Consider the following 57,671-nt stretch of genomic DNA (forward strand, 5'->3'; position numbering starts at 1 on the left):
AGACCCCTTGAAGACCACGAGGTAGATAGGTTGGAGGTGGAAGTGCAGCAATGCATGGAGCTGACCAATACTAATCGGTCGAGGGCTTATCCAAATAACACCCCAAAAAGTGAAGCGAAGCTTTGAAGCAACGCCGAATACTTTCCGGGGACCCCGATATTGCATGGGGGAAATGCTACGGATTCTAAAACACGCAAATTCGTTTCGTATCTAGTTTTCAGGTGATCAAAACTGAATTGTAAGTGTACAAGTTATACTTGCAAGGAAGATGATCACGGCATTTGGCGATGCCGGATCCTGAATATACGTTTGGTGGCGATAGCGGAAGGGTTCCACGCGTACCCATACCGAACACGACCGTTAAGCCTTCCAGCGCCGATGGTACTTGGACCGAAGGGTCCCGGGAGAGTAGGACGTCGCCAAGCGGATACATATTCCCTGATAGCTCAGTTGGTAGAGCACTCGACTGTTAATCGAGTTGTCACAGGTTCGAGTCCTGTTCGGGGAGCCACTTATGGAGAGGTGTCCGAGTTGGTCGAAGGAGCACGATTGGAAATCGTGTAGGCGCCAAAAGCGTCTCGAGGGTTCGAATCCCTCTCTCTCCGCCAGCAAGGACTGCATATATGGCCCGTTGGTCAAGGGGTTAAGACACCTCCCTTTCACGGAGGGAACAGGGGTTCGAATCCCCTACGGGTCACCACTTTCTTTAATGCATCAGGGGATGAGAATCCCGTCGGTTCGTCGGAGGGTAACTTCGTAAGCATAGACTTCGCAGTCTCGAACGAAGTGAGAGTATCCCCTACGGGTCACCATTATCTTTAACAACATTCCAGACGGAGGCTTAGCTCAGCTGGGAGAGCATCTGCCTTACAAGCAGAGGGTCGGGGGTTCGATCCCCTCAGCCTCCACCATGATTTATCCCCAAAAAGTGAAGCTCATGCTTCGCAAGTAATTCCGATTACTTTTCGGGGGTCCCATACAAGCAACCCTTTTAATGACGCGGGGTGGAGCAGTTCGGTAGCTCGTCGGGCTCATAACCCGAAGGTCGTAGGTTCAAATCCTGCCCCCGCAACCAATTTATATCGCGATAGCGATAATGCCTCATGGAACTGTGGTGTAGAGGCCTAACATGCCTGCCTGTCACGCAGGAGATCGCGGGTTCGAATCCCGTCAGTTCCGCCATTCTTTACTCTTAGTAATAAGAGCCATTAGCTCAGTTGGTAGAGCACCTGACTTTTAATCAGGGTGTCGAAGGTTCGAGTCCTTCATGGCTCACCATCTTTACCAAGAGAGCTTGAGACGGAATACATATTTACATTGCGGACGTGGCTCAGCGGTAGAGCATCGCCTTGCCAAGGCGAGGGTCGCGGGTTCGATTCCCGTCGTCCGCTCCATTTTGCGCCCTTAGCTCAGCTGGATAGAGCGTTTGACTACGAATCAAAAGGCCGGGAGTTCGAATCTCTCAGGGCGTGCCATTTTTTAAACTAAATTGCTTACTCTATATGAAATTTCATTGTGCCGGTGTGGCGGAATTGGCAGACGCGCGCGACTCAAAATCGTGAGGGAAACCGTGGGGGTTCGAGTCCCTTCACCGGCATTAATTAACGGGATGTAGCTCAGCTTGGTAGAGCACCTGGTTTGGGACCAGGGGGTCGCATGTTCAAATCGTGTCATCCCGATTCGAATCGAAAGACTGCTTTCAGTTACACTGAAAGCAGTCTTTCTTTGTTATGGAATGAAAATGATGTTAATGGCAAAAGCGGAACTGAATAATTTGGCAGCTTCCCGGTCACAATATGAAAAACATTGAATAGAAGGGGATAACCTTGAGTGTTTTTCATTTCTTTAAGAAGCTGTTCAGAAAACGGTGGAGACGCTGGAGACGCGCGATTTGGCCCTGTGCAATCCTATTGATCGCAGGTATCATGATATGGACCGGCCAGAATATAAAGGATCAGATGCATAAGCTGCTCACTGCTGCATCCGACGAAACGCCACTGGCCGTAGAAACGATGCATTACTTGCAGATCGCGGATGATAAGTTGGAAGAACGCCGGCAGGATCAGAGGGAATTTATGCAGAAGCTGAATACCTCGAAGGGAAAGAAGCATGTTCATGTTCGCATCACTTATGTATGTGGCATCGAAGAGCAGGATTTGGGTAAGCTTACGGCGGACGGTATTTATGAACTGATGAATAAAAATCCTTTATGGCAGGGACGCTTGGATAACAAAGGAGTAGTTTGGCTGGAGCACACCGTATCCGACCTCTCCCCCACCTGTAAGAGGCAAGCTTATATGAGTATCGACTCCCAAGGAAACTTAACGTTGTTTGATGGCCCACCGGAAGATGAGAAAGTGATGCGGACCTTCTTTCAGCTGGATGTCGGTTCGATGGAGTCTTCTTTGCCCAAAGATGTGATCAAGCAGCTTGAAGAAGGTATTCGAATCCAAGATATGGAAGAGTATAACAGTGTTCTGTCAACCTTTAGCGATTATGCACGGGATATGGCTGAGAATGTCATGAACCCGACCCCTTAAAATTGTCCCTGCTTTGTCGCTTGGTGACTGAAAATGCTGCTGCCCGGAATTTTTCCGGGCAGTTTTTTGCGTTGGAGGGGGATGTCAGCGGTCTCAATATAGTGGATACGTAACGGTTGCTTAAAGGATCAAAGTTTTTCCTCAACAGAGGTCGATCTTTTGTTATAATGAGAGAACGATACATATGTTCGCTTCATCAGAGGAGAGATTGGTTTGCGCATTTTAGGGATCGACCCCGGGATTGCGATTGTAGGTTTCGGGTTTGTAGATAAGGTTGGAAGTAAAGTTACACCGGTACAGTATGGCTGTATCCAGACGGAAGCCCATACACCGGATGAAGAGAGGCTGCAACACGTGTACGAAGGCATGCAGCAGCTTATTGATAAATATGAGCCTGAGGCCGTTGCTTTCGAGAAATTGTTTTTTAACCGCAACGTAACCACGGCGATGTCCGTATCCCAGGCCAGAGGAGTTCTTATCCTGGCTGCGGTCCAGCGCGGGCTCCCGATTGCAGAATATACGCCGATGCAGGTGAAGCAGGCGATTGTCGGCTATGGCAAGGCCGAGAAGAAACAGGTACAGGAGATGATCAGGATGTTCCTAAAGTTGCAGAGCATTCCCAAACCTGACGATGTGGCGGATGCATTGGCAGTAGCGATCTGTCACGCGCATTCCTATACACTGAATTCCAAGTTAAATGAGGTATTGCGAAAATGATCGATTTTTTACGGGGACAGGTAGTCCACTTAGAGAGTGAATATATTGTACTGGATGTTCATGGGGTAGGATACCGGGTGTTCTGTCCGAATCCGTATGCCTTTGCCAAAACCGAAGGAACCATCACGGTGTTTACACATCATCATGTCCGTGAAGATGCCATCCTGCTGTTTGGCTTTCCGACACGGGAGGAACAGAAGCTGTTCCGTAAACTGATCGAAGTCTCGGGTATCGGTCCGCGTGTGGCGCTCGGCATATTGGGTGGGGGATCACCGGATCATGTGGTTTCCGCCATCTACCAGGAGAATGTATCCTTCTTAATCAAGCTTCCGGGAATCGGTAAGAAAACAGCGCAGCGCATGATTCTGGACCTGAAGGACAAGCTTGAGGGTTTCGGAAATGCGAGCATGATGACCGGTCTTTTTGCCATCCAGGAGCCTGAATCGGATGATAGCGGCTCGGCGTGGTCCGAGGCTCGCGAGGGGCTGAAGGCGCTTGGTTATACGGATAGCGAGCTGGATAAAGTCTGGCTGAAGATCAAGGATTCCGGCGCAAGCGGCGAATCCGTCGATGTGCTCATGAAGCGGGCACTGCAGCAGCTATTCGCTGGTTAGATAGAGAATCGCTGCAGGAGAGGAGTTTAATATAGATGGACGATCGAATTATTTCCGCCAATCTAATGATGGACGAACAGGCTGTCGAGCTTAGTCTACGTCCACGCTATTTGGCTGAATATATAGGACAGAATCAAGTTAAGGAAAATCTCAAGGTATATATCGAAGCGGCAAAAATGCGTAACGAAGCGCTTGACCACGTGTTGTTGTACGGTCCTCCGGGACTCGGCAAAACGACACTGGCGAATATTATCGCCAATGAGCTTGGCGTTAATCTCCGTACGACCTCCGGTCCGGCAATCGAGCGACCGGGGGATCTGGCTGCACTTCTCACTAATCTGCAGGAAGGAGATGTCCTGTTTATTGATGAGATCCATCGGCTGCACCGGACGGTAGAGGAAGTGATGTATCCGGCGATGGAGGATTTTGCGCTGGATATTATGATCGGGAAAGGGCCAAGCGCACGCTCGGTACGTCTGGACCTGCCGCCGTTTACCTTAATTGGCGCCACTACCCGGGCTGGATTGCTCTCTGCGCCGCTTAGGGACCGTTTTGGCGTGGTAAGCCGTTTGGAATTCTATACGGTGGACGAGCTGAGTTATATTGTGTCACGCAATGCGGATCTTTTGGAGATCGAGATATTAGGAGAGGCAGCAGAAGAGATTGCCCTGAGGTCGCGCGGGACGCCCCGCATTGCCAACCGTCTCTTGAAACGGGTCCGTGATTATGCCCAGGTTCGAGGAGATGGCATGATAACGCCAAGCATCGCTCAGGAAGCGCTGAAAATGTTGCAGATCGATCCGATGGGACTGGACTTTATTGATCATAAAATGATGAACGCCATGATCAAAAGCTTCCGCGGGGGACCTGTAGGTCTGGATACCATCGCGGCAACCATTGGAGAAGAAAGCCAAACCATTGAAGATGTTTATGAACCGTATCTCCTGCAGATCGGTTTCTTGCAGCGTACACCCCGGGGACGGGTTGTAACGCCCACAGCTTATCAACATTTAGGTATTCCCTTCCCTGAAGATCGTCGTTAGATTATAGAATCATTACACTCATACCAAATCCTAATAGCTACAGGAGGAAAGACTTAAATGGATAGGAACTGGACGAAATCATTATTCGGTTGGACCACCAAGGGACTCTTGTCACTGGCTGTTGCCGGAACCTTATGGAGCGCGCCTGCAGTACATGCGGCCGCTCCTTCAATAGATACGATTCGAGTTGCGATGTTTTTGGATCTGGGAAGTCAGTATAAATCAACAACCAATGCCGTTACGCTGAAATCCGCTGAGGCTCTGACGGCATCGCTGCTTGTATCCGGTGCTCAGCAGACTTTGATGAGCATTCCAGCAAACCAGCAGGTCCGAATGAGTGTGGATACATACCGCGTCAAGGTGCTCGAGACCACGGATTGGAAAACGGCTTCGGAAGCGGCGAAAAAACTGGAGGCGACGAATGACAAACCGACGCTGTTTGCAGACGGCAATGTATACAAACTATATGCCGGTATGTATGGGACAGAGAAAGCGGCCGTGGACGCGGCAACGCGAACTGCGAAGACGGTGGCTGCATATCTGAATGGTCAAACGCCTTCTGTTAAAGGCGGACTGCATTTGTCTGCGGGATCGTACGGATCGGAGGCTGAGGCGGAGTCTGTACGTAAGACGTATGCAAATGCCGGCATGGATGCCTTCAATGTTGTGGTACCTAATGGAGGTGCATCTGCTTATGAGGTTTGGGTAGGCGAGGCAGCCAACACAGCCGATCTGGCTGCAGTCAGACAGGAAGCTGCTCCAATATCCGGCGCCCTCGTTGAAATGAATGCCGCAACCACGGGTCTGATGATGAGACGAGATGTAAGCCTGAACCTGGCGACTCCTCAAGAGACACAGCATTATATGTTGTCAGGTGGTCAGTCGGTTCTGCGGGTAGAAGGAAGCTCAGGTGCCGGAACGAATGTGAAGGAGCGATCGGATCGCTCCTATCGAGGCGCTTTGGAGATTGGACAAAAGAACGGTCAATTGTATCTCGTCAATGAACTGCCGTTCCAGCAGTACCTGTATTCCGTCGTTGGAGCCGAGGTGCCATCTACTTGGGGTGTTGAAGCTCTGAAGGCACAGGCTGTAGCGGCACGCAGTTATGCGCTCTTCCAAGGAAATAAGTTCGAAGTAGCCCATGTCGTGGACACAACGCTAAGCCAGGCCTATTATGGGACCGCCTATGAGTATCCAAGCATTATTCAGGCAGTGGATGCAACTGACGGCGAAGTTGTCATGAAAGACGGCAAAATAGTGGAAACCGTGTTCTCCTCCAATAGCGGAGGAATGACGGCGGACTCCACCGAGGTGTGGGGTAACCGTAACGATCTGTTTGCCGCGGTGGAAAGCCCTGGAGATTCCTCATCCCAGGCAGCGCTTAAATCATGGTATCATGTACTTCTTCCGAGTGGCGCTACAGGTTATGTACGTGAGGACAATGTGAAGGAAACCGGCAACAAAACATCGGCAGGGCTCCTCTATATGACCGTTACCGCCAAGGATACGAATGTACGCCCACTGCCATTGATCCAATCGAACGTTGAGCCTGTAGGCAAGATGAATCCAGGAGAAACGGCTGTCGTCCTTGAGAAAGTGGCGGAATCCAACAGCTATGACTGGGTTCGCGGTCCGTATACTTCGGATCAACTACTGTCCTCTCTAAAAGGAAAAACCACTAACAGCCTGCCTGCTTCTATTACTTCGCTGGATGTAACGGAGCGAGGCCCTTCTGGACGTGCCCTTACGGTGAAAGCCAACGGCCAAGTGCTGGACGTAAAATATCCGGATATGTTCCGCTCGGCTTTTAACGGACTGCCAAGCACATTGTTTGATATTGAATCGACCGGAAGTTATACTGTATTGAGCGCGAATGGTGCGGTATCAACGGTTTCAAGCGGCCAAACGATATCCGTTATCTCAGGGAGCGGCAACGGAAATGTCAAAGGTTCCGGTACCGTTGTGATGAATGGAACGGGGAAAGCACGTGTGATTGAAAGCTCTTCCGGCTTTAAATTTACCGGTAAAGGCTTAGGCCACGGACTGGGCATGTCCCAATGGGGTGCCAAAGGAATGGCAGATGAAGGGTATGATTACAAGCAGATACTCCAACACTATTACCGCAACACGACTATTACGAAGGACTGAACGACATGAATGTGGATTTGTATGATTTTGAATTACCCGAACACTTAATTGCGCAGACGCCACTGCTTGATCGAAGCTCTTCCAGGCTTCTCACGCTGGACAAAGAGAACGGACATATAAGCCATCAAACGTTTGCGGACATCATAGACAGCCTGAATCCGGGGGATACACTCGTATTAAACGATACCAAGGTCATACCGGCCCGATTGTTCGGTGCAAAGGAAGACACCGGTGCGAAAGCAGAGGTCCTTCTGCTGAAGAATATGGGGCAAGACCGGTGGGAAGCACTTGTAAAACCCGGCAAGAAGCTGAAAAAAGGGAACGTAATTTCCTTTGGGGACGGTAAATTAAAAGCGATCATTGAGGAAGAAGGCGAGATGGGTGCTCGCATCCTATCCTTTTCGTATAAAGGGATTTTCCAAGAAATCCTGGATGAACTGGGGCAAATGCCGCTTCCGCCATATATTAAGGAGAAGCTGGATGACCGCGATCGGTATCAGACCGTATATGCGAAGCATGAAGGATCTGCAGCCGCTCCCACGGCGGGCCTGCACTTCACGGAAGCTCTCCTGGAACAGATTCAGGCCAAGGGAGTAGACATCGCCTTCATTACCCTGCACGTTGGACTGGGGACATTTCGTCCGATGTCCGTGGAACAGGTTGAGGATCATGTCATGCATGAAGAGTACTATTCCCTTTCCCAGGAAACCGCTGAGCTGCTGAATGAAACGAAGCGGCGCGGCGGCAGGGTTATCGCTGTAGGGACTACCTCTTGCAGAACGCTGGAGACGGTTGGATCAGCGCTGAAAGGCGAGCCGCTGCGTGAGAGCAGCGGCTGGACAAGCATTTTCATATATCCCGGATATGCTTTTACCGTCGTGGACGCGCTGATTACGAATTTCCATCTGCCGAAATCCACGCTGGTGATGCTGGTCAGTGCGCTGGCCGGACGCGAACACATTATGAAGGCGTACAAGGAAGCTGTTGAGAAGGAATATCGATTCTTCAGCTTTGGCGACGCGATGTTTATCTATTAATTCGGAGGTTGGTTAATACAATGGTAGCAGCTGTTACTTATGAACATATTAAAACGTGCAAACAATCGGGCGCGAGGCTCGGCAGAGTGCACACCCCGCACGGCGTGATCGATACGCCGACATTTATGCCTGTGGGAACATTGGCAACGGTAAAAACCATGAGTCCGGAAGAACTAAAAGCTATGGATGCCCACATTATATTGAGCAACACCTATCATCTCTTTTTGCGTCCTGGACACGATATTGTGAAGGGAGCGGGCGGACTGCACAAATTTATGAACTGGGACCGTCCGATCCTGACCGATAGCGGAGGCTTCCAGGTATTCAGCTTAGCAGAAATGAGAAAAATATCGGAAGAAGGCGTACATTTTCGTTCCCACTTGAACGGAGATAAACTGTTTATCTCCCCGGAAGTCGCGATGGAGATTCAGAACGCGCTCGGATCTGATATTATGATGGCTTTTGATGAATGCCCGCCTTATCCTGCGGAGTATGAATACGTTAAACAATCCACCGAGCGGACCTCTCGCTGGGCTGAACGCTGCTTAAAGAGCCATGCCAGACCGGAAGACCAAGCCCTATTCGGCATCGTTCAGGGAGGCATGCATGAGGATCTGCGCCGTCAGAGCGCCCGTGATTTGACTTCCATGGATTTCCCGGGTTATGCTATTGGTGGACTTAGTGTGGGAGAATCGAAGCAGCTTATGTATGAAGTGCTGGATTACACGGTGCCCCTGCTGCCGAACAATAAACCTCGCTATTTGATGGGAGTCGGATCACCCGATGCGTTGATTGAGGGCTCGATTCGTGGTGTGGATATGTTCGATTGCGTGCTTCCGACGCGGATCGCTCGCAACGGGACAACGATGACAAGTCAAGGCCGTCTTGTCGTTCGAAATGCTCAATATGCCAGGGATTACGGACCGCTGGATCCGGAATGTGACTGCTACACTTGCCGTAACTACTCGCGTGCTTATTTGCGTCATCTGATCAAGAGTGATGAAACGTTTGGATTAAGATTGACGACGTATCATAACCTGCATTTCCTGCTCAATTTGATGCGTAACGTGCGTCAGAGTATTATGGAAGACCGTCTGCTTGATTTCCGCGATGAGTTTTTTGATAAGTACGGCCTACATGATAATGAAAAAGGGTTCTAAAGCAAGTTCATGGCCATCATGATAAGTTTGTGAAAGGGGGGAAAGATATGTTTGATTTAGCAGCTGGTACAGGTCAAGGCGGAGGCGGTATTTTAGGGTTGGTTTTGCCTTTCGTTCTGATGTTTGTCATCTTTTATTTTCTGCTTATTCGTCCACAGCAGAAAAAACAGAAGACCAGAAACGCAATGCTTAGCGCCTTGTCAAAGGGCGATAAGGTGGTAACCATTGGAGGCCTTCACGGTACAATTGTGGAGATTACCGACGATATTGTGGTCTTGAAAGTGAACGATGTAACGAAGTTGACGTTCGATCGTAACTCTATCAGCCATAGTGTGAATGCGGATGCATAATTACGTTTCACCTACATATGGAATGTAATCGTTATAACAAAGGCCGATTCCTTTTAGGAGTCGGCCTTTGTTTTTTATTATTTTTGTAGTGAGATGCTCGCCAGGAGCGTTAGAGCGAAACTTTATTTTTTTAAGTTGACCCCGAACATTCCCCCGATGGCGCCGGCGGCAAATACCGTGGCAATCAGCGTCAAATCTCCGAGAGATAAAGAACTATCCAAAGCAAGAAAGCCAATGACGAGCAGCGTAATGCCATATATCAGCCCTGTCAGGCAGCCGTAATACCAACCTTTGTTTCCTGCGCGCTTGCCGCTCACACAACCTCCGATAAAGGCTGCGATGGCATGTACGAGAAACGTGTAGAACGATAAATCATCTTCGGCTAGTCCGCTGCCCCATAGAAGCAGGGATAACGCAAACGCGCCAAGAAACATCCAGAAAAAAGAATACAAAAGTCCTGAAAGAATCGGATTGGAGATCCTGAAAGTGAAAACTCGCCGGATCGGTTCCATGAATCATCCCCCTTAACTAATCTTGATCATTAAATTGTATGGCCAAGCCTGTACATATAGTACAAACTGAGCGTTTTGCATTCGGTTTTGCATGATTTCCATTAATTAATCCGTTGTAATCGAATGGGAAAAGCTATAGCAGGCCAGAATAGCTGTACATGAGAATGTTCGACAAGCTAGGAGGGATTGTTTATGTCTCATATGACTATTCTGATTCTGCGGACCATTCTGATGTATGTGGTCATCTTTGTCACCATGAGAATCATGGGCAAACGGGAAATCGGAAAACTGTCTATCTTCGATTTGGTCATATCTGTTATGATTGCAGAGATTGCCGTTTTTGTTCTGGAAGATGTCCAAAAGCCGATTTGGGAGGGACTTGCTCCTATCGCCGTTTTGGTTGCCATTCAGGTAGGTCTTGCTTACATCGGACTGAAAAATCGAAATATACGGCTGTTTGCTGACGGAAAGCCAAGCGTATTGGTGTCCCGGGGCAGGCTGCACCGTAAGGAGATGGCAAAGCTCCGCTATAATCTGGATGATCTGATGCAGCAGCTAAGGGGCAAAGATATTGACAGTCTGGCGGATGTTGAATTTGCGATACTTGAAACTTCCGGTCAGCTCACCGTGATTCCAAAGGATACGGGGGACAGCTCCAACGGCAGTTTGAATAACTCTTCAAGTTCATCCAACACCTCAGGGGCCACCAATTTTTCATCTACTTCATCCCAATCCGAAAAAGAAAACCCTACTGTCGTAGATATTCCTTACGATAAAATTACGTATGAAGGCCTGCCCATCCCGCTTATATTGGATGGAAAGGTGCAGGACGAGAACCTTGAATTAATCGATAAAACGCGGTTCTGGCTTAAGAACGAGATACAGAATTACGGTGCTAAGGATTTTAAGGATATTTTTCTATGCTCTATTGACCATAAAGGCCGGATTTACATTGACCGTAAAGACAGGATCTAACGACGGCTGAATTTGTTGAACCAGGTGCCGACAACAGGCACACGATCCAAATCTCGCGGTGTTACCAGCTTGGTCATAAAAATCATGATGAAATAGACCAGAATACCAATTGCGATGGAAGCCCAAAATTGCAGCCATGGCGCGGTCGAAAACGGAAGATGTTTGTACCCATAGAGGACACAGGCACCCATAATGATCATAACCGCCCCGATTTTGACATAATCCAGCAGATGGAATCGAAAGCCGATCAGTCTCGATAGGCTGAAACCGTGGAGTAATGTAACTGCAATGCTGTTTACGATAATGGCAATGACGGCCCCTATTATGCCGAAGGCGGGATTGGATGCCAAAAACACGATGAGGCTCATTTTGATGATCGCCCCAAATAACGTGTTGAGTAATGCCCGGCCCGGACGGTCCAGAGCTTGCAAGGCAGCTTGAAGCGGGGACTGCACATACAGGAACAAGGCAAACGGCGCCATGATTTTGAGCATATCGCTAATCTCCGCGTTGTCGTATAGGAGCAGGCATAATGGCTCAGCCAGGACAAACATAATGATGGCAAACGGAGCTCCGGAGACAAGGGCTAGCCGAAGGGATTGGTTCATTCGTTTGTGGATGGTCGCCCGGTCATTGCGGGCGGCTGCTTCCGAGAGTGAAGGCACCAGAGAGATGGCCAGAGATACCGTCAGAGCACCGGGCAATAACAGGAGCGGGATGATCATCCCTTGCAGTGCTCCATACTGAGCGGTTGCTACGGATGTCGCTATACCTGCCATGGCCAGGCTGCGATTGGTCAGGATTGTCTCCAGGAGGTAGGAGAATGAACCTACCATCTTGCCCCCCGTCACAGGCAATGCAATACCTAATAAACGTTTCAGGATACCTTTATTCGATGCAGAGTCTTCTTTTGCAGTTTTTTCGGATATTACTTTTTGCGGCTTAGGTAAAAGTTTATTCCTAGGTCGTCTCTCCCACGGATATTGCAGCAGCAGGGCTATCATGCCAATCAGTTCCCCTACGGCTGTTCCGAGCATGGCACCCGCAGCCCCGTAAGCGATGCCTTTGGGCATCAAGAGATGCGCAAACCAGAGCATGCAAATAATTCGGACAATCGTCTCGATCACGGAGGAACTTGCGGAGGGAATCATGTTCTGTTTGCCCTGGAAATATCCACGGTAGACCGACGAAACGGCAATGATGATCAACATGGGTGTCATGCTGATAAAGGTTTGGTATACACGCTCGTCCGGCAAAAGCACGCCGGTTACCCAAGGGGCAAGGAGCAGACTAAGTCCCGTAAAGAGGGCGCCTGCTGTAAGCGTCAGCATCAGGCTGACATGCAGGATTTGCTTGGAAGCATCACGCTTTCCGGCACCTTCCGCTTCGGCAACCATTTTGGCAATGGCTAGCGGAATTCCACCGGTAATGATCGTCACGAGCACGATAAAGAAGGGATAACCCAGTTGGTAAATTCCGACACCCTCGGGTCCAATGATCCGGGGGAGGGCGATCCGGGGGATAAAACCGAGTAGGCGGTTTAATATGCCGGCTGCAAGTAAAATCAGCGTTCCTTTAATAAATGATTGCTTGTTCACTGTCCATCCCACTCCCTGGTTAAGACTGAATACGGTGACACGACATGGCTATTCTTATGGATATGCCCTACCTGTCCCATCTGATGACTTTACTTTTTTTTCAGGACATGGTAGGAATAGAAGGAAAGCAATGTATCCTGTCGAATGTAACTTAGGGACAACAGGGAGTCAGTGAGGAGGCCATATGCATGGAACTCGAGCAAATGAGCGAGGAAGAATTGATGAGCACCATTGAGATGGTATGCTTGAGCAAGGTTGAGGAAATGCATTTGATTGGGTACGAATATGTGACTAGCGACGATATTTGGAACTGTGTCAGCAGTAAATATGAAAAGGAAGGCATCCCCTCCCTCCACAAACTGGTCAATGACATTCTGTCCTTGAAGGCGACAGCTTTAATGAACTATATGACAATATCAGCATATAAGGGATCTTCTTTCGATTAATCGAAGAGGTCCCTTTTGCCTTGCGGATATAAGGGTTCATTCATAAACCCGACAAATTTTGATAAATTGACTGGGTTTTATGACATCGCTATAATAGGAATATTGAGTAAAAAGGGGGAACAAAGGACGGCATGAAGAGAATAATCAGTTTCGTCGGAACCGTACTCGTGATCACTGTTTTAATGGCCGTTACAACTCCAGGCTTGCTGAAAGACGTCCGTCTAGGTCTGGATCTTAAGGGTGGATTCGAAATCCTTTATGAAGCAGAGCCTTTGATGGAAGGGCAGCAAGTCACAAAAGAAGCACTGCAGGAAACCGCAAAGAGCTTGCAAAAGCGTGCGGATGCAATGGGAACATCTGAGCCTGAGGTTACGCCGGAAGGGGCGAACCGGATTCGCTTGAAGGTGGCAGGCGTAACGGATGAGGCTGAAGTTCGAAAAACGATGAAAGAACCTGCGAACCTCACATTCCGAAGCAATGACGGCTGTAAAGAAGGCGAGGAGTTCTGTAAGATTGAGCTCCGCGGCGACGATTTCGTCGAGAACGGCGCATCGGTTGCCTATGACCAGCTTAATCAGCCTATGATAGATATTAAAGTGAAGGACAAAGGGAAGTTTGCTGAAATTACAGGACGTCTTCTCGGTCAAGAGCTGGCTATCTTCATGGACGATCAATTGCTATCAGCTCCGACGGTACGTGCCGCATTAACGGATGGTACCGCACAAATTACGGGGAGCTATTCGCTGGATGAAGCGAAGCAGATCCGGGATACGATTAATCTCGGCGCCCTGCCGCTGAAGCTGGTTGAGAAGTACTCTCAGAGCGTAGGAGCTACGCTCGGTATGCAATCTCTTACGAAAACGGTGGAAGCAGGTCTCATCGCGTCCGTTGCGATTCTGCTGTTCATGATAATCAGATATCGCGTACCGGGTTTGCTGGCAAGCTTTGCACTTATTTTGCATACATGGCTTCTGATTCTTATTTTTGTATGGGCTGACTTTACGTTGACGCTTCCAGGTATTGCAGCATTTATATTAGGTATAGGTATGGCGGTTGATGCCAATATCATCACCTATGAACGCATTCGGGAAGAGATCAGAACGGGCAAGAGTGTTCCATCAGCTGTTAAAGCAGGCGGCAAGTCATCCCTGCGAGCCATCATGGACTCCAACTTGACGACGATACTCGTTGCCGCTGTCATGTTCGGATTTGGTACCGGCGCGGTTAAAGGTTTTGCGCTTGTATTGATTCTGGAGATTATCTTGAGTATTGCCACGAACGTTTATTTCTCCCGTTTCTTGCTCAATCTACTTGTGAATATTGGTTGGGCCCGCAAACCGAGCCATTATGGCGTAAAGGAGCGTGACATTCGTGAGCTTTAAGAACTTTGATTTCGTAGGCAAAAGCAGATTTTTCTATATTCTATCCATTGCAATTACGATTCTGGGCTTGGTATTTCTCTTGACTCGTGGTCTTAACTATGGAGTTGATTTCCAATCTGGCTCGAACGTAGATATATCTCTCTCCAAGCCGCTGACTACGGAGCAGATTAATACCGTATTAAAAGAGGCTGGCATCGGTGAAGATGCGAGCATTACTCCTGGTAATGACCGCGTGAATATTCGATTCAGCGAGGTGCTGACCGAGGACCAGGATCTGAAGATGCGTTCCGGCATTGAGAAGCTGGATAAAACGGCCACCTTCGAGATCAACACGGTTGACCCAGAGATGGCAAAAGAGCTGGGCCGAAACGCAATTTATGCGGTATTGATTTCCTGTATCGGGATTATCATCTATGTCAGCATCCGTTTTGAATGGCGGTTTGCGATTGCAGCGATTGTAGCGTTACTTCATGATGCATTTGTTGTTATTAGTATTTTCTCCATCCTCGGTCTCGAGGTGGATCTGACATTCATTATTGCCGTTCTGACGATTATCGGTTATTCGATTAACGATACGATCGTCATCTTCGACCGGATCAGGGAGAACCTGAGGTTTGCCAAGATTAAAAGATTCTCGGATCTTAAAGATCTGGTTAACAAAAGTTTGACCCAGACGATCGGACGTTCGATCTATACAGCTTTGTCTGTTTTCATCGCTGCACTCTTCATGCTCCTGCTTGGCGGTGAATCGATTCAGATGTTCTCTCTGGCAATTTGTATCGGTTTGGCATTCGGCGCGTACTCTTCGATCTTTATCGCAAGTCCGTTGTGGCTCGTCCTTAAGGGGCGTAATGTCAGCAATAAACCAAATTCGCCAAAGCCAAGCAAAGATAAGATTGAAATCTAATTCAGCCGCTGTTGGCGTAGCAGTCTAGATAGCAGAGAGTCCTATACAAGTAGAAAGCCGCGTCGCAGGCGACGCGGCTTTCTAAAGTTAACAGCGATAATAAATATAGGATCGATAGTGACATTGAGGGGGGCCTCAAGTGAGCAATGAACGTTTGAATCATACGGAGACTGTCCTTTGGACAGGCATTGTAACGGATTTTGCATTAGCCTTGTGTAAAGGGATCGTCGGATATTTATCCGGCAGTAAGGCTCTAATCGGGGATGCTCTGCATTCTGCGGCAAATGCCGTGACTTTATTGGTGGATCGTTTACCGAGCCTGGGTATATTCGGCAATAAAAGCTCCATTCGGGACAAACGGAAGGTTTCGGACACGACGGAGCCCGTGATTTCGATTCTATTTGCCGTTTTATTGATCATGGGCGGTATTCAAATTGCAGTATCCGCGATTCAAACCATGGCATCAGGCGACCTGGAGCCGCCAACCAAATCGGCACTGCTTGCTGTTTTCATATCACTCGCGGTGAATGAAGCGGTGTTTCAGTACCAATGTCGGCAGATAAAAAGAAACAAGGATCCCCGGTATGAGGTGCTGTCCGCTGATCATCGATTTGCCTTGTACTCTTCGCTAACGGTATTAATCGGCGTGTCACTAGCTATGGGGGGCTCTTATTTTGAATGGACACCCCTGCTCTATATGGATTCAGTTGCGGCTCTGATTGTGGCTTGTCTCGTGATCCGCAAAGGGTATATACTAATCGTTCATTCCGTTTATGGAACGCTCGTGGAAGAGAAGCGGCATGAGCACGAAGCCGATTTCATGGATACGATTCAGCGAGTGCATGGCGTGATCACGATCGAGGAACTGAAGGTTCAGGAATACGGGCAGATCCGTCATGTGAACATTGAAGTGAAAATTACCGTGAATCCGCGGACGTCCGTATTGGAGGCTCAAGAGATTGCCGAGCGAATCCGGAAACTGTTAACCCATCGCTTTATTCAGGTTACGGATGCCAAGGTTCACGTGGTACCCTATGAACCGGGTTATCCATATAAATCGAACTATGACTTAATGGACAACGATATGCCGACACTGCCGCAGTAGCGTCTGGAGCTAACAGTTGTAAGTCAACAGGAAAAAGGCAGGAAAAGGAAGGTGAGTCCCTGTGCTGTATTCCAAATATGAATGGAGAATACGCTCGGCAGAGTCATCGATCACCGATAGGCTGGCCCAGGATTTGTCGCTGCCACCCATGGTGGCTTCACTCATGGCGTCACGGGGGATACAATCAGCCGAGGATGGACGGAGATTTCTATATGGAACGTTTGAGCTAACGCATGACCCTTATCTCATGCAGGGGATGCAAGAGGCTGTCCCGCGTATTCGTAAAGCTTTGGAGGATCGGGAACATATTCTGATCTATGGCGATTATGATGCAGACGGTGTTTCCAGCACGTCATTGATGATTCATCTGATGCGCTACTTGGGTGCATCCTATGATATTTATATACCACACCGATCCAATGAAGGTTATGGTTTACATAATCACGCGCTGGATTGGGCCCATCAGCAAGGGGTCAGTCTAGTCATTACCGTAGATACTGGAATTAGTGCAGTCGAGCAAATTGCATATGCCAATAGCCTTGGCATCGACGTAATTGTCACGGACCATCATGAGCCGCCTGAAGTGCTGCCAGAAGCTTATGCACTGATCAACCCGAAACTCCCTACATGCCCGTATCCCTTTAAGGGGTTGGCAGGCGTAGGCGTAGCTTACAAGCTGGCACAGGCTCTCGTTGGAGAACCACCGGAGGAATGGCTTCAGATTGTTTCCATCGGGACCATTGCGGACTTGATGCCGCTTACGGGGGAGAATCGGGTGCTTGTGAAGCACGGAATCGAATCAATGCGGAATACGAGGTACGAAGGCATTCGATGCTTGCTGGAGGTATCGGGGATCCATGTGGAGCAGGTGACTGCCGTAAATGTGGCATTCTCCATGGCACCACGGATTAACGCCAGTGGCCGTCTGGATCATGCAGGCCGTGCCGTTACGCTTCTTACAACAGAACACCGTGATGAAGCGGAACGGCTTGCCTGGGAACTGGATGGACTGAACAAGGATCGGCAGCAAGTGGTCGAAAACATCGTCCAGGAAGCGCTTAGCATGGTTCAAAACCGCTGGAGAGGACAGGAGGTTCCTCCTGTCATCGTATTGGCGGGTGAAGGCTGGAATGTTGGCGTGGTTGGTATCGTGGCATCCAAAATATTGGAGCGATTCTACAGGCCAGTCGTTATCCTCGGGATTGATCCCGAGACGGGGAACTGTAAAGGCTCCGCCCGCTCAATTCCGGGATTTGATATTTATGCTGCTCTGCACTCCTGCAAGGACGTCATGGACCATTTTGGCGGCCATCCGTCTGCAGCGGGCATGAGCCTCCATCGAGATCGATTGGAGGAATTTGAACAGGGACTACATCGATATGCTGAGGAAGCACTCGAAGAAGAGCATCTGATCGCAATTTGTGAAGCGGACCTGGAGGCCAGCTTGTCGGAGGTATCGGTGCCCGTTATCGAACAGATTGAACAGCTAAGTCCGTTTGGCATGGCGAATGCCGTGCCGAAGATCGTTTTCCGGGATGTTGTCATAAAGGAAGTTCGTAAAATCGGCAAAGAAGGAAAACATCTGAAGCTTCGCTTGCAGCAGAAGCGTGAGGTTATGGATGCGATCTCATTCGGATGGGGGCATCTGGCCGATATATTGCCGGTAGGTACGGCTGTGGATGTGCTTGGTGAGCTTTCCGTGAATGAATGGAACGGGAGTCGTAAAGTACAGCTCATGATTCAGGATATCTGCGCTCCTTATCAACAGGTGTTTGACTACCGCGGGATCAAAGAGCCGTTACAGGAAATTCAGAGGTGGAGAGCGGAACTGGAGCCGCATCTGCGTTGCCCTGCAGTTCGGTCGGCCGTGGTGTACGCAAAAGATTCACATCCGGAAATAAAAAGTCAATTGTATGATATGTGCCTTTGGGTATATGATAGGAATGCTGGCATCATGCCGGATAATGATATTGCTGAAAACAGTCAAGAAGCTATTTCCGTTTTGTTCGTACTGGATGTACCGGAAACGGCTGAACAACTGGATGCATTTATGTCAGCCTTCCATTCCGTTCCCAATATATTCATGCTGCATCCGACCCGGAACCTGCACGAACGTCTGCAAATTCCGGACCGCGAACAGTTTAAAAAGCTGTACGTTTCACTTGCCGGGATGACGCCCTCTTCCATGTCGGAGAATGAGGTTGTAGCACGTCTGCAGAAGCAGACTTCCTTATCTACACGCATGCTGCTCAAAGTACTGGATGTGTTTGAGGAACTGGCGTTCATCCAGCGTGTCCAGGGACAAATTACCTTTATACCGAAGCCGGAGAAAAAACCGCTGGACGCTTCCCGTCACTTCCGTGAGCTAAGCGATTTGGCGGATATGGAGCAGCATTTGCTGCATGCCGGTACCGAACAGTTAACCCAATGGATGATGTCCCGCACAAAAGGCGTATCTTAACCGCAACTATACAGGAGGAGATTATTTTGGATTTTAAAGATTATATTCGTGTCGTTCCCGATTTTCCGCAGGCGGGGATCAGCTTCAAAGATATTACTACACTGCTGAAGAATGGTGAGGTGTATCGCAAAGCCATCGAAGAATTGAAGATCTTGGTATCCGATCTTAAAATTGATGTGATAGCTGGTCCCGAAGCTCGTGGATTTGTCGTGGGTGCTCCGCTGGCTTATGCTCTTGGAGTAGGATTCGCGCCCATTCGCAAAAGCGGAAAGCTTCCCTATGAAACGATTGAAGTGGGATACGACCTCGAATATGGAAAAGATCGCTTGGCGATGCATACCGATGCGATCGAGAAGGGTCAAAATGTATTGATTGCGGATGATCTTCTTGCAACAGGCGGTACGATTGCGACTTCGGTTAACCTCATCCGTCAATTGGGCGGAAACGTCGTTGGAGCTGCATTCATGATCGAGCTGGCGGATCTCAATGGCCGTTCGAAACTGGATGGAATCGAAGTATTTACATTGATGCAATACGAGTAATCGACAACAATCTTCCTGATTTTCCCGGGAAATAATAGACGCCCTGAGCAACCAGCTCAGGGCGTTTTTCGATTGGGGATAGGGGTGTTACTTTCAATCCGGCGTTTTCTCTACGAGCGGCTCATCATTTTTTTCATTGGAGAGGCCGGTAATCTCGAAGACTTTGAAGAGGAGAGCCATGAGGACACCTACAATGGTAGCCAGGGCCATACCCTTCAACTCGACGGTACCAAACTTCAAGGTTACGCCGCTAATCCCTGTTACCAGGACCAACGTAGCCAGGATCATGTTGCTTGCCTTGGAGAAATCGACCTTTTGCTCAACAAAGATCCGAAGTCCGGAAGCTGCGATAACCCCAAACAGCAACAGTGATACGCCGCCCATTACAGGGGTAGGAATGTTGGCTACAACAGCGGAGAACGTGCCGGAGAAGGAAAGCACAATCGCAATAACGGCTGCTCCGGCAATTACGAATATCGAGTATACCTTTGTGAGTGCCATGACACCAATATTTTCACCGTAGGTGGTATTTGGTGTGGAGCCAACAAATCCTGACAGAATGGTGGATATACCGTTAGCCAGAAGAGAGCGATGCAGGCCAGGGTCTTTGGAAAGGTCTCTGCCCACGATATTACTTGTTACGAGCAAATGCCCGATGTGCTCCACGATAACAACGAGGGCAACCGGAATGATGGTCCAGATCGCCCCGTTATCGAATACCGGGGTTGTCAGCTCCGGAGCCGACAGGAACCTCGCGTTCGCGATTTTCTCTGTGTCTACCACGCCTAGAGCGAAGGACAGAGCATAACCGACAACAATCCCGATCAGAATGTGAATGATTTTGGAGAAGCCGCGGAACAGGATGGCCCCGAATACGGTGACACCAAGAGTCACGAGCGAAATCGTAATGATTTTCGGATCAATGGACTGTCCCTCTTCTGGTAAAAAACCAGCCATACCTGCTGCAACCGGTACAAGCTCAAGCCCGATCATTGCAATGATGGCACCCATGACCGCTGGAGGGAATACAAAGTCGATCCATTTGGTACCCGCATATTTAACGATGAGAGCTACCACGCAGAAGATAACTCCTGTAACGATAAAGGCTCCTAAGGCTTTGCCATAGTTGGCATCCGGATCTTTGGCGAGCACGATCAGAACCGGAGAGATAAAGGCAAAGCTTGAGCCGAGGTATGCCGGGATCTTCCCTTTGCATAAAAAAATGTATAGCAGTGTACCAATACCGTTCATCAGCAGGATCATGCCGGGATCCACACCGAATAGGTTCGGTACAAGCACCGTACTTCCGAACATGGCAAACAAATGCTGCAGGCTCAGAAGGAAACCTGGACCAAACGGAAGTTTCTCATCAACTTGAATTTCTCGTTGCAAACCATTTCACTCCTCTTAGGACTTTAAATATAGGACCGTTCGCGTACGATCTTTAATAGATTAAATACAATCGTTCGTTTTTTCAACAATAATTTTTACAGTTCGTCAAAATATCCAATTGGTGTCAAGTTTTGATGTCTCCGAGCCGGAAACGGGCATACTATAAGTGTCTGAACGCTCGACATGTTGACGTATAACGTCACAAGCGTCATAATGATAGGAAAACAATCACGAGGGAACCTGCACGTTTTGACAAGGGCGGGTTCCATTTTATATAGAAAGGGAAGAGAAGGACTCCAAAATGGGCATAGAGCGATTACTCGAAAAGGCCAGCGCCTATATAAAAGAACCCGATCTTCTCCGCATCCAGGAAGCTTATGAATTTGCGGAGCAAGCCCACCACGGACAAGTGCGGAAATCGGGAGAACCTTATATTCTTCATCCGCTTGCGGTTGCAGACATCGTGGTGAATATGCAGATGGACACGTTGTCTATTATTGCTGCGTTGCTTCATGATGTCGTTGAGGATACAACCGTATCGCTCGAGCAGATCCGCGAGCGCTTCGGAGATACCTGCGCACTGCTGGTGGATGGATTAACGAAACTGGAACGTATTCAATTCCGATCCAAAGAAGAACAGCAGAACGAAAATTATCGTAAAATGTTTATCGCGATGGCCCGGGACATCCGGGTGATCGTTATTAAGCTGGCGGACCGGCTTCATAATATGCGCACGCTCAAGTATCAGTCCGAGGAAAGCCAGCGCCGTATTTCCTATGAAACGCTAGAGATCTTTTGCCCGATCGCCCATCGTCTAGGTATTTCCGCGATCAAGTGGGAGATGGAGGATATCGCTCTTCGTTACTTGAACCCGCAGCAGTATTACCGCATTGCGAATTTGATGCACAAGAAGCGTGCTGAACGAGAGCAGTATATCGATAATGTCATAGTCTGTATCCGTGAGAAGCTTGACGAGATGAGTATACAAGCCGACTTATCCGGCAGGCCGAAGCATATCTACAGTGTGTTTAAGAAAATGACGGTGAAGAACAAACAATTCAACGAAATTTATGATCTTCTTGCAATTCGCATTATTGTGGACAATATTAAAGATTGTTATGCTACGCTTGGCATCATCCACACCTTGTGGAAGCCGATGCCTGGCCGTTTTAAAGATTATATCGCCATGCCCAAAACGAACATGTATCAATCCCTTCATACGACGGTGGTCGGACCGAATGGGGAACCGACAGAGGTTCAGATCCGGACCTGGGAGATGCATCGTACGGCGGAGTACGGTATCGCGGCTCACTGGTCCTATAAAGAAGGTTCCGCAGGCAACGGAGGCAGCTTTGATAACAAGATGACGTTCTTCCGTGAAATATTGGAGCTGCAGCATGAGACGAAGGATGCCTCGGAGTTTGTGGAATCTCTGAAGATGGACTTTTTTTCCGATTTGGTATTTGTGTTTACGCCAAAAGGCGAAGTAATCGAACTTCCTTCAGGCTCCGTCCCTCTCGATTTTGCCTACCGAATTCATACGGAAGTAGGAAACCGGACCATTGGTGCCAAGGTCAACGGCAGAATTGTTCCGCTGGATCATCAGCTCAAGACCGGTGATATCGTGGAAATTTTAACATCGAAACATTCGTACGGTCCTAGCCAGGACTGGTTGAAGATTGCCCAATCCTCGCATGCCCGGAGTAAGATCAAGCAGTGGTTCAAGAAAGAGAAACGGGAAGAGAATGTGGAGAAGGGCCGCGATATGCTGGAGCGCGAGATCAAGCGCCTCGGTCTTGAGGTGTCCGAGTGGACGACCGATGATAAATTAATGGAGGCGGCCAAGAAATTCGCCTTTAATGATATCGAGGATATGTTATCCGCGGTTGGCTTTGGCGGGATCACTGCCGCCCAGATCTGTACCAAAGTGACCGAGAAGCTCCGTAAGGAGCAGGAGGAAGCGAATCAGCTTGAATTGACTTCAGAGATGAAGGAAATCAAGCCGGCGGAGAAACGAAGCCGTCCGACGAACGGCGTACGCGTTAAGGGGATCGATAACCTGCTTGTGCGTTTCGCGAGATGCTGCAATCCCGTACCCGGCGACGATATTGTCGGTTACGTTACCCGCGGTCGCGGCGTATCGGTCCACCGTTCGGATTGTGCCAATCTGCCGACCATGGATGAAGGCGAGGAGGCCGCACGCGTAATCGAGGTGGAATGGGAAACGGCCGTTGAGGCCAATTACAGCGTCGATATCGAAGTGACAGGCCATGATCGTAACGGGCTGTTAAACGAAGTTCTTCAGGCGGTATCAGAGAGCAAGACGAATATTTCCGCAGTGACCGGCCGATCTGACAAGAACAAAATGGCGATGATTCACATGACGATTTTGATCCGCAATACGGATCACCTCCATTCCGTTGTGGAACGAATCAAGCGGGTGAAGGATGTATATACCGTTCATCGAATCATGCAGTGATGGCACGGTTGCGTGGTTAACGGACTCTTGGACTTCATGGACATGGACAGTCTCGGATGATTATACGAATGCGGTCTGTTATCCTGCGGGAGACAGGCCGTTTTAATTTAAGATATCAGAGTATAGACTTCTGAGGATCTGTCTGCCTGATATCGCAAGAAAAACTACCGATAAACGCGGTCTGTCTTCTTAGAGAGTACATCGATAGACATTTTTCTTATGGAAAAGAAGGAGCTAAACCTATGAGAGTGGTTATTCAAAGATGTAAGCATGCGCAAGTTACGGTTGACAATGAAATCGTAGGCAAGATTGAAGCGGGATTGATGGTGCTGGTAGGGGTGACGCACGAGGATGAAGAGAAGGATGCCAAATACCTTGCCGAGAAGGTTGCGGGGCTGCGAATTTTTGAGGATGAGGATGGAAAAATGAATTTTAGCGTCCAGGACGTGGGCGGAGCCATTCTATCGGTTTCCCAGTTTACGCTTTATGGCGACACCCGCAAGGGAAAACGTCCGAACTTTATGGCTGCCGCCAAACCGGATGAAGCGAATGCACTCTACGAATCGTTTAACCGCGAGCTCTTAGCGAAGGGGTTGCAGGTTGAGACCGGAATATTCGGAGCTATGATGGACGTGTCGCTAACCAATTGGGGACCGGTAACCCTGATTATTGACAGCAGATCATAAACGGTTAAAAAAGACGGGCAGCATGCATCATATTGGAGAGATGGGGCATCCTGAGTGGACAAAGGCTTGTTAGGTATTCACACAAAAAAGGAGCCGTGTTCGCTATGCGCCAACCTCCCAAATTTTCGATATGGAGCAGTTTGCCTACGATGGTCGGGTCCGGAGACATTAGGGAAGCAGCGAGCACAGAACGCATGGTTACAGCTTCTGAAGATCCTGTACGACTCATCAGCGTAAAAGGACATATCCGGAAGCAGCTGCCGAGATCGTAGAACTAAATAGGATAGCGTATTGAGTCACTTCTGGTGACTACATAGCAGAGCCTGAGAACATTTCAGGCTCTTTTTTAATTCACTCATAAGTTGGGAGTCCTAAGATTCCCTGTTATGACTTGTAACTGAATGGTGTAGATCATGGGGCTTCCGTGCATTTCGCTGTTATAAAAAAGGCATTCCAGGGTAATAACAAATCGAGGACAATCATGAAAGGAGATATGCCAGATGAGTAAAGTTGCATTTCTACTAGCTGACCAATTCGAAGATTCCGAGATGAAAACTCCTTATGATGCCGTGAAGGAAGCGGGGCATCAAGCTGATATTATTGGATTGAAACAAGGACAAGAGGTAAAGGGTAAACAGGGCAAGGCATCGTATACTACGGATAAAGCCATTGCTGACGTCAATATAAACGATTATGATGCGGTGGTTATTCCAGGCGGATCTTCTCCGGAAAATTTGCGTCTGGATTCCCATATATTGCAGTTTGTTGCATCAGCGGACAAGGCAGGCAAACCGATTGCCTTAATATGCCACGGGCCGCAAATTCTGGCAAGTGCCGACCTGCTGAAGGGACGTACGATCACTTCCTATCCTCCGCTTCAGGATGACATGGTAAACGCAGGCGCAAACTTTAAGGATGAGGAAGTCGTCGTGGATCGCAATTTCATTACTTCCCGGACGCCGAAAGACGAGCCAGCCTTCGTGCGTGAGCTGTTAAAGGCACTGTAAGAAGAGAGTAGCTGTATGCTGTATGGTTGTCCATGTTATACCGGTTTTTCAAACAAGTGGGTTGAAAAAAGGAGGAATGGACATGTCTAGACAAATTCAAGCTTATTTCAGAACGGAAGACGACGCTGAAGGCGCAAGGACGAGGCTGTTAACGTACAACACAGAGCAGTTGGAGGTGGGACAGCTACAGGATCCGGTTCGAGGTGGAGGCAATATCCTCGTGCCGCTGGTGCCATGGGGTAATTCCGGCACGGGTGGAGCAACTGCAGGGGCTACAACGATGGGAGCTCCAGGCGGAGTCGTCGGGGCTCCGGGGGTCATCGTGGGCTCACGGGATGCCGATGACAGCCGCGATATAGCGCAAGATCGGCCGCACGGCGATGACACGCTGGGCGACGCATGGCGCGAAGCGGACGTGACGGATCGGGACTATGATGATCTGAGATATACGCTGTCCGTTAAGGTAAGGGACGAGGATTACGATCAGATCGTACATGATTTGCGGGCGAATAACGCTTATGTGGAGCGATTTGATTAATTAGCGAAAAATGCCTGACAAGCGTTTGGATTCCCTAAGAAGTTGGAGATTATCATTCGTATAGGGCATATTCATTAGTACACAAAAAGGGCTGTTCCGCTAATGGAGCAGCCTCTTCCGGTCCTGTTATTAAAAGCGCTTTCTCGCTTGTAACATAACTGTAATGTTTGTTCAATGTTCCTTTAATATTCCCTGTTTATAATAACAGCATGACCCCCTTTTTTATATAATATATGTTTTGGACCTACAACGTGGTTTGTAGGTTTTTTTCTTTTTTCGGGCAATTTCTACAAAGTTTCTTGACTTTAGTGTGGTAGTTCATTAGAATCTAAAAATATAATGTTTTGGGTATACTATATTTATGAATAATGGATTTCATGACGGGAACAAGTACTCCATCCCCACAAGACCAGAGAAGAATCCCTTGGCTGTAAGGATTCGCTTGATGAGTGGACGAATGACCTCCCCGAGAACAGACGGCGAAGCAAGCACCGGTTGACCGGTGGGATAGACAGTAGCCGAACTGCGCGGCCGGGCGTTAAACGGATGAAGCGGATGATTGAACGCACTGATATGGTGTGTCAACGCCGGAATGTGGGTGGTACCACGGGTGATTATATGAATATCTCTCGTCCCTGTTGTCATAAGACAGCGGGGCGGGAGATTTTTTAGTTTTCACGACTTTTTGCGAAATGACTCCTTAGGAAGAGGGATGAAGATGGCAAACGAGAAATTCGAGAAACCGACAGGCACGCAGGACATCCTGCCAGGTGCCGTCGAGAAATGGCAGTTTATCGAAGAGAAGGCACGCGATTTGTGCCGGAGATACAACTACCGCGAAATTCGCACTCCGATCTTTGAACAGACCGAGTTGTTCAAACGCGGGGTGGGCGAAACCACCGACATCGTAGAGAAGGAAATGTATACGTTCAGGGATAAAGGCGATCGCAGCATGACCCTCCGTCCAGAAGGAACGGCAGGCGTCGTCCGGGCTTACGTGCAAAACAAGCTGTATGGAGAGCCTGACGTTACGAAGCTGTACTACATGGGCCCCATGTTCCGCTACGAGCGTCCACAGGCGGGACGCTACCGCCAATTCCACCAGTTCGGCGTAGAGGTGTTCGGGACTGCAGATCCGGCTATTGATGCTGAGGTGATTGCGCTGGGTTACAGCTTCTACAAGGAGCTTGGGCTGAACGGCGTAAAAGCGGAGATTAATTCCGTAGGGACGCCAGAGGTACGGGCGGCTTACCGAAGTACATTACTTGCTTTCCTGGAACCTATGAAAGAGAGCCTATGCTCGGATTGCCAGTCACGCATGGAACGCAACCCGCTGCGCGTGCTGGATTGCAAGAAGGACCAAGGGAAGTTCGGTGATGCGCCTTCGATTCTGGACAGCCTGGATGAGGAATGCAGCACGCATTTTGAGAAAGTAAAAGGGTACCTGGACGCCATGGGCATCGAGTATGAGATCAATCCAAGACTTGTGCGGGGATTGGACTATTATACGCATACCGCATTTGAATTCAAGGCCCAGGGCATCGGCGCAATTGATACGGTAGGCGGCGGAGGACGGTTCAACGGACTGGTCGATCAGATCGGCGGACCGGATCAGCCGGGCATCGGGTTCGGGATTGGTCTTGAGCGAATCCTATTGATCCTGGAGCATCAAGGTGTTAATCTGTCAGCCGCCAAGCCGCTGGATGTCTATCTGGTGGCGCTGGGTGAAGCCGCCGAACAGGAAGTGGCAAAATTGATCTACGAACTGCGGAGCAATGGCGTAGCAGCCGAACGTGATTACCTCGGCCGGAAAATGAAAGCCCAGATGAAATCCGCCGACCGTCTGCAAGCTCGTTATACCGCCATTTTGGGTGAAGACGAACTGGCGCGCGGAGAAATTGCCCTGAAGTCGATGGAAACCGGCGAACAGCGTACAGTTAAATTGGATCGTCTGGTACAAGAATTGGTTTAATCGTCGCATGAAGCGACTTAATAATATTAAAGGGGAATGATAAACGATGAAAAGGACGCATCAATGCGGTCACCTGACAACCGCGAACATTGGAGAAACTGTAACACTGAACGGCTGGGTACAGACCCGCCGCGACTTGGGCGGCGTGCTGTTCATCGATCTTCGCGATCGCAGCGGCATCATGCAAATCGTATTTAACCCGGATTTCTCCGGCGAAGCTTTGGCTGTTGCCGATAAGGTCCGCAGCGAATTCGTCGTGGCCGTATCCGGTAAAGTTGTAAAGCGTGATCCTGAAACGTTCAACGCGAACCTGCCTACTGGAGAAATCGAAGTCCAAGTGACAAGCATTGAAGTGCTGAATGCAGCCAAAACACCTCCGTTCTTTATCGAAGACGGTGTGGAAGTGGATGAGCAGCTTCGCTTGAAATATCGATATCTGGACCTGCGTCGTCCAGAGATGCAAAAAACGCTGATGCTGCGCTCCAAAGCGTCTAAAGTATTCCGCGACTTCCTCGACGACGAGGGCTTTGTGGATGTGGAAACGCCGATTCTGACCAAGAGCTCGCCGGAAGGAGCCCGTGACTATCTCGTACCGAGCCGTGTGCACGCAGGTGAATTCTTTGCACTTCCACAATCTCCGCAAATTTACAAGCAGCTCCTCATGGTGAGCGGGCTTGAACGTTACTACCAAATTGCACGCTGTTTCCGTGACGAAGACTTGCGGGCTGACCGTCAGCCTGAGTTTACCCAGGTCGACATCGAGACGTCCTTCATGGAACGCGACGACCTGCTGAACATGATGGAGCAGCTAATGGTGAAGTTGTTCAAGGAAACCATCGGCGTTGAACTTCCAACGCCATTCCAGCGTATCAGTTATGCCGATGCGATGGGCAAATACGGCTCCGATAAACCGGATCTTCGCTTCGGTTTGGAATTGATCGAAATGAACGATATCGTTGCTAACAGCGGGGTCAAAGTATTCTCTTCCGTTATTGAAAAAGGCGGCGAAGTGAAGTGTTTGAACGCTAAAGGTTGCGGGACTTGGACACGTAAAGAAATTGACGATCTGGGGCCATATGCAGCCCGTTACGGAGCGAAGGGGCTTGCTTGGATTCAAGTGAAAGAAGGCGAGTTCAAAGGACCTATCGTGAAATTCTTCAGCGAGCAGGAAATTGAAGCGGTAAGAGAACGTACGGGAGCCGAAGATGGCGACTTGCTGCTGTTCTCCGCAGACAATAAAAAAGTGGTTGCCGATGTCCTGGGCGCACTCCGCTTGAAAATCGGACGCCAGCTTGGCCTGATCAACGACAATGAGTACAAGTTTGCTTGGGTGCTGGACTTCCCGCTGTTCAGCTATGATGAAGAGGCGAAGCGCTATGTGGCCGAGCATCATCCGTTCACCCGTCCAAAAGACGAAGATCTGGAATTGATGGATACGGATCCGCTTGCCGTGCGTGCGGAAGCTTACGACATCGTTCTGAATGGATACGAAGTAGGCGGCGGTTCCATGCGGATTTTCAAACGCGAGATCCAAGAGAAAATGTTTGCGGCTCTTGGTATGTCGCCGGAAGTGGCGCATGACAAATTCGGTTATCTTATGGACGCGTTTGAGTACGGCACTCCTCCACATGGCGGAATCGCCTTTGGGTTGGACCGTTTGGTGATGCTGCTTGCCGGACGCACGAACCTGCGTGAAACGATTGCGTTCCCGAAAACGGCAAGCGCAACAGATCTGTTGATGGACGCTCCTTCCCAGGTGGACGGAGGACAGCTGGAGCAGCTGCATATCAAACTCGCCAAGAAACCGGGCGACGAGAAATAAGTCCGTTGTTCTTGATAAAGGAGGTTGCTTGAATTATGCTGCACCAATTTTCCCGTACGGAATTAGCCATTGGTCCTGAGGGCCTTGAAGTGATGAAGAACAGCACGGTAGCCGTGCTGGGTATCGGCGGCGTGGGAGGCATTGCGGTGGAAGCCCTCGCCCGTTCCGGGGTAGGCCGTATCATTCTGATCGACAAAGACGTTGTGGATATCACCAACATCAATCGGCAGATCCATGCCTTAACGACCACGGTAGGTCAGAAGAAAGCAGACCTGATGGTTGAACGTGTCAAACTGATCAATCCGGAATGTGAAGCGATCGCCCTGAACATGTTCTACACCGAAGAGACGTATGAAGAGTTGTTTAAATTCGATCTGGATTATGTGATTGATGCGTCGGATACGATCATTTATAAAGTACATCTGATCAAGGAATGCCTGCGGCGCGGGATTCCTATCATCTCCAGCATGGGGGCAGCCAACAAAATGGACCCCACGAAGTTCCAGGTAGCCGACATCTCCAAAACGTCCATGGATCCGATTGCCCGTATCGTACGCACCAAGCTGCGCAAAGACGGCATCAAGAAAGGGGTCAAGGTCGTATTCTCACTAGAGGAGCCGATGAAACCCCGCCAGGACGTTACGGAGAAGATCGTACCCGAGAATGCCCCTGAAATCCGGAAAGCGAAGCAGCCTCCGGCAAGCAATGCATTCGTTCCGCCAGTGGCCGGACTGATTATGGTCAGCGTAACGGTCAGAGAACTGCTCGAAAAGGGTGGCGTTTCGTTATAATGATCCAGTAAAACTCGAATTGAGAAAACGATAGACAAGCGGAAGGCAGGACGAAACGCGCCTTCGACCAAAACATAGAGTGGTTAATAAAACGCAGTGTCCAAAGCAATGGACGCTGCGTTTTTTATGGTCATCGCCGAAGCGAGTATGAATGGAAAACCAGCACCATGAAATTCCTTGTGACAGAGCTTTGCTAGTATATTCGTACCAGTTGTGCTACAATGGAACTCCTTTTTGTGTCACGGCCCTTAAAGCCAGACTTTCGATGCGAAAAAATATGTTCTTAGGAGGTAACTGAAAGTGTCAGAATCTTTTCAAAGTGCCTATCAAGAAGAAGAGTCAAGGCTAAACGAGGTTATCGTTGAAATTGACCATCAGCTTGAACGTTTGCGCGGGATTCCCGTATACACGGGCCATGATTTTACGGAGCAGGTGCTCGAAGCGGGGCGGGAAGAGAAACGGCAGGCCCTCGCCAAAAGTTTGCCGGAGCCTTACTTCGGGAGGCTGGATTTTCAGGAGAGCGGAACGGGAGCGAAGAAACCGCTCTACATCGGGAAGATTGGCTTCGATAAGGAAGATGCCGGGGATCACCCGATGGTGATTGATTGGCGAGCCCCGGTCGCGAGCCTATTTTATTCGTTTACGGGCGGTACCGACCCGGCATCGTTCGAAGCACCCGAAGGAATCATCGAGGGGCTGGTGTATTTAAAACGCAACGTTGTGATCCGCAAGCAAATTTTGGAACGGGTATCGGATACGTACAATCGGGAGAGCGGCGGACCTGCCGTATCCGATGAGTTTTTGGTCTACCGTCTCGGGGAGAACAAGGACAACCGGCTTCGGGATATCGTATCTACGATCCAAGCCGAGCAGGACAAAATCATCCGGGCTGCTAAAAATACCGCTCTCATTATCCAAGGGGTGGCGGGAAGCGGAAAAACGACGGTGGCTCTGCATCGGCTGGCTTATTTGCTCTATCAATACAAGGAGCAGGTAACCGCGGAGAAAATGATCATATTCGCACCCAACCTGATGTTTCTGGATTACATATCCGACGTACTGCCCGAGCTCGGAGTTGGCGATATACAGCAGCGCACGTTTGGCGATTGGGCAGCGGAGCTGCTCGATATCGAGCTCGCTTCGGATGATCATGCACAGACGCTTCATCTATGGTTCGAGATCGACCCGGGGCAGGGAACCCCGGATATTGACGATAATGTCAGCGGGCGCTATAAAGGCTCATTGAGACTGATGGAGATCATCCGGCGCTGCGTGGAGGCTATCGAAACCGAGGCTCTACCGGACGGGGACTTCTCACCATGGGACGGGGCCGTACTGAAACAGGAGACGATCTGGGAATGGTTCTACCAGGAGTATAAACCGTATCCACTGGCCAAGCGGAAGGAACGGCTGCTTGCCAGATTGCACCGCTGGGTCGAGATGGAACTGAAGAAATCGCCATCAGCGGCCGTGATGAAAGAACGGAAGAAAAAAGCGACTCAACGAGAAAAGGCTTATGCGAACCGATGGCCGAAATTTGAGCCGGTCTCATTATATAAACAATTGTTTGGTGCGGCAAAGGCGACCGGAACGATGTTTGCAGAGCTAACCGCTCTGATTCCGTCCGAGGTGCTCGCGGCAACGCGAAAAGATCTGAAGAAAAACGTGGTCCGCGAAGAGGATTTGCCTGCCCTGCTGTATTTCCACTGTTTGCTGAATGATATTACCGGTGAGCAGCGCTTTGACCACATCGTCATTGATGAGGCTCAGGATTTCTCGCCATTTCAGGTAGCTGTGCTGGACCTGTTCGTAAGAGGACATTCCTTCACCATATTAGGTGATTTGTCGCAGGGCATTCATGCCTATCGCGGCGTTCATGCGTGGGAGGAAATGAGCTCCTTGTTTAAGGAAGAGGAAACAGCTTATTTTGCGTTGACACGCAGTTACCGCTCGACGATGGAGATCATCGAATTTGCCAACGGCATTTTGGAGAAGGGTGTCAGCAGTGATCTGCTCGCCGTACCCGTATTTCGAAGCGGCGATGCCGTTCGCCTCATTCCTTATGAGTCGGAGAAATCCAGAACAAGAGATTTGGAACAGGCGATGGAGGCACTCATCGCTAAGGAATATCGGACGGTAGCCATTCTCACCCGAACCTTGCGGGAAGCGAAAGAGCTGCATGAGCAATTAATTGCTGCATGGCCGATGCTGAATCTGATCGATGGCAGCAAAGGAACGTATCAGGGCGGATATTCGGTGCTGCCGGTCTATTTGTCTAAAGGTCTCGAATTCGATGCGGTCATCGTCGCGGATGCAGATACGGGACACTATGCGGAAAAAGCTTGGGATGCCAAGCTGATGTACGTCGGCTGCACCCGGGCACTGCATGAGCTGTGGCTGCTGCATGGTGAAGCGCGTCCTTCTTATGTGACGGCGGACGCTTCGGATATTACAGCCATCGGCTGGCCCGCAGAGTAGATAGGATTGTGTTACTAAGCGCGAAGAGGAAAGAACATAAAATGTCCCGTGGGGTGGTACATGTCTGCATGTGCTTGTCTCTGCGGGGCTTTTTGCTGTGCCCGCGCTTAACCAAGCATTTGGTAGGAAGAACCAATGTTATCGATATACCGGATCAAAGTCCAAACGGCGAGAAGAAGAGTGCAGCTGCCAAGATGATGTAGAGGGTCATTTTTCGCATAGGTTTGCGTTTGGACTTCTTGCGAGTCGTCATAGCCACTCTCCTTAGATAAGGCTTCTCTATAATTTCCTATAATTAAGTAACGCTCCGGAAAGATAAAAGTTGGTTATCATGTTAAACGAGCAGCGAATATCGATGGGTATCCGAACCACTAGCGTGGATGTCCATAGGCTTGCTACAGGCATGACAAAATTGAATATGGTATGATAGAGTGTGACGGATTTGATTGAAACCGGCTTATCTTTGCATTGATATCAGACAAGGAAGTGTAGTTATGGATTTATTCAGTATCGGGCGTGAAGGGGACCGGGATTCCAGGCTGCTGGCTGATCGGATGCGCCCTTCGTCGCTGGATGAATATATAGGACAAGAACAGATTATCGGACCGGGCAAACTGCTCAGACGTGCCATAGAAGCAGACCAGGTCTCTTCCATTTTATTGTACGGCCCGCCGGGTTGCGGCAAAACAACGCTGGCGCATATTATCTCCCAGCAAACGAAGGGGGACTTCGTTCGGCTGAATGCGGTGGAAGCCTCGGTTAAGGACGTCAGGGAAGTCATTGAGCAAGCCCAGAGCAACCGCAGTCTGTACGGCACCAAAACGATCCTGTTCCTAGATGAGGTTCACCGCTTTAACAGTTCAAGACAGGATGCGCTGCTGCCTGCCGTGGAGAACGGTACGATTATATTTATTGGCGCGACAACAGAGAATCCATTTCATTACGTAAATGGGGCCTTGATGAGTCGTTCAACCTTGTTCCAGCTTGAGCCGCTGACTAAGAACCATTCCATGATCGCCATGCAGCGCGCGTTATCCGATCCAGATAAAGGACTTGGATTCATGGATCTCCAGGCAGACGAGGAAGCATTGGAGCATATTGCAACGATGGCGAACGGCGACATCCGCCGTGCTCTGAACGCCCTCGAATTAGCGGCCATGACCACGCCCCCGGATGAAAGCGGCAGGGTTCATATTACGCTCGAAGTGGCCGAAGAATCGATACGAAAGCCGCTCGTCAAGGCGGACGAGTCCACGCAGTATGACGTGCTGTCTGCCTTCCATAAAAGCATTCGAGGTTCCAGTGATGCGGCCTTGTTCTGGTTCCTGTATGCGGTCGAAAAGCTAGGGATGGACCCGATGGTGTTCATCCGCCGCTTGATTGCTGCCAGCAGCGAGGATATCGGGCTGGCTAATCCGCAAGCGATGGTGCAGGCGGTGAGCGCACTGGATGCCTACCGGAATAACGGCTGGCCGGAAGCCAAGTTGAACATTGCCCAGGCGATTCTGTTTGCGGTGGAGAGCCCCAAATCGGATGGCGTTGTGACCGCCATATCCCGGGCGATGTCCGCCATGGATGAAGTGAAATCGGCTGAGGTTCCGCTTCATCTCCGTGATGCGCATTACTCGGGGGCGGTGAAGCTGGGACATGTCGGCTACAAGTACCCGCACGATTATCCAGGCCATTACGTGAAGCAGGAATATCTGCCGAAGGAGCTCTCCCGCCGGGTGTTCTATCAGGCGACGGAGCAGGGGAATGAAGCCAAGATCGCACACAATCAGCGATTACGACGCGAAGAATAGGGTCTTACAGCACTAACAGGATCAATGGCCGCTAGTTTAGCTAAATGGAGGAAACGAATGATGAAAACAGGGAAACAACGTTTTGTCATCCTGCTGCTGTCCGCTGGTCTTATGCTGAGCGGCTGTTCGGGGAAAAACGCCCAGGAGCAGGTCGAAAGTGGACAGGCCGCGGAGGCAGTGCATGAGCACGGGCATCAGACGCAGCTGGCCAACGGGGATATTCAGGAGGCGACGGCTTCGATTGACGAGCTGCCTACCTTTTTGATGAGCCAGACCAGCGAGCTGCAAACGATCTATGCCTTGTCTGCGCAGGTGAGTGATGTCCTGAAATATATTCCTTGTTATTGCGGCTGTGGAGAGAGTGCCGGTCATGAGAGCAACCTGAACTGTTTTATTGATGAGATTCAGGAGGACGGCACCGTGGTGTGGGACGATCATGGCACCCGCTGCGGGGTGTGTTTGGACATTGCCGTGGAATCTGCCAAAATGAGCAGCGAGGGCAAGAGCCTGACGGATATTCGGACCGCAATCGACGAGAAATACAGCACAGGTTATGCGAAGCCGACACCAACTCCAATGCCGCCCGCCGAAAGTTAATTCTACTGTAGATAAGCAAGAAGGTACCCGATGTGATCGATGGATCACTCGAGTGCCTTTTTTTTGTTGGGTTTAAGGCCTCCAAGGCTGTTTTCAGGAATCGCCTGATCCGTTTCTCAGACTGACCGCCGTGATCTATCTCACAGCATCAAACTATATATGGATGTAAATTTATAAAACGAGACTATATATAGTGTGTTGATGATCTAAGGAGAAGGAGTTGATCGATTTCATGAAAGTCATGAAGAGAGACGGGTGCCTGGTGAATTTTGAGATAAACCGGATTGTGAATGCAGTGGATAAAGCGTTTATAGCCGTTGAGGGTGTGTCCCGCATGGAGGCTTCCCTGCAGATTGGCGATGCGGTTGTTCGTGCCACCGCGGAGATGGAGCAGGTGAGTGTGGAGGAAATTCAGGATATTGTTGTCGAGCATTTGCAAAATACAGGTTATGCAGAGGCAGCGGCAGCTTATCAACATTACAGGGAAACCCGTGACCTGGAGCGGATGCGGCGGGGAGAGCTTTACAAGATCAGCACGGATGTTATTGGGGTAACGAATCTGGATCTGCTGCGGGAGAATGCGAATCTGAACGGGGAATCCTTCAGTGGAAAAATGAGTCGGATCGGCTCCGAGTACGCCAAATGGATGGCAAGCAAATTCATCCTCCCAGGAGATCTCATGAGAGCGGTGAGGGATGGTTATGTGTATGTGCACGACCTGGACCAGTATGCACTCGGAACAACGAACTGCATTTTCATTCCGTTTGACCGACTATTGGCCAAGGGATTCAATACCGGTAACGGATCGGTTAGGCCGCCGCAGAGCATCATGACCGCGATGGCGCTGGTGGCCATCATCTTTCAATCCCAGCAGAACAGTCAATTCGGCGGCGTGTCCGGAAATAAAATCGATTGGGATCTGGCCCCGTATGTCGGTAAATCGTTTCGTCGGCATTTTCGCAAAGGGCTGGCCTACTTCGGAGAGGTGGAGGACAATAGACGAGGTGCACGAGTTCTTCCGGATAACGAATTATACATAGACAATGAGCAGTTGAAAGAAATTTATCCACGAATATATCACTATGCATATAACGAAACGGTGAATGAAGTAAAGCAGGCCGCGGAATCCCTGATTCACAATCTGAACACGATGAGCAGCCGGGCAGGCGGACAGATCCCTTTTACATCGCTGAACTATGGCATGTGCACGTCAACCGAAGGAAGGCTGGTGTCCCACGCTCTACTGGATGCCACGATGAGAGGGCTCGGCGGGGGAGAGACGCCGATATTTCCTCAGCATATTTTCCAGTGCAAGCAGGGCATTAATCAGGCGGAAGGGGAGCCCAACTACGATCTGTTCCTGAAAGCTGTTGAGTGCTCCAGCCGCAGGCTCTACCCGAATTTTGTCAACGTGGATGCATCGTTTAATCTGGTCTACTATAACCCGGACGAGCCAGACACGATTATTGCCACCATGGGCTGCAGGACCCGGACGATTTCAGACCGGTTCGGGCGAAACCGTCTAAGCGGCAAAGGCAATTTATCTTTTAATACGATCAATCTGGTTCGTCTCGGCATTGAGCATGGCATTATCGAAGGCAAACGGGATATGCCCGATCTGAACCTCTTCTACGAGCAGTTGGATCAGTATTTGACGATTGCGGTAGAGGGTTTGATTCATCGTTACGAGCTGCAGGCCGACCAACCGGCCAAAGCGTCTGATTTTATGATGCGGGAAGGCGTGTGGGAAGGCGGCGAGGCACTGGCACCGGAGGATAAGGTTCGCGAGCTCATCAAGCACGGAACCCTTGCGCTTGGATTTATCGGGCTGGCTGAATGCCTGAAGGCGTTAACCGGGCTGCACCACGGAGAAGATGAGACCAGCCGCAGTCTGGGAATCGAGATCATCCGGCATATGCGTCAGTTTTGCGATGCAGCCAGTGAAAGATATAACCTGAACATTACGTTGTTTGCCACGCCGGCAGAAGGGTTATCGGGGAAATTCACGAAGCTGGACCGGCAAACCTTTGGTGTGATCGAAGGTGTCACAGATCGCGAGTATTATACGAATTCGTTTCATATTCCGGTGTATTATCCGATGGCCGCGTACCGCAAAATCCGTTCCGAGGCTCCTTTCCATGAGCTGTGTAATGCAGGAGCGATTTCGTATGTGGAGCTGGACGGCAACGCCCGGCAGAATACGGCTGCTTTTCGGGACATCGTACAGTTTGCCCTGCAGCAGAATATTGGATATTTCTCCGTAAACCATCCCGTCGATCGTTGCCCGGCATGCAATTACGAAGGGATCATCGGAAGCTCTTGCCCTGGATGCGGAGCCTCGGAGGCGGATGGAAACTTCCAGCGGCTGCGGAGGGTGACGGGATACCTAACGGGCAATTATACGGAGCGCTTCAATTCGGCCAAGCAGGCTGAGGTCAGGGATCGGGTGAAACATCTGTGAATGTGTGCGGGTATATCCCCGAGAGCATTAATGAAGGCCCAGGAGTTCGGGCAGTTCTATTCGTGAGCGGCTGCCGTCATGCTTGCGCCGGATGTTTTAATACGGATTCCTGGGACTTTGAAGCGGGGGAGCCGTTTACAGAAGAATTGTCTGCGTCCATACTGCAGGATATTATCGACAACCCTTTGCTGGATGGCGTGACCTTATGCGGTGGGGATCCGTTCTTCTCGCCGGAGGAGTCCGCGGCGTTTGTACGCAAGCTCAGGACCCTCTGTCCTGGGAAAAGTGTATGGGCCTACACGGGCTTCACCTTTGAAGCGCTGATGAGGCAGCCAAAGCTGCGCGAATTGGCGAAACAGTGTGATGTTATCGTGGATGGCAAATTTCAGTTGGAGCTAAGGGATGTCTCGCTTCCCTTTCGAGGCAGCTCGAATCAGCGCTTAGTTGACGTAGCCGCCAGCCTAGAACGGGGAGTAACGGTAGAATATGTTCTTCGCTAGCACGTAAAAAAAGAGCACACACTTTACGGAAACTTCCGTGTTCAGTGTGTGCTCTTCGCATTACGGCAGCGGATTAATATGGAACTTTATCCGCTGTTTCGATTGTTCCGCCGCCAAGGCATTCGTCCCCTTGGTAGAAGACAACGGCTTGGCCCGGCGTGATTGCTTTTTGCGGCTTGGCAAAAGCGACATGAACGGTTCCGTCTTCGCGCGGAGTTATCGTTACTTCCTGGTCCGGCTGACGGTAGCGGAATTTCGCGGTGCAGGTAAAGGCGTCTTTGGGCATAGCGTCTTGTCCTGCAATCCAATTGATTCCGGAGGCAACGAGTCCAGTTGAATACAAACTCGGATGATCGCCTTGGACAACGTACAGAATATTGTTAGTTAAATCCTTGTCGGCAACAAACCAAGGCTCTCCGGAGCCTGAGCCGCCAATGCCGAGACCTTGGCGTTGTCCCAGCGTGTAGTACATCAAGCCATCATGGCGGCCTTTCACTTCACCCGTGACAATGTCCACCATATCACCGGATTGGGCGGGGAGGTACTGTCCAAGAAATTCTTTGAAATTCCGTTCGCCGATGAAGCAAACGCCGGTGCTGTCTTTTTTCTTGGCGGTATACAGTCCGGCTTCCTCAGCGAGTCGGCGAACTTCCGGTTTCGGCAGATGCCCGATCGGGAACATTGCTTTGGAGAGCTGTTCTTGGCTCAGCGCATTAAGGAAGTAGGTTTGATCCTTATTGCTGTCGACGCCGCGCAGCAGCCGGTACTGTCCGTCCTCCTCGATGACGCGGGCGTAATGGCCGGTAGCCACATAGTCGGCTCCCAGATCCATGGCCTTATTCAGAAATTCACCGAATTTGATTTCACGGTTGCACATGACATCGGGGTTCGGCGTTCTCCCAGCTTTATATTCATCGAGGAAATAGGAAAATACTTTATCAAAGTACTCCTTCTCGAAATTGACGGTATAGTAGGGAATGTCGAGCTGCTCGCACACGCGGCGCACGTCTTCAGCGTCCGCTTCAGCTGTGCAGTAGCCAAGCTCATCGGTGTCATCCCAGTTTTTCATAAAGATGCCGATCACTTCATAACCCTGCTGCTTGAGCAGGAGTGCTGTTACGGAGGAGTCGACTCCTCCCGACATGCCGACAACGATACGAGTGTTATGTTTTTCTTTTGACATCGTTATCACCATTTTCATATTGAATTGTGCCCATGGAGGTATTTTAACATATTGGGACAAGGTTCACACGTTTCATTTTGTCCACTCAGCGTGAACATTTTTCGGGTTTCCGGCTGGAATATTACCCATTGAGGTCCAGGATATGTTACCATAAGCTGAGGGTAATGATCGGAATACGGAGAAAAATACAGGATAAGCTGCTTCACGCTTAGATTACGTCGTATTTGTCGCTAAACCCGCCACCTACAATTCATGTACAGGATGGACATAATATACAAATTACCGAAAGAGGTGTCACCCTTGAAGATATCAACAAAAGGAAGATACGGATTAACAATTATGATGGAGCTGGCCGCCAGGTTTGGTGAAGGACCAACTTCGCTGAAGAGCATTGCCGAGAAGAACCAGCTGTCGGAACATTATCTTGAGCAGCTGATTGCACCGCTGCGAAATGCTGGACTGGTCAAAAGCATCCGTGGCGCATACGGAGGATATATCCTTTCCCGTGATCCGGCATCCATAACGGCAGGAGATGTAATCCGCGTGCTTGAAGGACCGATATCCCCTGTGGACTTCACGGAAGAGGACGATCCGGCGAAGCGGGATCTATGGCTTCGTATCCGCGACAGCATTGCTGAAGTGCTCGATTCCACGACGCTGGACTATCTGATCAACTATCATGAACAGTCTGCTGCAGACAACTATATGTTTTATATATAAGGGTGAGACGGATATGAGATCAGTATATTTGGATCATGCCGCATCAACCCCGGTTCATCCGGAGGTTGCTGAGCGGATGATGAATGTGATGACAAGCCAATACGGCAATGCTTCAAGCGTTCATGCTTTTGGACGGGAAGTGAAGAAGATCGTCAACGGGGCGCGTGATCGAATTGCGTCCCTTTTGGGATGCCAATCGGACGAGCTGGTGTTCACCGGAGGGGGCACCGAAAGCGATAATTTGGCTATACTGGGATTGCTGGAGTCGCTTGGCGTGAATGGCAAGCATGTGATTACGTCAGCAGTTGAACACCATGCGGTGCTTCATACATGCCATGAGCTGGAACGGCGGGGCTGTGAGGTTACCTATGTCCCCGTCGATTCTACTGGGCGTGTCTCTGTGGAGGACATTGAGGGTGCGATTCAGGACAACACGGTGCTGGTCACCATCATGTATGGCAATAATGAAGTAGGCACCGTTCAGCCGATCAGCGAAATCGGCGAGCTCTGCCGCAGCCGGGGCATCGTGTTTCATACCGATGCTGTTCAGGCATTGGGAGCGGAGGCGATCAACTGCCGCGAGCTGCCGGTGGACATGTGGAGTTTTTCCGCCCACAAAATCAACGGACCCCAAGGCGTCGGAGCATTGGTTGTCCGCAGAGGACTCAGCGTATCTCCACGTCTGTTCGGAGGGCTGCAGGAGAAGAAACGCCGTGCCGGAACAGAAAATATGGCCGGCATCGCCGGTTTTGCGGCAGCAGTGGAATGGAACGTTAAGAATATGGAGACGCGTATCCAGCATTATCGCGAGCTGAGATCGACGCTGCTTGAAGGGCTTCGTCAGGAGATTGGCCAGGATGCTTTTGTAATCAACGGAAATTCGGAACATTACCTACCTCACATCCTAAATATCAGCTTTCCCGGTGCCAATACGGAGACGATGCTGATGAACCTCGATATGGAAGGAATTGCGGCGGCAAGCGGCTCGGCTTGTACGTCGGGATCTCTGGAAATATCCCATGTACTCCAAGCAATGAAACTTTCTGATCCTGTTTTGCGCTCCGCGATTCGTTTTAGTTTCGGTTTGGGTAATACTACTCAAGAAATGGAGCACACTGCCCAAAAAATTGGAACCATCCTTAATCGGTTACGTAAATAGATGTTAAGGGATTTCTCCTTCTAGAGAATAGGGGGTATGCGTTCGTCCATTTCATCCTTGGAAATTACCCGTTCTGGCTCACGAAATGTTGACCGGCGGCTGATTTCAAACCATGAAGGATGAGGAGGTGTCCACTGCAGTATGAAACTTCAAGAAATGATTGGACTGGCTGTATTCGACGTGGAGAACGGTAAGGAAATCGGCAAAATCCACGATTTTATACTAGATGAGAACTGGTTGATTACCGGGTTGGAGCTGGAAGGCAAGGCTTTATTTTCCTCGCATGTGAAAAGCGTCTCATGGGAAGATATCGTAGCATATGGGGAAGATGCCGTCATGATCCGGAGCCAAGAGGCTGTCCGCAAGGTGGGCGCCAATGATATACCGCTTACGTTCCTTTTGGGCAAGCGCAAACTGAAAGAGATGCAGGTCTTGACAGAGGATGGTATCCTGCTCGGACGTATATCGGATGTTTATTTTGAGCAGGAACAGGGCAATACAATACTAGGGTTGGAAATATCCGATGGATTTGTCTCGGATTTGATCGAAGGTCGCAAATGGCTGCCTTGCACAGCGGAAATGGCTATCGGCGAAAGTGCCGTTATGGTACCCCCGATGAGCGAACAGCGTCTGGAAAAAGCCATTAATTCTGTGAACGGATAGGGTGAGGTAGGATGAAATGTCCAAACTGTAGTTCCAAAGATATCGGGAAAATCGGCTCCCACCAGTTTTATTGCTGGGGTTGCTTTATCGAATTGACAGTCAACGGAGAGAAAATGTCCGTATACCAGGTAGAAGAGGATGGTACGCTCAGCTCTCTGGATGATTTGTTCTTCGGTGATGAAATGCAGCCGGATTTCCCTCCTATGCACGCGTCTTCCTAAGAACGCGTACATATAGTTAGATAACGACTCCTTGCTGAAGGTCTATATGGCTGAGCAGCAGGGAGTCTTTTTCGTGTTGGCCTGCGGAAATGTTAGTTTATTTCTGGAAGCTTGTACATATACTACAGGGTAGCTTTCGAAAAAGGAGGGTGCCTGTGTGGAACAGCTGACCGAGAACAAATGGTTTCGATTGTTGGTATGGTTAATGCTTGGACTCATCTCTCTTTACTTTGTCTGGCTGCTGCGTCCGCTGTTTCTGGATGTCTATCGATTTCTCAAGGCTGTCCTGGCGCCATTTCTGGTTGCCATGATCATATCTTATGTGCTCAATCCGATAGTATGCATGCTCTCCGACCGTAAAGTTCCGCGTAGCATGGCGGTGCTGCTCATCTACGCTGTCTTTCTGACGTCACTTACCGTCATTCTGATCAATATGATTCCGATGCTGATCCGGCAGCTGGAGGAGCTCAACGAGCATTTGCCTGAATTATCGATGAACGCCCAGAGCCTGATGACCAATCTGGACAGCAGGCTGCTGCCCCCGGGAGTAAGGACAGGCGTCAACAGCTGGTTCTTGCAGATGGAATCAAGGCTGGCCGGGGGAATTTCGGATTTCATGGACAATATCGGCAACACCATCAACATCCTGTTTAATGTGTTAATTGTTCCGTTCCTGATCTTCTACATATTAAAAGATTTTGAGGTGTTCCAGCGAACCGCCGTATCCTATCTGCCGCGGAGCCGCCGCAAGTCGATTGTCACGCTGCTGAAAGAGATCGACACGGCCCTCGGGAATTACGTCCGCGGACAGTTCCTGGTATGCTTAATTATCGGCGTACTAGCCTATGTAGGGTACATGATCGTGGGTATGCCCTACGCGCTGCTATTGGCAAGCATCGTGGCGGTGTTTAACATCATTCCCTATTTGGGCCCCTTCCTCGGCGCGGCTCCAGCGCTTGTGATGGCATCTACGATTTCCTGGAAGATGGTGCTGCTGGTGGCGGTGGTTAATATGGTCTGTCAAACGCTGGAGAGCAATGTCATCTCGCCGCAAGTGGTAGGCAAAAAGCTGCATATGCATCCGCTCCTGATCATATTTGCACTACTTGTCGGTGGACAGGTGGCAGGAACCGTAGGCTTAATTTTGGCTGTTCCTGTCTTTGCCGTCATCAAAGTGCTGCTGCAGCATTTTTTCGCCTATTATGTCAGAAGGAAATCTGGCTGAAGGCTCCAGTCTCAGCTGCAATGCTCATGCATTGACAGATAGTTTCACCCTATATATACTTGAAATGGTAAACCTATAACCGTACAAATCGATGAGAAAATCCAGTAGGCTTTGTGTACCTTGCCCAGAGAACAGGTTCCTGCCCGGACAAATTCCGGCTGGCTGCGAGAACCTGGAAGCGAACCTATGCCGAATGCTAATTTTTGAGTGTGATTCAAATTCACCGGGTAGCTCCCGTTATCCAGCTGTTACGAGGCGATCGTTACATATGTTGTTCCAGGAAATTTCTGCTGGAGGACGAATGGACGATAACCAGGGTGGTACCGCGAGAACATCGTCCCTGAATTCAATTCAGGGGCGTTTTTTGTGTTCGAATACAAGTGATTCGGACCTATATTACGACTGGAGGAAGTGTAGAGATGAAAGCTAGTGAAATCCGTTCCAAATGGCTAGAGTTTTTTGCAGAGAAAGGCCACAATATTGAGCCAAGTGCATCGCTTGTTCCACACAATGACCCGTCCCTGCTTTGGATTAATGCAGGCATGGCTCCGCTCAAGCCTTATTTTGACGGGCGTGTGAAGCCGGAAAATCCGAGAATTGCGAACTCGCAGAAATGTATTCGGACCAATGATATTGAGAATGTCGGCAAAACCCGTCGTCACCATACGTTCTTCGAAATGTTGGGCAACTTCTCCATCGGGGACTACTTTAAAGAAGAAGTTATTACCTGGGCCTGGGAGTTCCTGACGGATAAGAAATGGATCGGCTTCGATCCGGAGAAGCTGTCTGTTACCGTGTATCCGGAAGACGAGGAAGCCTTCAAGCTGTGGAACGAAAAAATCGGTCTCCCGAAGGAGCGCATTATTAAGCTGCAGGAAAACTTTTGGGATATCGGCGAAGGACCTTGCGGACCTTGTACCGAGATTTTCTATGATCGCGGTGAAGGATACGATACGGATGCTCCGGAATCCGAAATGTTCCCAGGTGGTGAGAATGAACGCTGGCTCGAGGTATGGAACCTCGTATTCTCCCAGTTTAACCACAACAAGGACGGCAGCTATACACCGCTTCCGAACAAGAACATTGATACGGGTGCGGGACTCGAGCGCTTTGCTTCCATTCTGCAAAATGTGGCGTCCAATTTCGATACCGACCTGTTCCAACCAATCATCCAGAAGACGGCAGAGCTTGCCGGCGTTAAATACAATGAGAAGACGGAATACGATATCGCGCTGAAAGTCATTGCCGATCATATCCGGACAGTTGCTTTCGCAGTAGGCGATGGCGTGCTGCCGTCCAACGAAGGCCGCGGTTATGTCATCCGTCGATTGCTCCGCCGTGCGGTTCGTTATGGAAAGGTGCTCGGGCTGGACAAACCATTCATGTATACTTTGACCGGAACCGTAGGCGATATTATGGGAGTATACTACCCAGAGGTCGTTGAGAAGCGCGCCTTTATTGAGAAGGTCATTGCAACGGAAGAAGAACAGTTCCACAAAACGCTCTCTGACGGCTTGAACATTTTGGCAGACGTGAGCGCAGAAGCGAAGAAGCAGGGCAAATCGGTAATCAGCGGCAGCGACGCGTTCAAATTGTACGATACGTATGGCTTCCCGTTTGATTTAACGGAGGATTATGCGTCCGAGCACGGATTGACCGTGGACCGTGAAGGCTTTGATGCCGCGATGAAGGAACAGCGTGACCGTGCTCGTGCGGCCCGTCATGAAACGGAAAGCATGAAGGTCCAAGGCGGCGTTCTTTCCGATTATACGGTTAAAAGTGAATTTGTTGGATATAATGACACCGTCAGCGAGGCTAAAGTGCTCGCCATTGTTTCCGGTGACAGCTTTGCAGACAGCGTCAGTGAAGGCGAGACCTGTCAGGTCATTCTGGACGTTACCCCGTTCTATGCCGAAAGCGGCGGCCAGGTCAGCGATCAGGGCATTTTGGAAGGCGGATCTGTACGTGCCCGAGTGGAAGGTCTCTTCAAGGCTCCGCATGGACAGCACGTGCATTTCGTAACCGTGGAGCTCGGCGAGCTTAAGGTGGGCGATACGGTCAAGGCGCAGGTGGATTCCGCTATGCGCAATGATATCGTTAAGAACCATACAGCCACACACCTTTTGCATAAAGCATTGAAGGAAGTTCTGGGCGATCATGTCAATCAGGCAGGTTCGCTTGTTGAACCGCAGCGTCTGCGCTTCGACTTCTCCCATTTCGGCAGCATTACGCAGGTGGAGCTGGCCGATATTGAGCGCCGCGTGAATGAACAGGTGTGGAAGAGCATTCCGGTCGTTATCGAGCGCAAGGCCATTGATGAAGCGAAGGCGATGGGTGCCATGGCATTGTTCGGAGAGAAATATGGAGATATCGTCCGTGTCGTCCAGGTCGGAGATTACAGCATCGAGCTGTGCGGCGGATGCCATGTAGGCAACACATCCCAGATCGGAATCTTCAAGCTGCTTGGCGAGAGCGGCATCGGCTCCGGCGTTCGCCGCATTGAAGCCGTAACGGGCCGCTACGCTTATGTGCATCTGGAGGGGCAAATGGACCTGCTCAAGCAAGCCGCCGGCTTGTTGAAGAGCAATCTTGCGGACGTGCCGAAGCGGATCGAGGGCCTGAACCAACAGGTGAAGGATCTTGCCCGGGAGAACGAGTCCCTGCAAGGCAAGCTTGGAGCCATTGAAGCCAGCCATTTGACCGATAAAGTGAAGCAGGTAGGGAACACGTCGCTGCTTGCAGCTGAAGTGCAGGCTGGCAGTATGGATGGACTCCGTGGCATTGCAGACGAATTGAAGGGCAAACTTCCGGAGACGATCCTCGTGCTCGGCTCCAAAGCGGGCGACAAGGTGAATTTCGTCGTAGCCGTTCCGCAGGACCTGGTGAAGCAAGGCTACCATGCTGGCAAGCTCGTTAAAGAAGTGGCTTCGATCTGTGGCGGAGGCGGCGGGGGCCGTCCGGATATGGCACAAGCGGGGGGCAAGGATGCTTCCAAACTCGCCCAGGCGCTGCAGCATGCTGAGGATCTCATAGCCCGGGGCGTGTAACAGATTTGTCCAGATTGTGTACAGCAAGCAATAGTAAGCAGGATCCAACATTTTGCTGTACACAATCCCGAATTTTTTGGAACACTTTCTAAATATTTCGCTTTCGATTTCCGTAGAGACTTAGGATTATGTTATGATATAACTAGATCAAGCTGGTAAATATTTATTCGACGAAGCATGGTAAACATGTTCTTTGAAGAAGCGAGGTGTGTCACACATGGACTCCATGGATAAGACAGTCAAGTTCAATGTAAAAGGTGATGAAAAGGAGGCTTCCGCCCAGGACATTCTACTTTCGGTATACGATTCGCTGGTAGAGAAGGAGTACAATCCGATTAACCAAATCGTAGGGTATCTTTTGTCCGGGGATCCAGCTTATATACCTCGGCACAATAATGCCAGAAGTTTGATCCGGAAAAAAGAGCGAGATGAATTGATTGAAGAACTGGTCCGGTTCTATTTAGCCAGTCACCGTTAGGAGCACACAGGGATGAAGAAGATCATGGGATTAGATTACGGGGACCGCAGAATCGGTGTTGCCATAAGCGACGTGTTCGGATGGACGGCCCAAGGGGTTGAAGTTATCGAGCGCCGCCGTGATGAAGGCGAACTGGACAGAATTGCCGCACTCGTCAAAGACAACGAGGTCGGTGAGATTGTGGTCGGCTTGCCTAAAAATATGAACGGCACGATTGGTCCGCGGGGCGAAATCTGCATGGAATTCGCAAGTACATTGCGAGAGTCCCTATCCTTACCCGTTCACCTTTGGGATGAACGGCTATCAACAGTATCCGCTGAAAGGACATTGCTTGAAGCCGATGTCAGCCGAAAGAAGCGAAAACAGGTTGTAGATAAAATGGCGGCAAGCTTGATTTTGCAAAACTACTTGGATTCTAAAAGGTAAAGGTGAGGGTGATTACAATGGCTAATGAGCATATTGGTATGGAAGAAGAACCGGAAATTATTTATATTCCCGACGATGAAGGCAACGAGGAAGAATTCGAAGTCATCATGAAATTCGAAGTGGATGGCTCGGATGCTAAATATATGATGGTCGTACCAAGGGAGTCTGCCGACGAAGAGACAGACGAGGTCTACGCCTTCCGTTATGAGGAAGACGGAGAAGACTTGAAATTGTTTATGATTGAAGATGACGAAGAATGGGCCATTGTTGAAGAAACCTTCAATACGCTCGTGGAAGAGCTGGACGGGAGAGACGAATGATGTCTGATTTTTCGGTTGAGAATATCGTATGGACCCAAGTACTTAAGGAAGCATTCGGTGAGAGTGTAGAGCTTGAGGACGAAAAAGGCCATATCGAGGTTTATGATATTGCCGCCGAATTTGAAGTGGATGGTCAAGGGTATGCCATTCTGGTTCAGCCGGATCGAACCGATGAGGAGTACGAGGTGCTTCGTATCGTCAAGGGTGAGGACGGCGGATTGCAGCTGGCAACAATTGATGACGACGAGGAATGGGAGAATGTGTCGGAGCTCTATGATGAGCTGACGTTTCCCGAAGGTGACGAGGATTAAGTTCTCTCCTACAGGAGCACATGCTTAATTTTCAAATGAAAGTTCAGGAAGGGGCGGAGCTGTCCGCCCCTTTTGGTGTGAAGGGATGAGTAGATTGAAGAAACTGGCAATAGCAGTATTGGTCCTGATCCTAGTTGCGGGTGGGGCCGTATTCTACGTATGGAATGGTTTACAGCCCGTTCACAGCTCGGAAACTCCTGTCGAATTCACCGTGGAGTCCGGCATGAGCACGTCCTCTATCGCCGATCTGCTTGAGGAAAAGGGATTGATCAAGAATGCCCTTATACTTAAAGGTTATTTAAAGCTTAGCGGGGAAGGAAGCCGTCTGATGGCAGGAACCTATGAGGCAACCCCAGGCACTCCGTTCAAGGAACTATTATCGAAGATGAACAAAGGCGAAGTGAAGCCCGAGGAGATGGTTCGTTTCACGATCCCTGAGGGATATACGATCCTTCAGATGGCAGAGACGATCGCTCACGAGAGCGGAATCGATGAGCAGGAATTTCTGAAGGTTGTGGATCAGACTGCCTGGGATGTTCCGATTGCAGGAGAAATTCCCCAAGAAGCAGACCTCAGGCATCACCTCGAGGGATACTTGTTCCCTGCGACCTATGAGTTACCGAAAAAGGATATCACGGCAACAGGCATTGTAGAAACCATGCTGAAAGAAACGGAGAAACGTTTGGCTGAAATTCCGGGTTGGGAGAATCAGTTAAAGGCTCGCGGCGTGACATTCCATGAACTCATGACCATCGCTTCACTGGTTGAGCGGGAAGTGGTTGCAGATCAGGAGCGTGCCCTGGTGGCCGGCGTTATTTATAATCGATTGGAAGAGGATATGAGGCTGGAAATCGATGCAACCGTTCAATATCTGTTAGATAAACCGAAGGAACGACTGCTTTATGCCGATCTGGAGGTTGAGAGCCCGTATAACACTTATCGTCAAAAGGGTTTGCCGCCTGGGCCCATCTCAAGCCCGAGCCTGGAATCTATTCAGGCTGCCCTGAATCCGGAGAAATCCGAATATTTGTTCTATGTGACAAAGAAAGACGGTACACAAGAGCATTTGTTTGCCAAAACGTATAAAGAGCATTTGAAGAATATCGAGACCAGCAAGAAGATGGCACAACAATAATAATATTACGTGTTTAGCATTTCCCCTGATACGCTGCTGACAAGGAACAGATCCTAGCTTCGTACTCAGAAGAGTCTTGTTGAACACCCTCTATGTAGGGAGGAATTTTTAAATGAGTATCAAATCTGAATTATTGGCGGCAGCCGGGTCCGTGGCTGATGCCGCTGCTTATCTGGAAGCGGGAGCCGATGCACTGCTCGTCGGCGAAGATCGATTCGGCATGAGATTGCCCGGCAGTCTGACATTGGACGAAATAACTCAAGTCGTACAGCTTGCTCATGAGCGAGGAAGTAAAGTATACGTAAGCTTGAACAATTTGATGACGAATGATTTGCTGCCTGAGCTTCCAGTCTATGTTAAGGCACTCGGAGAGATCGGAGTAGACGCGGTGGAATTTAACGATCCATCGGTGCTCACTACCGTAAAAGAGTTGGCTCCACAGGTAAAACTTCATTGGAATGCAGAAATGACCGCCACCAACTACTCAACGGCCAATTATTGGGGAAGCAAAGGCGCATCCCGGGTTATTCTTGCGCGTGAATTAAATATGGATGAGGTAACCGACATGAAGCCTCAGCTTCAGCTGGAAGCACAGGTTCAGGTTCATGGCATGACAAACATCTATCATTCCAAGAGACGCCTGGTCAACAGCTATATGCAGCAGCAGGGCAGGCCCGTGAATGAGGGCAGCCTTGGCAAGGAGCGCGGTTTGTTTCTCATTGAAGCTGAGCGTCAAGAAGAGAAGTATCCGATCTATGAGGATATCAACGGAACCCATATTATGAGTTCGGAGGATATTTGCATTCTGGAGGATCTGCATCTCTTAATGGCAGCAGGCGTTGACAGCTTTAAGGTAGAGACGCTGCTGAAGCCGCGGCATTACAATGAGCTGGTCATTCGAACTTATCGTCAAGCAATTGATCTATATGCTGCAGATGCTTCAACTTATGCATTTCAGGAAGAGTGGATGGACGGAATCCGCGCTATTCAGGATCCGGAACGTGAATTGTCATTTGGATTTTTCTATAAGGAACAAGTTTATTAAGGAGTGGACAGCATGGAAGCAATGGCACAGCCAAAGTATAAGGGCAAACGCTATCGCCTGGATAAGCCGGAATTGCTCGCCCCGGCTGGTAATTTGGAAAAATTGAAATTTGCGGTGCATTATGGCGCCGATGCGGTATATATTGGGGGTCAGAAATACGGCCTTCGTTCCAATGCGGACAACTTCAGCTTTGAAGAAATGAAAGAGGGCGTGGAGTTCGCCAAGAAATACGGCGCTAAAGTATTTGTAGCAACCAACATATATGCGCATAATGAGGACATTGAGGGAATTGAATCCTACCTGCGAAGTTTGGAGGAAGCCGGCATTGCGGCAATCATCGCTGCAGATCCGGCTATAATTGAGGTGGCCAAACGTGCTGCACCCAAGCTCGAAGTTCATCTGAGCACACAGCAATCCACATTGAATTGGCAGGCCGTGAAGTTCTGGAAGGACGAAGGATTGCCGCGGGTTGTACTGGGACGCGAGGCGAGCCTGGAGGAGATCGCAGCGATTAAAGAACATGTCGACATCGAGATCGAGGCCTTTATCCATGGCGCGATGTGCTCCTCGTTCTCCGGTCGCTGCGTGTTATCCAATCATTTTACGGATCGTGATTCCAATCGGGGCGGATGCTGCCAATCCTGCCGTTGGAAATACGATTTGTTTGTGGATGGAAGAGAAGATCAAGGCCAGTGGGTATCGGAAGAGCAGCAGTTGATAGAACAGCCGGCCCCTGCTCCGTCCCCATTCAAACCGGGCGTTACGCAGATCCCGCTGTTCCAGCCGGAAGACAACCAGTTTACGATGGGGTCGAAGGATCTCTGTATGCTCGAGCATATTCCGGATCTGATTGAGGTGGGAATCGACAGCTTCAAGATTGAAGGACGGATGAAATCGATCCATTACGTAGCGACTGTGGTCAATGTTTATAGACAGGCGATTGATTCCTATATGGCTGACCCTGAGCATTATGTATTGAAGCCGGAATGGATCGAGGAAATTAATAAAGCGGCCAATCGACCGCTGAATACCGGATTTTTCTATGATACACCGGATCATGAGGATCATATCTATGAACCGGAAGAGAAGGCGGTTCCTTATGACTTCGCCGGCTTGGTGATGGAGTATGATGAGAAATCGGGAACGGCCGTCATTCAGCAGCGAAACCATTTTAGGCCTGGGGATGAAATCGAGTTTTTTGGACCGGAAGGAACCTTCTTTAAGCAGTCAGTTGGTCCTATTAGGGATGAGAATGGCAATGAACTTGATGCAGCTCGCCATCCTTTGCAGCTTATTCGCATGAAGGTGGACCAGCCGGTGCGTCATTTTGATATGATGAGAAAACGCAAAGGAAAATAAAAATATAGTCACTTAGAACTACACAATTGAGAATCCGGGTCTGTGGATGGACCTTGGATTCTTTTTATTTGTAAAAAAATTAGGGATTAAGAATTATTTTTTTGCGAAAACCCAAAGGAAAACACCTCCAATTGTCGAAATAAAGAGTAACGAATACGTTTCAAGGGATTGGACCGACGTATTAATAATATGATTGTGGTAGGTGAACAGCTAATGTCAGAAGTTGAGCAGCATGATAAGAAGCCGAAAAAGGACAAGAAGCCCGGAGGAATTAAAGAGAAAAAGGAAAAACCTTCGGCATCAACAGGGATACATACTGCCAAGTCGTTCTTTTCAAACGTGGGAACGGCTATAAGCCGGATGCCGATGAACCCGGCGAAATCCGTCGGAATCCGGTTGTTCCTGATCTTTTTGTCAGCTATTGTATTTTTTGTTATCGTCTTGGGGTATCTGTCGTACGATAAGGCGAAGAGCACGATTGAGAAGAATGCTGCGAACGGCAATCAGCAGACGATCATTCAAACCTCTGAGAAAATCGACATCATTCTGGAGAAGTATGAGAATGCCGGTAGATCAATCTTCTATGACATTGAATTGCAGAAGTTATTGTCTGAATACACGGATAAAAAGTTAAGCGATTACGATTCATTTACGGTGGAGCGCAGCATTCGCGATAAACTATCCAATCAGATTACATCGGATTCGTCGATCAGAGCCATTTATCTGATTCCTACCAAGGGAGAGAAGATCATATCGGCAGGTCAAACCTCAGAATCCTCCAAAACTGTCCTTGAGCAAAGCTGGTATGCCGAACTGAAGGAAGGCAACAAGAAGATAATGTGGCTGCCAACGATGCAGAACAGCGGAGCTCCATATTTCACGATTGCTCGTTCTTTGGGGTCTATGAATGATCTGAATTCAACGTATGTGGTTATGTTTGAACTCAATGCCTCGGTATTGGATACGCATCTGAAGGGGATCAACCTGGGCGAGAACGGCCAACTGCAATTGATCAGTCCGGAAGGCATCGTTGTCTCCTCCAGCGAGTCTTCCATTGTGGGTAACGAAACCGCCTGGACGTTTGCGAAGGAGTTTCCGGAGGACTCCAGAACGGATAATGTAAGAACCAAGGATGAGAACGGAAGACAGGTTCTGGCGGTGTACAATACGCTCAGCGCTAACGATTGGAAACTCGTAGGATCTGTCCAAACCAGCGAGCTCACGAAGGATGCCTCAAGCATCCTGGTCATCACGCTTATCGTGGCTGCCATCGACGTTATTTTTGCCATTCTGATCGGGATTTGGATGGTAAGAATGATTGCCCGTCCATTAGGCAAGCTTAACCTGTTGATGAAAGAAGGCGCCAAAGGCAATTTGAATGTTCGTACAGACCATAAGAGCCAAGACGAAATCGGTCAGCTCTCCGCAAGCTTTAACGATATGATGGAGCAGATCACCGGACTCGTTCAGCAAACGAGCAATACCGCTCAGGAAGTGCTTAGAACGGCTACCGAGTTAAGCGATGCCTCGAAGAAGACGGCTATTTCCGCCAAAGAAATTGCCGTAGCTACCGAGGAAATTGCCAACGGTGCCAGCAGTCTGGCGGTTGAAGCCGAACGCGGCAGCGATCTGACCAACAACATCTCGAAGCAGATGCAAATTGTCGTTTCCGCCAACGAAGAGATGGGCAAATCGGCCCGTCACGTGGAAAGCGCAAGTGAGCTTGGAACGAAGCATTTGAGCGACTTGCTGGATAAGACCCATCAAACCGAGGATATGACCCGCTCGATGATGCACAAGGTCGATGGCTTGAAGGAGACGACTTCATCCGTTGTCAAAGTGCTTGACGTCCTTCAGAACATTACGAAGCAAACGAACATCCTCTCATTGAATGCAACCATCGAAGCGGCCCGTGCCGGGGCGGCTGGTAAAGGCTTTATGGTCGTGGCCGATGAAATTCGCCAGTTGGCAGACCAATCCAGGCAGTCCATCGATATGGTCAGCCAGATTACAGATCGCATCATGACCGAGATGAATGAAACCGTGCAGGTATTGCTGGACGCGAACCCACTCTTCAAGGGTCAGATGGATGCTGTTAAGGAAACGAACGATATCTTCGTATCCGTTCAGCAGCAGATGGTCGACTTTATTGAGTCCTTGGATTCGGTAACGCATTCGATTGATGAACTGAATGAATCTCAGAATGTACTTTCGGAAGCGATGAGTAATGTGAGTGCGGTAGCCGAAGAATCCTCTGCAACTTCGGAAGAAGTGGCTTCTCTCTCCACAGAGCAGCAAAGCGTCAGCAGTCAGCTGGTAAATCTATCATCGCAGCTGGAGAATGTATCGAATGAGCTGAAAGAGACTTTGTCTCGTTTTAGACTGTAAGATTGAATATATAATTCAAAGGCTGTTCCATCAGTTTAAGCTGATGGGGCAGCCTTTTTTCAGAGGAGAGGGGATTATGGGGAAAATGGCAAGAGCAAGAGTATGGGACATGGATGCGTTACAAGGAAGACAGGGACCGTGGGCAAACTATATTTTCGCAAGTGCAAGATTCAAGTGCACGTTGACGTTAAGTGTCAACCTTTTAATCGTGGGTGTCTTTTCTGGAGAGCTCATTTTTGTAGAGAAGTGAACATGATTGAGTCTGGCTCCATATGGAAATAATGATGAGACATAGACCATATTGGAGGAGCAAGACATGAGGCTAATCCGAAATAAGCGAATTGCATACGGATGGCTGATACTGACGCTATTGATCGCCGTTTTGACGCTGCGTCTTGCATGGGTTCAGCTTGTGATGAAGCATCAACGGGTACCCGGCAGCCGACATACGATGGTAGAGGCATCGCTCATACAGAGGGAGCGAGGCATTGTGCTGGATTCCGGTCGCGGACATTTTACGGATCGGAACGGAAAACCGCTCACGGGCAAGCTCATCTGGGCAGCCGTGTTGTTTCCTGCAGGCGAGAAGGAACTGAAGAGCTCCCATAATCAGTTAGTGAAGCTGGCCCGTATACTGGGAACAAATAAGGATCATTTGATACAGACCTGGGGCAAGCTAAAGGAGCCTGAATTGTGGCATGGAGATAATTCGCTCATTCCTCGATCCTTAACCAAAGATCAGATTGTGCGGATTCAAGAGCTTGATCTTCCCAAACTTAAGGTTCTTCCTTATGAGCAGCGGTACGGCAATCGCCAATCGGGAATGCAGTGGCTTGGTTTTGTGTCAGGTCAGCGTAAGGAAAGCCTGTTCTTTGACGATGATCCGGAGGTTACCGGAACCAGTGGATTGGAGAAAACGATGGATTCGTTGATACGTGGGGAAGGGCCGACCATCGTCTATTTTCCGGTTAACAGCACCAATGAGGTTATTCAGGATATTAAGCCGATGGTGAAGGCGCCTGATAATCGGTACTATCCGTTAAGGGTATCCACCACGATTGATATTGATATTCAACAAGGGATTGAGGCCATAACGGAGAAAGCGGGCATGAAAGAAGGAGCGGTTGTTGTGCTGGACGCTCGAAACGCGGATATCGTGGCTATGGTCTCCAGGCCATTCTATAATCCGGAGCAGATTCACCCGAAGGATGGCCAGTGGGAGAATCGCGGATTGAAAGCAGCCACGCCAGGTTCCATCTTCAAGCTAGTCACGGCCGCGGCCATACTTGAGAATGGTTTAAGCTCTGAAAGCGAACATTTCCATTGTGATGGTGAATACGGTAAGTTCGGAATGTCCTGCTGGAAAAAGGGAGGGCATGGAACGATTGATCTTCGCGAAGGCTTCGCGGAGTCATGCAACGTCGTATTTGCTACTCTAGCGGAGAGACTGTCAGCTCAGCAAATGGCGGAGGCGGCCTCCGCGCTGGGCTTCGGGCAAACGGTAGGCTGGAAATCCCGGCAGTTTTTAGGGCTTCGTTCCTTTGCGCCATTGGATCATGAAGAGAAGGGCACGGTTTTTTCCAACTCTGTGGACACCTCTGATGCAGGTGTTAGGGTCCAGACAGGCATAGGCCAAAGGGACGCTGCCATATCCCCACTGCAAGCAGCCAATGCGATGGTCACGCTGCTTCATGGCGGGGTGAAGACCAAGCCCCGTATTTTACAGCAGATCCAGTATGCTAACGGCCAGCTGCTTCAGGATACGGATCCACTAAAGGAGAGGATAGCTGGAAGGGGTATTTCCCGGGAAACCTCTTCCATCCTGCTCGATTGGATGGAGGATGTCGTCGAAGAGGGAACAGGCAGCACATTAAAAAATCGCAAATGGACTCTTGCCGGTAAATCCGGAACGGCGCAGGTAACCATAAAAGGCCGTGCCCGAAACAACCAGTGGTTTGTCGGGTACGGCCCAGTGGAGAAGCCACGTTATGCCGTGGCTCTATTGGTTGAGAACCGGAGCCCGAACAGCAGCAATCAGGCAACGGACATATTCGGTCAGGTTTCCGATTTCTTGGCTTCAGTTGAATCGGTCTCCGGCTCTGCGTAAGAGCGGGACATGTCCCAAGGGGAAACCTCGAATTCTTCGCTTGGCAGCCGGATCCACTGCTTCAGATATCCCTGGGTAAGCAGTTCCTTGATGAGAATCAGAAGGATAGGAGCCAGAATCAAACCGGCAACTCCAAAAATGGACAGCGAGATCATCATAAAGGACAACATCAGAAATGCTGAGGATACGCCGATCGAGTTTCCTGTAATTTTTGGTTCAAGCAGCTGTCTGGAAATGACAACTACGGCAAGCAGTACGATCAAGCCAATGGCAAGCCCAGTGTTGCCGACGATGAACAAATAGGTAATCCACGGAATAAGAATAACGGGAACACCGAGCAGCGGCAGTACATCGAACACAGCGCAGATGAGCGCAACGGACAGGGAATTTCCCGTACCTAAGATCAGAAGTCCTATGTATACAATGACAAAGGTAATGCTGACCAGCTTCATCTGAGCTTTTAAATACGAGCCAATCGCCTTGAATACATTTTCTTTGAGGAAAAGAAAAGCCGTCTTGAGGGTCCTCGGCGTCTTGTCTTTGGCGATTCTCCGCCAGCTGCCGATCTCAATGCTCAGGAAGAAAGCAAGGATGATCGCAACCCCGAAATTCGCGATGAACGAGGAGAACGACCCCATAAACCCAATGACATAATGGAAGAACGATTCGGCAGCACCCTGGGCAAAAGTGGTGATGTCCTGGAAATAACCGTTCAGACGGTCTGTCAGATCGGGTGGCAGCGCGTCGAGCTTGGTTTGGAGGAAATTCAGGCTCTCTGAAAAATGTCTCTGGATCGTTTTGGTGTAACCTGGCAAATTATCCTGCAAGTTCATGAACTGCGATACGATTAGCGCTCCGGCTCCGAACAGGATGCCTAGGATGACCAGCAGGAAGAGCAGAACGGATATCGCGGCGGCAAATGGTTTTGGCAGCCCCCTGCGGTGCAAGAATTTGGAGAAAGGCTCGATAATCAGGAAAACGAGGAAAGATAAAAACACCGGAGCCGCAATTTGGTACAGCTTGCTGAATATGAACATGATCAGGTAAACCGTAAGCACGATTAAACCTATATCGAAGGCGGTTCTCCAATATTTTTTATACAAGGGAAGCATAGTGGGATATCGGCTCCTTTATACTATATTAATTGATATCATTGTACACGATTTATGAAAAAAAAAGCCTATTTCTTTAAGTGCTATGCTAAAATAATAATAGTGGGTTCTTTAGAAAAAGAAATAAAAAGCGGGGAGTTAGCATGCAAACATTACTGCTATGGTTGTTTTACCTTTCATCTTTTTATGCATTTATTCCCGGCATCTTGACCCGGATATTTGGATTCCGAGTATTTCGCAGGGGAACAGGCTCGAACGACTTCGCCTTAACCTTTGATGATGGTCCTGATCCCGTCTATACACCAAGACTGCTGGATCTCTTGAAGCAGCATAATATGAAGGCGACGTTTTTCCTGGTGGGTTCTCATGCCGAGAAGCATCCAGAAGTTGTAAGACGCATTCATAGTGAAGGTCATCTGATCGGGATTCATAACTATGTTCACAAGAGCAATTGGTTCATGCGGCCGGTCACCGTCCGTAATCAGGTCAAGCGCACGGATGATATTATTTATTCCATCACCGGTGAGCGCTCGAGTTATTACAGACCGCCGTGGGGAATCGTGAATTTATTCGATTTTGCCAAGAATACCGGCTGCCGCATTATCCTATGGTCGTCGATGTTTAATGATTGGCGGAGCAAGATTGGCGCTGACAAGCTGACTCAGCGAATGCTTGCCAAGCTTAACGGTGGCGAGGTTATGCTCCTTCAT

Annotated in this window: 50 protein-coding genes, 11 tRNA genes and 2 rRNA genes (1 of these 63 running past the window's edge); 57 read left to right on the forward strand and 6 right to left on the reverse strand. The window is 49.6% G+C overall.

The window, feature by feature from the left end; genetic code table 11:
- The 21 genes from ACOZB4_RS11940 to yajC all read left to right on the forward strand — a co-directional run.
- Nucleotides 1-94, forward strand: a 23S ribosomal RNA gene (locus tag ACOZB4_RS11940); the annotation flags it as partial.
- Between the two features lie 214 nt (nt 95-308).
- Nucleotides 309-425, forward strand: a 5S ribosomal RNA gene (gene rrf, locus ACOZB4_RS11945).
- Nucleotides 426-435: 10 nt separating this feature from the next.
- Nucleotides 436-511: transfer RNA gene (locus tag ACOZB4_RS11950), tRNA-Asn, on the forward strand.
- Between the two features lie 5 nt (nt 512-516).
- Nucleotides 517-608: transfer RNA gene (locus ACOZB4_RS11955), tRNA-Ser, on the forward strand.
- 17 nt (nt 609-625) lie between these two features.
- A tRNA-Glu gene (locus tag ACOZB4_RS11960) sits at nt 626-700 on the forward strand.
- Between the two features lie 135 nt (nt 701-835).
- A tRNA-Val gene (locus tag ACOZB4_RS11965) sits at nt 836-911 on the forward strand.
- 87 nt (nt 912-998) lie between these two features.
- Nucleotides 999-1,075, forward strand: a tRNA-Met gene (locus ACOZB4_RS11970).
- Between the two features lie 30 nt (nt 1,076-1,105).
- Nucleotides 1,106-1,182 (forward strand) — tRNA-Asp (locus ACOZB4_RS11975).
- A gap of 20 nt (nt 1,183-1,202) precedes the next feature.
- Nucleotides 1,203-1,278 (forward strand) — tRNA-Lys (locus tag ACOZB4_RS11980).
- 41 nt (nt 1,279-1,319) lie between these two features.
- A tRNA-Gly gene (locus tag ACOZB4_RS11985) sits at nt 1,320-1,394 on the forward strand.
- Nucleotides 1,395-1,398: 4 nt separating this feature from the next.
- Nucleotides 1,399-1,475, forward strand: a tRNA-Arg gene (locus ACOZB4_RS11990).
- Between the two features lie 42 nt (nt 1,476-1,517).
- Nucleotides 1,518-1,597, forward strand: a tRNA-Leu gene (locus ACOZB4_RS11995).
- Between the two features lie 8 nt (nt 1,598-1,605).
- Nucleotides 1,606-1,679 (forward strand) — tRNA-Pro (locus ACOZB4_RS12000).
- 147 nt (nt 1,680-1,826) lie between these two features.
- Complete coding sequence (locus ACOZB4_RS12005; RefSeq protein WP_379415391.1) at nt 1,827-2,540, forward strand: BofC C-terminal domain-containing protein; 714 nt, start codon at nt 1,827-1,829, stop codon at nt 2,538-2,540.
- A 213-nt stretch (nt 2,541-2,753) separates the two neighbouring features.
- The gene (gene ruvC, locus ACOZB4_RS12010) at nt 2,754-3,257 is read left to right on the forward strand and encodes a crossover junction endodeoxyribonuclease RuvC (RefSeq protein ID WP_379415394.1); all 504 of its coding nucleotides are present in this window, start codon (nt 2,754-2,756) and stop codon (nt 3,255-3,257) included.
- Nucleotides 3,254-3,871: a Holliday junction branch migration protein RuvA gene (ruvA, locus tag ACOZB4_RS12015; protein WP_339271613.1), complete on the forward strand. Its 618-nt coding sequence runs from the start codon at nt 3,254-3,256 to the stop codon at nt 3,869-3,871. The genes ruvC and ruvA overlap by 4 nt, the downstream gene beginning before the upstream one ends.
- Nucleotides 3,872-3,906: 35 nt before the next feature.
- Entirely contained in the window at nt 3,907-4,914 is a 1,008-nt protein-coding gene (gene ruvB / locus ACOZB4_RS12020; protein WP_379415398.1) for a Holliday junction branch migration DNA helicase RuvB, read from the forward strand.
- A 57-nt stretch (nt 4,915-4,971) separates the two neighbouring features.
- On the forward strand, nt 4,972-7,062 hold the full coding sequence (locus ACOZB4_RS12025; protein ID WP_379415401.1) for a SpoIID/LytB domain-containing protein: 2,091 nt from the start codon (nt 4,972-4,974) through the stop codon (nt 7,060-7,062).
- Nucleotides 7,063-7,067: 5 nt separating this feature from the next.
- Nucleotides 7,068-8,099: a tRNA preQ1(34) S-adenosylmethionine ribosyltransferase-isomerase QueA gene (gene queA, locus ACOZB4_RS12030; RefSeq protein ID WP_379415405.1), complete on the forward strand. Its 1,032-nt coding sequence runs from the start codon at nt 7,068-7,070 to the stop codon at nt 8,097-8,099.
- A 20-nt stretch (nt 8,100-8,119) separates the two neighbouring features.
- On the forward strand, nt 8,120-9,259 hold the full coding sequence (gene tgt / locus ACOZB4_RS12035; protein ID WP_339271620.1) for a tRNA guanosine(34) transglycosylase Tgt: 1,140 nt from the start codon (nt 8,120-8,122) through the stop codon (nt 9,257-9,259).
- Between the two features lie 47 nt (nt 9,260-9,306).
- A complete protein-coding gene (yajC, locus tag ACOZB4_RS12040) occupies nt 9,307-9,609 on the forward strand; it encodes a preprotein translocase subunit YajC (RefSeq protein ID WP_379415410.1) in 303 nt (100 codons plus the stop codon).
- Between the two features lie 122 nt (nt 9,610-9,731).
- Here yajC and ACOZB4_RS12045 read toward each other — a convergent pair whose 3' ends face one another.
- Entirely contained in the window at nt 9,732-10,121 is a 390-nt protein-coding gene (locus tag ACOZB4_RS12045; RefSeq protein WP_076320433.1) for a TIGR04086 family membrane protein, read from the reverse strand.
- Nucleotides 10,122-10,313: 192 nt separating this feature from the next.
- Between ACOZB4_RS12045 and ACOZB4_RS12050 the strand changes: the two genes are divergently transcribed.
- The gene (locus ACOZB4_RS12050) at nt 10,314-11,096 is read left to right on the forward strand and encodes a YetF domain-containing protein (protein ID WP_379415414.1); all 783 of its coding nucleotides are present in this window, start codon (nt 10,314-10,316) and stop codon (nt 11,094-11,096) included.
- Here the strand turns inward: ACOZB4_RS12050 and spoVB are convergent.
- Nucleotides 11,093-12,694, reverse strand: a complete 1,602-nt coding sequence (gene spoVB, locus ACOZB4_RS12055) for a stage V sporulation protein B (RefSeq protein WP_379415416.1) — start codon at nt 12,692-12,694, stop codon at nt 11,093-11,095. The genes ACOZB4_RS12050 and spoVB overlap by 4 nt on opposite strands.
- A gap of 188 nt (nt 12,695-12,882) precedes the next feature.
- Here spoVB and ACOZB4_RS12060 point away from each other — a divergent pair, with 188 nt between their 5' ends.
- The 6 genes from ACOZB4_RS12060 (at nt 12,883) to ACOZB4_RS12085 (ending at nt 19,537) form a co-directional block, all read left to right on the forward strand.
- Nucleotides 12,883-13,140 (forward strand): post-transcriptional regulator, encoded by a 258-nt coding sequence (locus tag ACOZB4_RS12060; RefSeq protein WP_076320436.1) that lies wholly within the window; start codon nt 12,883-12,885, stop codon nt 13,138-13,140.
- 131 nt (nt 13,141-13,271) lie between these two features.
- Nucleotides 13,272-14,522 carry a protein translocase subunit SecD gene (gene secD / locus ACOZB4_RS12065; protein ID WP_076320437.1) on the forward strand — a complete coding sequence of 417 codons (1,251 nt, stop codon included), beginning with the start codon at nt 13,272-13,274 and terminating at the stop codon, nt 14,520-14,522.
- The gene (gene secF, locus ACOZB4_RS12070; protein ID WP_098742581.1) at nt 14,512-15,429 is read left to right on the forward strand and encodes a protein translocase subunit SecF; all 918 of its coding nucleotides are present in this window, start codon (nt 14,512-14,514) and stop codon (nt 15,427-15,429) included. Before secD ends, secF begins: the two co-directional genes overlap by 11 nt.
- A gap of 139 nt (nt 15,430-15,568) precedes the next feature.
- Nucleotides 15,569-16,534 (forward strand): cation diffusion facilitator family transporter, encoded by a 966-nt coding sequence (locus ACOZB4_RS12075; RefSeq protein ID WP_339271629.1) that lies wholly within the window; start codon nt 15,569-15,571, stop codon nt 16,532-16,534.
- Nucleotides 16,535-16,595: 61 nt separating this feature from the next.
- Nucleotides 16,596-18,995 (forward strand): single-stranded-DNA-specific exonuclease RecJ, encoded by a 2,400-nt coding sequence (gene recJ, locus ACOZB4_RS12080; RefSeq protein WP_379415422.1) that lies wholly within the window; start codon nt 16,596-16,598, stop codon nt 18,993-18,995.
- Nucleotides 18,996-19,021: 26 nt separating this feature from the next.
- Nucleotides 19,022-19,537, forward strand: a complete 516-nt coding sequence (locus ACOZB4_RS12085) for an adenine phosphoribosyltransferase (RefSeq protein ID WP_076320441.1) — start codon at nt 19,022-19,024, stop codon at nt 19,535-19,537.
- Between the two features lie 93 nt (nt 19,538-19,630).
- On the opposite strand, the gene uraA is transcribed toward ACOZB4_RS12085, so the two are convergent.
- On the reverse strand, nt 19,631-20,929 hold the full coding sequence (gene uraA / locus ACOZB4_RS12090) for a uracil permease (RefSeq protein ID WP_379415425.1): 1,299 nt from the start codon (nt 20,927-20,929) through the stop codon (nt 19,631-19,633).
- A 301-nt stretch (nt 20,930-21,230) separates the two neighbouring features.
- On the opposite strand from uraA, the gene ACOZB4_RS12095 reads away from it, so the two are divergent.
- The 5 genes from ACOZB4_RS12095 to ACOZB4_RS12115 all read left to right on the forward strand — a co-directional run bounded on the left by ACOZB4_RS12095 (nt 21,231) and on the right by ACOZB4_RS12115 (nt 25,639).
- Nucleotides 21,231-23,408 carry a bifunctional (p)ppGpp synthetase/guanosine-3',5'-bis(diphosphate) 3'-pyrophosphohydrolase gene (locus ACOZB4_RS12095; protein ID WP_339271635.1) on the forward strand — a complete coding sequence of 726 codons (2,178 nt, stop codon included), beginning with the start codon at nt 21,231-21,233 and terminating at the stop codon, nt 23,406-23,408.
- 242 nt (nt 23,409-23,650) lie between these two features.
- The gene (gene dtd / locus ACOZB4_RS12100; RefSeq protein ID WP_100535765.1) at nt 23,651-24,094 is read left to right on the forward strand and encodes a D-aminoacyl-tRNA deacylase; all 444 of its coding nucleotides are present in this window, start codon (nt 23,651-23,653) and stop codon (nt 24,092-24,094) included.
- A 104-nt stretch (nt 24,095-24,198) separates the two neighbouring features.
- Nucleotides 24,199-24,366 carry a hypothetical protein gene (locus tag ACOZB4_RS12105; protein ID WP_179090560.1) on the forward strand — a complete coding sequence of 56 codons (168 nt, stop codon included), beginning with the start codon at nt 24,199-24,201 and terminating at the stop codon, nt 24,364-24,366.
- Nucleotides 24,367-24,594: 228 nt separating this feature from the next.
- Nucleotides 24,595-25,101, forward strand: a complete 507-nt coding sequence (locus ACOZB4_RS12110) for a type 1 glutamine amidotransferase domain-containing protein (RefSeq protein WP_379415430.1) — start codon at nt 24,595-24,597, stop codon at nt 25,099-25,101.
- Nucleotides 25,102-25,183: 82 nt separating this feature from the next.
- Nucleotides 25,184-25,639 carry a hypothetical protein gene (locus tag ACOZB4_RS12115; RefSeq protein WP_076320446.1) on the forward strand — a complete coding sequence of 152 codons (456 nt, stop codon included), beginning with the start codon at nt 25,184-25,186 and terminating at the stop codon, nt 25,637-25,639.
- A 375-nt stretch (nt 25,640-26,014) separates the two neighbouring features.
- Here the strand turns inward: ACOZB4_RS12115 and ACOZB4_RS12120 are convergent, their stop codons facing one another.
- The gene (locus tag ACOZB4_RS12120) at nt 26,015-26,284 is read right to left on the reverse strand and encodes a hypothetical protein (protein ID WP_379415433.1); all 270 of its coding nucleotides are present in this window, start codon (nt 26,282-26,284) and stop codon (nt 26,015-26,017) included.
- 73 nt (nt 26,285-26,357) lie between these two features.
- Here ACOZB4_RS12120 and hisS point away from each other — a divergent pair, with 73 nt between their 5' ends.
- The 8 genes from hisS (at nt 26,358) to nrdG (ending at nt 38,062) form a co-directional block, all read left to right on the forward strand.
- Complete coding sequence (gene hisS / locus ACOZB4_RS12125) at nt 26,358-27,611, forward strand: histidine--tRNA ligase (protein WP_076320447.1); 1,254 nt, start codon at nt 26,358-26,360, stop codon at nt 27,609-27,611.
- Nucleotides 27,612-27,657: 46 nt separating this feature from the next.
- Nucleotides 27,658-29,433 carry an aspartate--tRNA ligase gene (aspS, locus tag ACOZB4_RS12130; protein ID WP_379415436.1) on the forward strand — a complete coding sequence of 592 codons (1,776 nt, stop codon included), beginning with the start codon at nt 27,658-27,660 and terminating at the stop codon, nt 29,431-29,433.
- A 35-nt stretch (nt 29,434-29,468) separates the two neighbouring features.
- Entirely contained in the window at nt 29,469-30,224 is a 756-nt protein-coding gene (locus ACOZB4_RS12135; protein ID WP_098742591.1) for a tRNA threonylcarbamoyladenosine dehydratase, read from the forward strand.
- A gap of 300 nt (nt 30,225-30,524) precedes the next feature.
- Nucleotides 30,525-32,702: a HelD family protein gene (locus tag ACOZB4_RS12140; RefSeq protein ID WP_379415438.1), complete on the forward strand. Its 2,178-nt coding sequence runs from the start codon at nt 30,525-30,527 to the stop codon at nt 32,700-32,702.
- A 494-nt stretch (nt 32,703-33,196) separates the two neighbouring features.
- Nucleotides 33,197-34,504 carry a replication-associated recombination protein A gene (locus ACOZB4_RS12145; RefSeq protein ID WP_379415441.1) on the forward strand — a complete coding sequence of 436 codons (1,308 nt, stop codon included), beginning with the start codon at nt 33,197-33,199 and terminating at the stop codon, nt 34,502-34,504.
- A 57-nt stretch (nt 34,505-34,561) separates the two neighbouring features.
- On the forward strand, nt 34,562-35,101 hold the full coding sequence (locus tag ACOZB4_RS12150; RefSeq protein WP_379415443.1) for a PCYCGC domain-containing protein: 540 nt from the start codon (nt 34,562-34,564) through the stop codon (nt 35,099-35,101).
- A gap of 232 nt (nt 35,102-35,333) precedes the next feature.
- Nucleotides 35,334-37,562, forward strand: coding sequence for an anaerobic ribonucleoside triphosphate reductase (locus ACOZB4_RS12155; protein WP_379415445.1), 2,229 nt, complete (start codon nt 35,334-35,336; stop codon nt 37,560-37,562).
- Nucleotides 37,559-38,062, forward strand: a complete 504-nt coding sequence (gene nrdG / locus ACOZB4_RS12160) for an anaerobic ribonucleoside-triphosphate reductase activating protein (protein WP_076320453.1) — start codon at nt 37,559-37,561, stop codon at nt 38,060-38,062. The genes ACOZB4_RS12155 and nrdG overlap by 4 nt, the downstream gene beginning before the upstream one ends.
- A gap of 73 nt (nt 38,063-38,135) precedes the next feature.
- Here the strand turns inward: nrdG and mnmA are convergent, their stop codons facing one another.
- Nucleotides 38,136-39,245: a tRNA 2-thiouridine(34) synthase MnmA gene (gene mnmA / locus ACOZB4_RS12165; protein WP_144023395.1), complete on the reverse strand. Its 1,110-nt coding sequence runs from the start codon at nt 39,243-39,245 to the stop codon at nt 38,136-38,138.
- A 300-nt stretch (nt 39,246-39,545) separates the two neighbouring features.
- Between mnmA and cymR the strand changes: the two genes are divergently transcribed.
- The 15 genes from cymR (at nt 39,546) to ACOZB4_RS12240 (ending at nt 55,849) form a co-directional block, all read left to right on the forward strand.
- Nucleotides 39,546-39,965 (forward strand): cysteine metabolism transcriptional regulator CymR, encoded by a 420-nt coding sequence (gene cymR / locus ACOZB4_RS12170; RefSeq protein WP_009592789.1) that lies wholly within the window; start codon nt 39,546-39,548, stop codon nt 39,963-39,965.
- Nucleotides 39,966-39,978: 13 nt separating this feature from the next.
- Complete coding sequence (locus ACOZB4_RS12175; RefSeq protein WP_379415451.1) at nt 39,979-41,124, forward strand: cysteine desulfurase family protein; 1,146 nt, start codon at nt 39,979-39,981, stop codon at nt 41,122-41,124.
- A 141-nt stretch (nt 41,125-41,265) separates the two neighbouring features.
- Nucleotides 41,266-41,787, forward strand: a complete 522-nt coding sequence (locus tag ACOZB4_RS12180; protein ID WP_076320455.1) for a PRC-barrel domain-containing protein — start codon at nt 41,266-41,268, stop codon at nt 41,785-41,787.
- A gap of 11 nt (nt 41,788-41,798) precedes the next feature.
- Nucleotides 41,799-42,008, forward strand: a complete 210-nt coding sequence (locus ACOZB4_RS12185; protein ID WP_071222775.1) for a hypothetical protein — start codon at nt 41,799-41,801, stop codon at nt 42,006-42,008.
- A gap of 157 nt (nt 42,009-42,165) precedes the next feature.
- Complete coding sequence (locus ACOZB4_RS12190) at nt 42,166-43,233, forward strand: AI-2E family transporter (protein ID WP_339292753.1); 1,068 nt, start codon at nt 42,166-42,168, stop codon at nt 43,231-43,233.
- 419 nt (nt 43,234-43,652) lie between these two features.
- The gene (gene alaS / locus ACOZB4_RS12195) at nt 43,653-46,280 is read left to right on the forward strand and encodes an alanine--tRNA ligase (protein ID WP_379415455.1); all 2,628 of its coding nucleotides are present in this window, start codon (nt 43,653-43,655) and stop codon (nt 46,278-46,280) included.
- 217 nt (nt 46,281-46,497) lie between these two features.
- Nucleotides 46,498-46,758 carry an IreB family regulatory phosphoprotein gene (locus tag ACOZB4_RS12200; RefSeq protein WP_006208869.1) on the forward strand — a complete coding sequence of 87 codons (261 nt, stop codon included), beginning with the start codon at nt 46,498-46,500 and terminating at the stop codon, nt 46,756-46,758.
- Between the two features lie 12 nt (nt 46,759-46,770).
- Entirely contained in the window at nt 46,771-47,184 is a 414-nt protein-coding gene (ruvX, locus tag ACOZB4_RS12205) for a Holliday junction resolvase RuvX (RefSeq protein WP_076320458.1), read from the forward strand.
- A gap of 17 nt (nt 47,185-47,201) precedes the next feature.
- Entirely contained in the window at nt 47,202-47,504 is a 303-nt protein-coding gene (locus ACOZB4_RS12210) for a DUF1292 domain-containing protein (protein WP_076320459.1), read from the forward strand.
- Entirely contained in the window at nt 47,504-47,815 is a 312-nt protein-coding gene (locus tag ACOZB4_RS12215; RefSeq protein WP_179090578.1) for a DUF1292 domain-containing protein, read from the forward strand. The genes ACOZB4_RS12210 and ACOZB4_RS12215 overlap by 1 nt, the downstream gene beginning before the upstream one ends.
- A gap of 94 nt (nt 47,816-47,909) precedes the next feature.
- Complete coding sequence (mltG, locus tag ACOZB4_RS12220) at nt 47,910-48,950, forward strand: endolytic transglycosylase MltG (protein WP_379415486.1); 1,041 nt, start codon at nt 47,910-47,912, stop codon at nt 48,948-48,950.
- A gap of 112 nt (nt 48,951-49,062) precedes the next feature.
- Nucleotides 49,063-49,995 (forward strand): peptidase U32 family protein, encoded by a 933-nt coding sequence (locus ACOZB4_RS12225; protein ID WP_379415460.1) that lies wholly within the window; start codon nt 49,063-49,065, stop codon nt 49,993-49,995.
- Nucleotides 49,996-50,007: 12 nt separating this feature from the next.
- Entirely contained in the window at nt 50,008-51,354 is a 1,347-nt protein-coding gene (locus ACOZB4_RS12230; protein ID WP_379415462.1) for a peptidase U32 family protein, read from the forward strand.
- Nucleotides 51,355-51,567: 213 nt separating this feature from the next.
- Complete coding sequence (locus ACOZB4_RS12235) at nt 51,568-53,742, forward strand: methyl-accepting chemotaxis protein (protein WP_379415464.1); 2,175 nt, start codon at nt 51,568-51,570, stop codon at nt 53,740-53,742.
- A 316-nt stretch (nt 53,743-54,058) separates the two neighbouring features.
- Nucleotides 54,059-55,849, forward strand: coding sequence for a peptidoglycan D,D-transpeptidase FtsI family protein (locus ACOZB4_RS12240; RefSeq protein ID WP_379415466.1), 1,791 nt, complete (start codon nt 54,059-54,061; stop codon nt 55,847-55,849).
- Here the strand turns inward: ACOZB4_RS12240 and ACOZB4_RS12245 are convergent.
- A complete protein-coding gene (locus ACOZB4_RS12245; RefSeq protein ID WP_379415468.1) occupies nt 55,798-56,961 on the reverse strand; it encodes an AI-2E family transporter in 1,164 nt (387 codons plus the stop codon). The two genes, ACOZB4_RS12240 and ACOZB4_RS12245, sit on opposite strands and share 52 nt — an antisense overlap.
- A 143-nt stretch (nt 56,962-57,104) precedes the next feature.
- On the opposite strand from ACOZB4_RS12245, the gene ACOZB4_RS12250 reads away from it, so the two are divergent.
- A protein-coding gene (locus ACOZB4_RS12250) for a polysaccharide deacetylase family protein (protein WP_379415470.1) crosses the window boundary here: on the forward strand, nt 57,105-57,671 show its start. It continues 816 nt past the right edge of the window; 567 of the gene's 1,383 nt are visible here — the first part of the coding sequence; it begins with the start codon at nt 57,105-57,107; the stop codon falls past the right edge of the window.

The organism is Paenibacillus sp. NPDC058898, assembly GCF_049316025.1.
GTDB lineage: Bacteria > Bacillota > Bacilli > Paenibacillales > Paenibacillaceae > Paenibacillus_AQ.

Bases quoted from the DNA above. Each gene is read 5' to 3' on its own strand.
- ruvA (WP_339271613.1), top strand. From the start codon at position 3,254: ATGATCGATTTTTTACGGGGACAGGTAGTCCACTTAGAGAGTGAATAT.
- ruvB (WP_379415398.1), top strand. From the start codon at position 3,907: ATGGACGATCGAATTATTTCCGCCAATCTAATGATGGACGAACAGGCT.
- ACOZB4_RS12025 (WP_379415401.1), top strand. From the start codon at position 4,972: ATGGATAGGAACTGGACGAAATCATTATTCGGTTGGACCACCAAGGGA.
- queA (WP_379415405.1), top strand. From the start codon at position 7,068: ATGAATGTGGATTTGTATGATTTTGAATTACCCGAACACTTAATTGCG.
- tgt (WP_339271620.1), top strand. From the start codon at position 8,120: ATGGTAGCAGCTGTTACTTATGAACATATTAAAACGTGCAAACAATCG.
- yajC (WP_379415410.1), top strand. From the start codon at position 9,307: ATGTTTGATTTAGCAGCTGGTACAGGTCAAGGCGGAGGCGGTATTTTA.
- ACOZB4_RS12045 (WP_076320433.1), bottom strand. From the start codon at position 10,121: ATGGAACCGATCCGGCGAGTTTTCACTTTCAGGATCTCCAATCCGATT.
- ACOZB4_RS12050 (WP_379415414.1), top strand. From the start codon at position 10,314: ATGTCTCATATGACTATTCTGATTCTGCGGACCATTCTGATGTATGTG.
- ACOZB4_RS12060 (WP_076320436.1), top strand. From the start codon at position 12,883: ATGGAACTCGAGCAAATGAGCGAGGAAGAATTGATGAGCACCATTGAG.
- secD (WP_076320437.1), top strand. From the start codon at position 13,272: ATGAAGAGAATAATCAGTTTCGTCGGAACCGTACTCGTGATCACTGTT.
- ACOZB4_RS12095 (WP_339271635.1), top strand. From the start codon at position 21,231: ATGGGCATAGAGCGATTACTCGAAAAGGCCAGCGCCTATATAAAAGAA.
- dtd (WP_100535765.1), top strand. From the start codon at position 23,651: ATGAGAGTGGTTATTCAAAGATGTAAGCATGCGCAAGTTACGGTTGAC.
- ACOZB4_RS12105 (WP_179090560.1), top strand. From the start codon at position 24,199: ATGCGCCAACCTCCCAAATTTTCGATATGGAGCAGTTTGCCTACGATG.
- ACOZB4_RS12110 (WP_379415430.1), top strand. From the start codon at position 24,595: ATGAGTAAAGTTGCATTTCTACTAGCTGACCAATTCGAAGATTCCGAG.
- ACOZB4_RS12115 (WP_076320446.1), top strand. From the start codon at position 25,184: ATGTCTAGACAAATTCAAGCTTATTTCAGAACGGAAGACGACGCTGAA.
- ACOZB4_RS12120 (WP_379415433.1), bottom strand. From the start codon at position 26,284: ATGACAACAGGGACGAGAGATATTCATATAATCACCCGTGGTACCACC.
- hisS (WP_076320447.1), top strand. From the start codon at position 26,358: ATGGCAAACGAGAAATTCGAGAAACCGACAGGCACGCAGGACATCCTG.
- aspS (WP_379415436.1), top strand. From the start codon at position 27,658: ATGAAAAGGACGCATCAATGCGGTCACCTGACAACCGCGAACATTGGA.
- ACOZB4_RS12135 (WP_098742591.1), top strand. From the start codon at position 29,469: ATGCTGCACCAATTTTCCCGTACGGAATTAGCCATTGGTCCTGAGGGC.
- ACOZB4_RS12145 (WP_379415441.1), top strand. From the start codon at position 33,197: ATGGATTTATTCAGTATCGGGCGTGAAGGGGACCGGGATTCCAGGCTG.
- ACOZB4_RS12150 (WP_379415443.1), top strand. From the start codon at position 34,562: ATGATGAAAACAGGGAAACAACGTTTTGTCATCCTGCTGCTGTCCGCT.
- ACOZB4_RS12155 (WP_379415445.1), top strand. From the start codon at position 35,334: ATGAAAGTCATGAAGAGAGACGGGTGCCTGGTGAATTTTGAGATAAAC.
- mnmA (WP_144023395.1), bottom strand. From the start codon at position 39,245: ATGTCAAAAGAAAAACATAACACTCGTATCGTTGTCGGCATGTCGGGA.
- ACOZB4_RS12175 (WP_379415451.1), top strand. From the start codon at position 39,979: ATGAGATCAGTATATTTGGATCATGCCGCATCAACCCCGGTTCATCCG.
- ACOZB4_RS12180 (WP_076320455.1), top strand. From the start codon at position 41,266: ATGAAACTTCAAGAAATGATTGGACTGGCTGTATTCGACGTGGAGAAC.
- ACOZB4_RS12185 (WP_071222775.1), top strand. From the start codon at position 41,799: ATGAAATGTCCAAACTGTAGTTCCAAAGATATCGGGAAAATCGGCTCC.
- alaS (WP_379415455.1), top strand. From the start codon at position 43,653: ATGAAAGCTAGTGAAATCCGTTCCAAATGGCTAGAGTTTTTTGCAGAG.
- ACOZB4_RS12200 (WP_006208869.1), top strand. From the start codon at position 46,498: ATGGACTCCATGGATAAGACAGTCAAGTTCAATGTAAAAGGTGATGAA.
- ruvX (WP_076320458.1), top strand. From the start codon at position 46,771: ATGAAGAAGATCATGGGATTAGATTACGGGGACCGCAGAATCGGTGTT.
- ACOZB4_RS12210 (WP_076320459.1), top strand. From the start codon at position 47,202: ATGGCTAATGAGCATATTGGTATGGAAGAAGAACCGGAAATTATTTAT.
- ACOZB4_RS12215 (WP_179090578.1), top strand. From the start codon at position 47,504: ATGTCTGATTTTTCGGTTGAGAATATCGTATGGACCCAAGTACTTAAG.
- ACOZB4_RS12225 (WP_379415460.1), top strand. From the start codon at position 49,063: ATGAGTATCAAATCTGAATTATTGGCGGCAGCCGGGTCCGTGGCTGAT.
- ACOZB4_RS12230 (WP_379415462.1), top strand. From the start codon at position 50,008: ATGGAAGCAATGGCACAGCCAAAGTATAAGGGCAAACGCTATCGCCTG.
- ACOZB4_RS12235 (WP_379415464.1), top strand. From the start codon at position 51,568: ATGTCAGAAGTTGAGCAGCATGATAAGAAGCCGAAAAAGGACAAGAAG.
- ACOZB4_RS12240 (WP_379415466.1), top strand. From the start codon at position 54,059: ATGAGGCTAATCCGAAATAAGCGAATTGCATACGGATGGCTGATACTG.
- ACOZB4_RS12245 (WP_379415468.1), bottom strand. From the start codon at position 56,961: ATGCTTCCCTTGTATAAAAAATATTGGAGAACCGCCTTCGATATAGGT.